Genomic DNA, 55,023 nt, shown 5'->3' on the forward strand with positions numbered 1-55,023 from the left:
CTCGGCGAGCTGGCGGGTCTCGGTGTGCAGCTCCACGTTCATCTGCGGCTGCCAGCGTTCCTGGAACACCTCCGGTACCTTGGGGGACTCGAAGGAGAGATCCTTCACGTAGAGGCGCTGGATGGCGAACTGCTCATGTCCGGCGGCGTCGGGCTGCGCGTTGTTCTCTGCCATGATGATCTGGTCCTTGTAGGATGAAGTGAATGTCGGGCCGGTCCTGGTGCGCCGGTCGGCCCGGCGGGCCACTGCGCGTCCGTCCCGGCGTGGCGTCGGGAGACCGCCGCCATTGTAACCGGCAGCCGGGTTCCGTTGCGCCCGGTTCCGGCCCTGGCGGGACGGGAGGCCGCGCCGGAGTGCACCGTCGGCCGGGCTGCGGCGGGGGCCGGCCCCCGCGGGTCTCAGGAGAGGCCCAGCAGCGGGTCGAGCCGGCCCTCCACGTCGAGCTCCGCCAGGTCGTCGAAGCCGCCCACGTGGAGATCGTCGATGAATATCTGGGGCACCGAGGTGCGGCCCTCGGCGCGCGCCTCCATCTCCGGGCGCCGTTCCGGCTCCGCGTCCACCCGGATATCGGTGTACCGGACACCCTTGGCATCCAGCAGGCGCCGGGCCCGCACGCAGTAGGGGCACCAGGCGGTGGTGTACATCACGACGTTGGCCATGCCGTTACTTTCCCTTCTTGGTCTTGCGGGTCAGCGGCAGGTTGGCATTCTGCCAGGCGAGGATACCGCCTTCCAGGTTGTGGACTTTCTCGAACCCCTGCTTGCGCAGCTGCCCGCAGGCGCGCGCCGAGCGGTGGCCGCTGCGGCAGCCGACGATGAGGGTGCGGTCACGGTAGCGCTCGAGCTCGCCGATGCGATCCCGCAGCCGGGACAGCGGTATGTGCACCGAGTCGATGATGTGGCCGTCCCGGTACTCGGTGTCCTCGCGCACGTCGAGCACCAGCGCGTCCTCGTGGCTGATCAGGGTGGTGGCCTGCAGCGGCCCCACCCGGCTGACGCCGTTGATCCGTCCCCAGACCTCCAGCCAGAGGATGGCCCCGAGGGTCACGAACAGGGCGAGAAAGAGCTGCCAGTTGCCGGCCGCGAAACTTGCGAACTTGTCCATATCGGGCATGGTCCCCTTCTCAGTCGCAGGGGCCCTTGACGCCCATCTTCTTCAGCAGCTTCTCCGGCGGACAGAAGCCGGTGAATCCGCTCTGGAGCAGGTTGAGGGCGGCGAAGGCGGTGAGCCACAGCCAGTAGCCGCTGTGATGGATGGGGCTCGCCGGGGCGCCGAGGGCCAGGGAGATGAGCACCACGGAACCGGCCATGATGCGGATGATGCGCTCGGTGGTCATTCGTATGAATCTCTGCGGAAGTCGTGTTCGGTTGTGTGTGAAAAGCACGTCACGGCCATGGGGCGCGGGTGCCCCGGGGCCGGATCAGCGTACGCCGCCCGTGGCGTGGGTCAATGGGCCAGCGTACAGAAAACGTCGCGCATCATGCTGATGAGGCGCAGCGTCCTGGCATCTCCCACGCGGTAGTAGACGCGGTTGGCGTCCTTGCGGGAGGCTAGTATGCCCTTGTCGCGCAGGATGGCAAGGTGCTGGGAGATATTGCTCTGGGAGGTGCCGACCTGCTCCACGATCTCCTGCACGCTGATCTCCCGATCGCCGAGGGTGCAGAGGATCTTGAGGCGCAGGGGGTGGGCCATGGCCTTGAGGGAGCGGGAGGCCCGTTCGATGTCCTCATCCTGGGTGATGAGGGTTAGATCTCCGGTTTCTGGCAGCATCATGATTTCATTCCGTATCGCTATCGTTGTGGTTCCGACCCTCCCCTGGAGATCGAGGGCGCGGCAGAGGCTCTGAGGGCTCTATCATCAAAACCTTATACAATTAAATACCATTTGAGAACCCTGGGCGGTCCCTTTGTACGCAATCAGACACACTTTTCCACGTTTCGGAGGCCGGTACCCGTCGATCGATGGTGCCCGGGCAGAGTCCCGGCAGCGGATGCTGCGGTGCACTATAATTCCCCAGGAAGTTCACCGTGTTGAGCCATCAAGCCGGGATGGGTGATGAATCGCGCTCCGTGACGCGGCACTCGCCAGCCGTGGCCGGCAGTGGCCCGGTACCCGGTCAATCATGGAAAAAGGGTGCTGACGGGTACGACTGCGCCCCGGATCGGGCAAATATCCATGTTTCCAGGAAAAAGCCCGGTTTTCATGTGGTCATGTACGGCTCCCTGCGGGCCTTTTTACCGTGGCGTCGGGAGCCCCGCTCCGGTAGGATCGCGCCTCCGACTTATTTAATAGGCTCCCCGGTGGATCTGCCCCGCAGTTCACCGGCGTTTCCGGTTGAACCGCGATGTCACTGACACACAGGCCCATTGTCCTCATCGTGCTCGATGGCTGGGGGTACAGCGATGAGGTGGAGTACAACGCCATTCGCCAGGCCCGCACGCCGGTCTGGGATCATCTCTGGGCGACCCGCCCGCACACGCTCATCAGGGGATCGGGGGCCGAGGTCGGCCTGCCCGCCGGGCAGATGGGCAACTCCGAGGTGGGGCACCTGAACCTGGGCGCGGGCCGGGTGGTCTACCAGGAGTTCACCCGCATCAACAACGCCATCCGCTCCGGCTCCTTCTTCGATAATCACACCCTGCAGGAGGCCATCGACGGCGCGGTGGCGGGCGGCGGGGCCGTGCACCTCATGGGCCTGCTCTCCCCCGGTGGCGTGCACAGTCACCAGGAGCACATTCACGCCATGGCGGATCTGGCGATCCGGCGTGGCGCGGAGAAGATCCACATCCATGCGTTCCTGGACGGGCGGGATACCCCGCCGCAGAGCGCCGCGGCGTCCATCGCGGCCACCGAGGCGAGGCTCGCGGAGCTCGGTCACGGCTCCATCGCCAGCCTGGTGGGCCGTTTCTTCGCCATGGATCGGGACAAGCGCTGGGACCGCATCCAGCTGGCCTACGACATGCTGACCCAGGGCGAGGCTCCCTTCACGGCACCCGATGCCGGTACCGCCCTGGAGCAGGCCTATGCCCGCGGCGAGACCGACGAGTTCGTCCAGCCCACCCTCGTGGTCCCGCCGGGGACCGAGCCGGTCTGGATCCGGGACGGCGACGCGGTCATTTTCATGAACTACCGCGCCGACCGCGCCCGCCAGCTCACCCGGGCATTCATCGAGGAGGGCTTCGACAGCTTCGAACGGGCCGTGGTGCCGCGGCTCTCCTCGTTCGTCTCCCTGACCGAGTACAACGAGGACTTCGACATCCCCGTGGCCTACCCGCCCGAGCGGCTCAAGAACGTCATCGGCGAGTATGTCTCCCGCCTCGGCCTGCACCAGCTGCGCATCGCGGAGACCGAGAAGTACGCCCACGTCACCTTTTTCTTCAACGGGGGGCTCGAGCCGCCGTTTCCCGGCGAGGATCGTATCCTGGTGCCCTCGCCGAAGGTGAAGACCTACGATCTGCAACCGGAGATGAGCGCCAGGGAACTGACAGACAAGCTGGTCGAGGCCATCGGCAGCGGCCGCTATGACCTCGTCATCTGCAACTACGCCAACCCGGACATGGTGGGGCACACCGGCAAGCTGGACGCCGCCATGCGCGCCGTGGAAACCATCGATGACTGCCTCGGGCGGGTGGTGGAGGCGCTGGATGCGGCGGGCGGGGAGGTCATCGTCACCGCCGATCACGGCAACGTGGAGTGCATGCGGGACGAGGCGAACGATCAGCCGCACACGGCCCATACCAGCGATCCGGTGCCGTTCCTCTATGTGGGCCAGCGCTCCGCCGGAGTCGCCGAGGGCGGGATACTCGCCGACGTGGCGCCGACGCTGCTCTACCTGATGGGGCTGGAGAAGCCCAGCGAGATGAGCGGCCGCTCGTTGCTGGAGTTCGACTGAGGCGCCCATGATCCCGGCCAGGAAGCGGCACGGGGCCGGGGCGGGCCGCCGCAGGCGCCCGGCGCTGCCCTGCATCGGGTTGTTGCTGGCCGGTGTGATCACGGCGGCCCCGCTGCCCGCCGCGGCCCAGGGCGGCGAGGCGGAGAAGTCCGCCCAGCTGGCGCAGGTGCGGGAGCGGATCCAGGCGCTGAAGCGGGAGCTCGAGGCGGATCGCGATCGGCAGAGCGGCCTGCGCGCCGAGCTGGAGGCGAGTGAACGGGCCATGGCCCGGGTCACCCGCCGCCTGGCAACGCTGGCAGCGGAGCAGAACGGTGCCCGTGAGCGGCTGGCCGCGCTAACCCGTTCGCGCGATGAGCGGCGCGCCGAGCTGGCGCAGGAGCGGGAGGCCCTCGCCGGACTGCTGCGTTCCGGCCACCGGGCCGGACGGGCGGAGTACCTGAAGCTGCTGCTCAACCAGGAGGATCCCCAGCGTCTGGGCCGGATGCTGGTCTACTACGACTACCTGGGGCGGGCCCGGACGGAGCGGCTGGAGAGGCTGCGCCTGGCGCTGGAGGAGCTGGCCGCGGCCGAGTCCGAGGTGCGCGGGGCCGCCGAACGTCTCGACGCGGTGCGCGCGGAGGTGCAGCGGGAGCACGCCGCCCTGACCGGGCAACAGCGGGAGCGGGCCCGGGTGCTGACGGCCCTGGGGCGCGAGATCGGGGCCAAGGACCGGCAGCTGAAGACGCTGGTGGAGGACGAGGAGCGGCTGCAGCGGGTGTTGGCCACCCTGCGCCGGGCACTGGCCGATCTGCCCCGGGACTTCGACGCCGAGAAGCCGTTCCCGACCCAGCGCGGGCACCTCCCCTGGCCCGCCGCGGGAAGCGTCAAGGCGGTTTTCGGCGCCAGCCGGGGCGTGGGGGAGCTGAAGTGGAACGGCATCCTCATCGCGGCGCCCGAAGGGCAGGCGGTGCACGCGGTGCATCGCGGGCGGGTGGCCTTCGCCGACTGGCTGCGCGGATTCGGTCTGCTCATGATCGTGGACCACGGCGATGGCTACATGAGCCTCTATGGCCACAACCAGCACCTGCTCAAGGAGGTGGGGGAGTGGGTCGAGGCGGGCGAAGCGGTGGCCAGCGTCGGCGCCAGCGGCGGGCGGGCGGCGTCCGGGCTCTACTTCGAGATCCGTCACGATGGCCGCCCCGTCGATCCCATCCGGTGGCTGGCGCGACGCTGAGGTCCGGCTGCGGAACCGCTGGCCGGTAGGAACGGTCCAATCGTGGTAACTGCATGCCTGCAGGGGGTTTGACACTCCCCAAAGGCCTGTGGCAGCTTGCATCAGACGACGCGGCGCCCCGCCGAAGGGGCCCGCGTGCATGTGGCGCTGCAGAAGCAGCGGCGCACGAGTGCTCCACCCGTGATGAACGGAAGTGGGCACTGGAGTCATGGCACTTCCGGCAGCCTCCCGCTGAAAGCACCGTTATTCACGGAGCAGTACACTAGGAGCATTTGATGAAGTCGACCTCCCGCACCCTGGCGGTTCTCGTTCTGGGTCTGCTGCTGGGCGTGACCCTGGCCCCCAACCACTATGTCTTTGCCGAGCATGAAGAAGCGCGGAGCCTGCCGCTGCCGCTCGACGAGCTGCGCACCTTCACCGAGGTGTTCGCCAAGATCAAGAGCGACTACGTGGAGACGGTGGATGACAAGCAGCTCCTCGACTACGCCATCCAGGGCATGCTCTCGGGCCTCGATCCCCACTCCTCCTACCTCTCGCCCAAGGATTACGAAGACCTGCAGGTAGGCACCACCGGCGAATTCGGCGGTCTCGGCATCGAGGTGGGGATGGAGAACGGCTTCGTCAAGGTCATCGCTCCCATCGACGACACCCCGGCCAGCCGCGCCGGCATCGAGGCCGGCGACCTGATCATCCGCCTCGATGACAAGCCGGTGAAAGGGCTCACGCTGGACGAGTGCGTGGCCATCATGCGCGGCAAGCCGGGCACCGAAATCGTCCTCACCATCGTGCGCGAGGGAACGGAGAAACCGTTCCAGATCACCCTCAAGCGGGACATCATCCGGGTCAAGAGCGTCAAGAGCCGGATGCTGGAGGAGGGTTACGGCTACCTGCGCATCAGCCAGTTCCAGGCCCATACCGGCGACAACCTGATCGAGGCCATCGACGGGCTCAAGCGGGAGGCCGGCGATCAGCTCAAGGGCGTGGTGCTGGACCTGCGCAACAACCCCGGCGGCGTGCTCAATGCCGCGGTCGCCGTCTCCGATGCCTTCCTCGAGCAGGGCACCATCGTCTACACCGAGGGCCGGGCCAGCGACTCCGAGCTGCGCTTCAATGCCCGTCCCCAGGATGTGCTCAAGGGCGCGCCCATGGTGGTGCTGGTGAACGGCGGCTCCGCCTCGGCCTCGGAGATCGTCGCCGGCGCCCTGCAGGACCAGAAGCGGGCCGTGATCATGGGCACCAAGACCTTCGGCAAGGGTTCGGTGCAGACCATCCTGCCCCTGACCAACAACTCGGCGCTCAAGCTCACCACCGCCCGCTACTACACCCCCAGCGGCCGTTCCATCCAGGCCGAGGGCATCACCCCGGACATCACCGTGGAGAACGTGAAGGTGGGCGACGTGGTCGATGACGGGGTGGCGCGGCTGAAGGAAGCGGACCTCACCCGCCACCTGGCCAACGGCGATGCGAAGCCGAAGGACGGGGAGGGTGCCGGGAAAAAGGGCGCCGGGCCGGCAGGTGAGCAGGCCCCGGCCACCGGCGAGGAGCAGCTCTCCCTGGCGCGGACCGACTACCAGCTCTACGAGGCGCTGAACCTGCTGAAGGGGCTGAACATCCTCGAGCAGCGCCGCCGCTGAGGCGATGCCGCGGGCCCGCCTGCCGCTGCTGCTGTGCCTGCTGCTGTCGCTGGTGCAGGCGGCAGCGGCCGGCGAGGCGCGCATCGCGCTCATCATCGATGATCTCGGCAACGACCGGGCCGCCGGCCTGCGGGCGGTGGCCCTGCCCGGTCCGGTGACCCTGGCGATCCTGCCCCGGACCCCCCACGGGGCGCGCCTGGCCCGCGCGGCCCACGAGCGCGGCAAGGGGGTGATGCTGCACCTGCCGCTGGAGGCGCTCGGCGGCGCGCCGCTGGGCCCCGGCGGCATCGGTCTGCACATGGACCGGTACCAGTTCCTGCGCACCCTGCGCGAGGATCTGGTCAGCGTGCCCCATGCCCGGGGTGTCAACAACCACATGGGCAGCCTGCTTACCCGCCATCCCGGGGCGATGGCCTGGCTCATGCGGGCCCTGCGCGCCTACGGGCTCTATTTCGTCGACTCCCGCACCACGCCCGCCACCGTCGCCGCGCAACTCGCCGCGGAGATCGGGGTCCCGTACCGGCAGCGGGATGTGTTCCTGGACCATGACCCGGAGCCGGCGGCCGTGGCGGCGGAGTTCGAGCGCCTGATCGCCCGGGCCCGGCAGCAGGGCAGCGCGGTGGGTATCGGCCACCCGCACCCGGTCACGCTGGCCTACCTGGAGCGGGTGCTGCCGCAGCTGCGCGCGCGGGGGGTGGAGCTGGTGCCGGTGACGGAGATCCTGGAGCCCTCCACGCGACCTGGTCCGCCCGAACTGCCGTGGGTTGCCGCCGGTCGGCCCGCCGACTGAGCGATTGTCGCGGTCCGCGCCGGTCAGTCAATGATTGCTGTCGACCATGGACGAGAGGAGGTTCTCAACATGCCAAGCGTTCTGATTCCCCTGGCGCCGGGCTTCGAGGAGATCGAGGCGGTCACGGTGGTGGACCTGTTGCGCCGGGCCGCCATCGAGGTGGTCACGGCGGGGCTCGCGCCCGGGCCGGTCACGGCGAGCCGGGGCACGGTGGTGGTGCCCGACGCGGAACTGGACACGGTGCTGGAGCGGGAATTCGACATGCTGGTCCTGCCCGGCGGGCTGCCGGGTGCGGATCACCTGGACCGCGATCCGCGGGTGCGGGAGCTGGTGGGACGGATGGCCGAGAGCGGACGCTATACCGCCGCCATCTGCGCCGCGCCCAAGGTGCTGGCCAGCGCGGGGCTGCTGTCCGGCCGCCGCGCCACCGCCTTCCCCGGGGTGCTGGAGCGGCTCGACCTGCCCGACGTGGCGCTCGAGGCGGCCGCAGTGGTGGTGGACGGGAAGGTGGTCACCTCCCGGGGGCCCGGCACCGCCATGGACTTCGCCCTCGCCCTCATTGAGCTGCTCGCCGATCGCGCCACCCGCGAGCAGGTGGAGGCGGCGTTGCAGAGGCCATAGGGCAGTTGCCAGTGACCAGTGATTGTGTGGCCGAAGCCCTCTACTGGCTACCGGAAACTGGCAACTGATCACTTGCTCACTTACAGCCGGACTTCGATGCCGCGCTCGGCCATGCGGCGCTTGGCCTCTTCGATGGTGTGCTCGGCGAAGTGGAAGATGCTGGCGGCGAGCACGGCGTCGGCCTTGCCCTCCAGCACGCCCTCGGCCAGGTGATCCAGGTTGCCCACGCCGCCGGAGGCGATGACCGGCACGCTCACCGCTTCGCAGATGGCCCGGGTGAGCGCCAGGTCGAAGCCGCTGCGGGTGCCGTCGCGGTCCATGCTGGTGAGCAGGATTTCCCCCGCCCCCAGGGCCACCATGCGCCGCGCCCACTCCACCGCGTCGATGCCGGTGGGCTTGCGGCCGCCGTGGGTGAAGATCTCCCAGCGCGGCGGCTCGTCCGCGCCGCTGACCTGCTTGGCGTCGATGGCCACCACGATGCACTGGGAGCCGAAGCGCGCGGCGGCCTCGCCCACGAACCCGGGGTTGAAGACCGCGGCGGTGTTGATGGCCACCTTGTCGGCGCCGGCGTTGAGCATGCGCCGGATGTCGGCCACGGTGCGGATACCGCCGCCCACGGTGAGGGGGATGAAGACCTGGCTCGCCACCTGCTCCACCACGTGCACCATGGTCTCGCGGTCATCGGAGCTGGCGGTGATGTCCAGGAAGGTGAGCTCGTCGGCCCCTTCCGTGTCGTAGCGGCGGGCGATCTCCACCGGGTCGCCGGCGTCGCGGATATCGACGAACTTCACGCCCTTGACGACCCGGCCGTTGTCCACGTCCAGGCACGGGATGATGCGCTTGGCGAGTCCCATGACGTCAGGCCGCCGGGGGTGCGGCGGGGCCGAGCTCGTCGGCCAGGCGCTGGGCCTCGCCGAGGTCGAGGGTGCCCTCGTAGAGGGCCCGGCCGGTGATGGCGCCGATGATGCCGGGCTCGCCGGTCTCGCACAGGGCGCGGATGTCCTCCAGGCTGCTGATGCCGCCGGAGGCGATGACGGGGATGTTGACCGACTGCGCCAGCTTGACGGTCGCCTCCACGTTGACGCCGCTCAGCATGCCGTCGCGGCCGATGTCGGTGTAGACGATGGCCTCCACGCCGTCCTTCTCGAACCGCTGGGCCAGGTCGATGACATCGTGGCGCGAGAGCTTCGACCAGCCGTCGATGGCCACCTTCCCCTCCTTGGCGTCGAGGCCGACGATGATGTGGCCCGGGAACTCGAGGCAGATGTCGGAGATGAAGTGGGGGGCGTTGATGGCCTTGGTGCCGATGATGGCATAGCTCACGCCGGCATCCAGGTAGGTCTGGATGGTGTCCTCGTCGCGGATGCCGCCGCCCACCTGGATGGGCAGCTCGGGAAAGGCTTCGGCAATGCGGTGGATGATCTCGGCGTTGACCGGGCGTCCGGCGAAGGCGCCGTCGAGGTCGACGATGTGCAGGCGCCGGGCGCCGGCCTCCACCCAGCGGCCGGCGACGGCGACGGGATCCGCGGAGAATATGGTCTCGTCCTCCATGCGCCCCTGGCGCAGGCGCACGCATTTGCCTTCCTTCAGGTCGATGGCGGGAATTACCAGCATGGAACGTCCATCCTCGTTCGGGTCTCGGGTTGTCTGTCCGGCCTGTTGTCCGTCGCTCCGGCGGCCGGTTGCCGGCGCGGCTCAGTCCGTCCCGTCCCAGGCCAGGAAGTTCGCCAGCAGTTGCAGTCCTGCCTGCTGGCTCTTCTCCGGGTGGAACTGGACGGCGAAGAGGTTGTCCCGGGCCACCGCCGCGGTGAAGCGCAGCCCGTACTCGGTGCTGGCCGCGCTGAGCGCCGCGTCGGCGGGATCCACGTAGTAGCTGTGCACGAAGTAGAAGCGCGTGTCCTGGGCGATTCCGTTCCACAGCGGGTGCGGCCGGGTCTGCCGCACCTGGTTCCAGCCCATGTGGGGGATCTTCAGCCGCTCCCCGCTGCGGGGATCGGAGAGCCGCTCACCGAAGTACCGGACCGCGCCGGGCAGAACGCCGAGGCAGGGCGTGCCGCCGTTCTCCTCGCTGTGTTCAAGGAGCACCTGCATGCCCATGCAGATGCCGAGGAAGGGCTTGCCGGCGGCCGCCTCGCGGACCACATCCTCCAGGCCGCGGGACCGGATCTCCTCCATGCAGTCGCGGGCGGCGCCCACCCCGGGGAAGACCACGCGATCGGCGGAGAGAATCTCCTGCTCCACGTCCGTGACCCGCACGCGGGTTCCCGCCGGGGCCATGTGCTCCAGGGCCTTGGATACCGAGCGCAGGTTGCCCATGCCGTAATCGATTACCGCGACGCTGCTCATGCCGTACTGTACCGTGGCTGTGGTCGGAAGAAGGGTTCAGAGAACGCCCTTGGTGGAGGGGATGCCCTGGGCCCGGGGATCGGGTTCCGCGGCCATGCGCAGCGCCCGGCCGAGGGCCTTGAACAGGGTCTCCGCCACATGGTGGGCGTTGCTGCCGCGCAGGGCATCGAGGTGCAGGGTGATGCGGGCGTGGTTGACCAGCCCCTGGAAGAACTCCCGGAACAGGTCCACGTCGAAATCGCCGATGCGCGCGCGCGGGTACTCCACGTGGTACTCCAGGCCGGGACGGCCGGAGAAGTCCACCACCACCCGCGAGAGCGCCTCGTCCAGGGGCACATAGGCATGTCCGTAGCGGCGGATGCCGCGCTTGTCGCCCAGGGCCTGGGCCAAGGCCTGGCCGAGGGTGATGCCGATATCCTCCACCGTGTGGTGGGCATCGATGTGCAGGTCGCCGCGGGCCTCGATTTCGATATCGATGAGCCCGTGCCGCGCCACCTGATCGAGCATGTGGTCGAGGAACGGGATGCCGGTATCGATGCGGGCCGTGCCCGTGCCGTCCAGGTCGATGCTGACGGTGACCTGGGTTTCCAGGGTCTCGCGGTTGATGCGGGCGTTGCGCTGGGTCATGGTGCCGGGTACGCATTCGGATTGCACAAGCCTTATAGGATACCCTCAAGGCCGGCGGGCGTGAACCGCATTCGGATCACCGCTGGGGAGGTCCGGCGCGGTCGGATGAAGACTATGATTGATCCACATCAATAATCGGCACCATAATAAGGTAATACGGTGATTTATGGGCACGGCTCAGGACCTCGAGGTATCGATGGCCGGCAATGTGAAACTCAGTGTGGCAGGCCCCGGCGGCGCGGCGGTGGCTGACAAGCGTATCGCCTGTCAGGACTGCACCCTGTTCCAGCTCTGCCTGCCGCTGGGTATCGGCGAGGACGAGCTGGCCCTGCTGGACGAGGTGATCACCGCCCGGCGTTCGCTCAAGCGGGGTGAAATGCTGTTCCGCGGCGGCGCGCCGTTCCATGCCATCTACGCGGTACGCTCGGGATCGCTGAAGACCTATACCATCATGCAGGACGGCCGCGAGCAGGTGACCGGCTTCTACCTGCCGGGGGAGCTGGTGGCGCTGGACGCCATCAGCCTCGGTCGCCACCCGAGCTCGGCCAAGGCCCTGGAGAGCTCGAGCATCTGCGAATTCTCCTTCCAGGATTTCGAGCGCATGGGCGCCCGGGTGCCGGGCCTGCAGCGGCAGATGCTGCGGGTCATGAGCCGGGAGCTGCTCAACGACGAGCTGCTGCTGCTGCTGCTCGGCAAGAAGAGCGCCGAGGAGCGCCTGGCGGCATTCCTGCTCTCCCTGGCCATCCGCTTCCGCCAACGCGGCTTCTCCGCCACCGACTACAACCTGAGCATGTCCCGCAGCGACATCGGGAACTATCTCGGGCTGGCGGTGGAGACGGTCAGCCGCCTGTTCACACGCTTCCAGCAGGATGGCCTGCTGCGCGTGGAGCGGCGCCGAATCCGCATCCACGATATCGACCGTCTGTCCCTGCTGGCCGGGGACACGGCCCTTTCCGGCAGTCAGCGCATCGACAGTGCGGAGGTGCCGCAGAGCGAGCGCTGAGTGCCTGGTTTCAACCCGCAACCCGGATCCCGTCATGCCAGAACAGTGTTCACCAACCCCTGCAGGGAAGCACGGGACCAAGACCGAGGTCGCCTGCGAAGAGTGCGGGCTGTTCGGCTTCCTGCGTCTGCTCACCGTCATCGATCCCCAGGGCGAGCGCTCCGAACCCCTGGCGGGCGTCCTCTCCCGGCGCACGCGCATTCCCAAGGGTGAAACCCTCTATCGCCACGGTCAGCAGCTTCAGGCCGTCTACGCGGTCAAGTCCGGCGCCTTCAAGAGCTACACGCTGCTGGACACGGGCGAGGAACAGGTCACGTCATTCCACTTTCCCGGAGAGCTGATCGGGCTTGACGCCCTGAAGGGCAACCGCCATCAGTACACCGTGAAGGCGCTGGAGGACAGCAGCGTCTGCCAGCTGCAGTTCCGCGAACTCGAGCGTTCCGGCGTGCGCCTCGCGGAGTTCCGCGAGCAGATGATCAAGGCCATGAGCGAGAAGATCGGAGAGCAGTCCCGTCTGCTGCTGGTCTCCTCCCGTCCCTCGGCCGAGGAGCGCCTGGCCGCCTTCGTTCTCAACGTCTCCCGCCGCCTCGAAGTGCGCGGCTTCCCCTCCGAGGCTTTCCGTCTCGCCATGTCGCGCCAGGACATCGCCAGCTACCTCGGCCTGGCGGTGGAAACGGTGAGCCGGATGTTCAAGCGCTTCCAGGCCGAGGGGCTGCTCTCGGTCAGCGGCAAGCAGTTGCGGATTCTCAACCGGACCGCTCTCCAGTTGCTGGCAAAGGTTCGCGACTGATTCTGGAATATCAAATAAAACAATAGGATGTATTGATTCAGCGGAGGCGCCCCCGGGGCGCCTCCGACCCCACCTTCCCGCCCCCGGGTACAACTTGCGACCGATCAGTCGAAACATTGACAAAGATCAATGTTCACGTATCGTTGTCCGCTAATATGGCATCCAGTGCCAACTTCCGTGCACGAAATGGACGGTTGCCGACCGTCCTCGGCAGGCCGACTGGAAACAATTCGCGCCTGTGCTAAATCATTACAGAATGTGGGTGAAGGGGCGGGGGTGTGTGCGCCCTGGAATTTCGATACCCACGCGGCCGGAGTCGGGGAGGGCTGGTCAGGCCGCAGCAGGAGCCCGTAGGAAATCTGCGCAATTTGCACACACTCTAAGAAACGAGGAGAACAACCGTGGTGGAAGCGACAGTGGAGCAAAAGTACAACTTTGACGTTGTACGATGGTTCACCGTCATGGCGGTGGTGTACCTGGTGGTGGGCGCCCTGGTGGGCGTCTATATCGCATCGGAGCTGGCCTGGCCGGTGCTCAACCTGGACAATCCCTGGTTGAGCTTCGGGCGTCTGCGTCCGCTGCACACCAACGCCGTGATTTTTGCCTTTGGCGGCTGCGTTCTGATGGCCACCGGTTTCTACAGCGTGCAGCGCACCTGCGGCGTACGCGTGTGGAGCGACAAGATGGCCTGGTTCACCTTCTGGGGCTGGAACACCATCATCGTGCTGGCGGTGGTCACCCTGCCGCTGGGCCTGACCCAGGGCAAGGAGTACGCCGAGCTCGAGTGGCCCATCGACATCCTCATCGCCGTGGTGTGGCTGTCCTTCCTGGCCAACTTCGTCATGACCCTGGCGGTGCGGAAGACCTCGCACATCTACGTGTCCAACTGGTTCTACCTGGGCATGCTGGTGATGATCACCTACCTGCACGTGGTCAACAGCCTCGCCATCCCGGTGGGCCTGTTCACCTCCTACTCCCTCTTCTCCGGGGTGCAGGACGGCATGATCCAGTGGTGGTGGGGTCACAACGCGGTGGGCTTCTACCTGACCGCCGGCTTCCTGGGCATCATGTACTACTTCGTGCCCAAGCAGGCCAACCGTCCGGTGTTCTCCTATCGCCTGTCGGTGGTCCACTTCTGGGCCCTGATGTTCGGCTACGTCTGGCTCGGGCCGCACCACCTGCAGTACACCGCCCTGCCTGACTGGACCGGCTCCCTCGGCGCCGCCGTGTCGCTGGCCATGATCATCCCCTCCTGGGGTGGTGCGGTGAACGGCATGATGACCCTCTCGGGTGCCTGGGACAAGCTGCGCACCGACTACATCCTGCGCTTCCTCATCATCTCGCTCGCCTTCTACGCCATGTCCACCTTCGAAGGTCCGGTCATGTCGCTGAAGACGGTGAACGCCCTGTCCCACTACACCGACTGGACGGTGGGTCACGTGCACTCCGGCGCGCTGGGCTGGGTGGCCATGGTCGGCATGGGTGCGCTCTACCACCTGATGACCCGCATCTGGCACACGGAGATCTTCTCCGCCAAGCTGGTGAACCTGCACTTCTGGACCGCCACCATCGGCGCCGTGGTCTACATCGTCGCCATGTGGGTGTCCGGCATCATGCAGGGCCTGATGTGGCGTGCCTATGACGAGTACGGCACCCTGGCCTACACCTTCGCCGAATCCGTGGAGGCCATGCACCCGTACTACGCCATGCGTGCCATCGGTGGAATGATCTTCCTCCTGGGCGCCGTGATCATGCTGTTGAACACGGTTCTGACCATCCGCAAGTCGGTGGCCGAGGGCAGCCTGCGCGCCGCCCGTGCCGCGACCGCGACCGCTTAAGGGGGGGATTTCAGAGATGGCAGATCAGATCTACTCCACCCGTTTCCAGGACAAGCTGGAGCGGAATATCTGGGGCATGCTGATTGTGCTCGCCATTGTTCTTTCAGTGGGCGGCATCGTCGAAATCGTGCCGCTGTTCTTCCTGAAGAACACCATGGAGCACAACAAGTTCCCCGAAATCGTCTGGCAGCGTCAGGCCGGCCAGACCCTCAACGACTGGAAGGCGGGTGACGGCGTGCGTCCCTACACGCCGCTGGAGCTGGCGGGCCGGGATGTCTACCGGCGCGAGGGCTGCTACACCTGTCACTCCCAGATGGTCCGTCCGTTCCGTGACGAGAAGGAGCGTTACGGTCACTACTCCCTGGCCTCCGAGTCGATGTTCGACCACCCGTTCCAGTGGGGCTCCAAGCGTACCGGTCCCGATCTGGCGCGTGTGGGCGGGAAGTACTCGGATGACTGGCACCGCAAGCACCTCCGCGCTCCGCGTTCGGTGGTTCCGGAGTCCGTCATGCCGAACTACGTCTGGCTGGACAACGCCTACGTGGACGGCGCCACCATTGCGGCCCACATGAAGGGAATGCAGATGATTGGCGTTCCCTACACGGATGGTGATATTGCCTCCGCGGCTGACGCCGTGCAGGGCAAGACGGAGATGGACGCCCTGGTGTCCTATCTCCAGGTGCTCGGCACAATGGCAACGCTCGAGGAAGGCAAGGCCTACCGTGAGTAGTCTGCGGGAATATTTCCACACCGATTGGGAGGCGATGACCACCAACGACTGGATCGGTATGACGATCACGGTGGTCATCTTCCTCCTGATGGTGGGCCTGTATGTCTACGTCCTGCGTCCCAAGAACCGGGATCGGCTGGAATCGCACCGGCACATCCCGATGCTGGACGAGGACGAGCGCAATGAACGTGGAGGAAGACCATGACGGACAAAGTGTTTCCCGGTGAGAGCAATACCGGGCACGTGTGGGATGACAACCTGCGCGAACTGACCAACGATCCGCCGCGCTGGTGGACCATCGCCTTCTGGGCGAGCGTCATCTGGTGGATTGTCTACGGCATCATCTACCCGACCTGGCCGGTCAGTCTGGAGGGTGCCAACAAGGGCCTGCTGGGCTGGACCCAGATCCAGGAGTACCAGCAGGGCGTCGCGGAAATCCAGGCGGTCCGGGCCGAGTTCGAGGACCAGATCAAGGCCAAGACGGCCAAGGAGATCCTGGCCGACCCGGGTCTTACCGACTACACCGTCGCTTCGGCCAAGGTGCTGTTCGGTGACAACTGTGCCGCCTGCCACGCGGCCGGTGGTGCCGGCAACCCCGGTTTCCCGGTGCTGGCGGACGACAACTGGATCTATGGCGGCAGCATCGAGACGATCCAGCAGAGCATCACCATGGGTCGCCAGGGCGTCATGACCGCCCACGGCAAGATCCTGTCCGCGCAGGAGATCGATACGCTGGCCAACCTGGCAGTCAACCTCAGCCAGGGCAAGAGCGATCCTGATGGCATGACCCTGTTCACCCAGAAGGGCTGTATCGCCTGTCACGGCCCCGACGCCAAGGGCATGCAGGTGCTGGGTTCCGCCAACCTGACCGACAGCATCTGGCGGTTCACGCCGGGCGGTTTCGAAAGTGCCAAGTACACCATCACCCATGGTGTCAACGACGGCACCGATCCGCAGACCCGCGAAGCCCAGATGCCGTCCTTCAAGGACCGTCTGGACGAAGCGGCCATCAAGAAGCTGGCCGTGTACGTCTACCGGCTCGGCGGCGGCCAGTAACGGTCAGCCAGAGCGTCTGAAGCCCGCTTGCGGGCTCATAGATAAAAAATGACACCGCGCGGAGGCGTTCCGCCTCCGCGCGGTAACTGGAAACGGGGGTAATGTCATGAACACAGACGCGGTTTTCTGGGGTTCGGTCCTCACGGTGGTCATCGCCGTGGTGATCGTGGTCTATCTCGGCTTCAAGGCCAAGCAGCTGATGGACCGCGACGCCAGGAGTCACAAGTAAGCACGGTTGCAGCGAACAATCTGAAAGCACTTCGAGGGGGCTGTCCGGGCCCCCTCAATTTCGACTACCAGCCGCAGTCTGCCCCGTCAGAGGCGGGTGAAAAGGGCGAGGGGCGCGCGCGAGTTTCGCCACCGACGGCAGGAATGTAAGTATTCTGTTATATTCCCGTCGCCGAATTGACAATTCTCAATGGGGCGATCCGGTCCGGGGCGATAGACTAGTGTCGGGTTATTTTGTCCTGATTTCCCGGCACAGGAGATGGTAAGTTGAGCGAAGAACAGCGCAAAGTCGACCAGGCTGGTGTCGACGAACTGTATGCCGAGGCCGAGCACTGGCATGTCAACACGGGTGGGGAGACCATCCACGCCAAACGGGTGCCGGGCAAGTGGCGCAACGTGAAGTGGCTGGGCAACGCCGTCTGGCTGATCTTCTTCCTGGGCCCCTACCTGCGCTGGGATGGCCGGCAGGCGGTCCTGTTCGACATTCCCGAGCGTCAGTTCCACATCTTCAGTCTCACGGTCCTGCCCCAGGATTTCTGGATGCTGTCGCTGCTCCTGCTCTTCTTCGCCTTGCTGCTGGCCGTTTCCACGGCCCTGATCGGGCGGGTCTGGTGCGGTTTCTTCTGCTTCCAGACGGTGTGGACGGATGTCTACACCTGGATCGAGGACAGGCTGGAGGGCAATCCGCAGCAGCGCAGGAAGCTGGAAAAGGCGCCGCTGGATGCCCGCAAGTTGCGCATCAAGCTGACCAAGCACGCGCTGTGGCTGATTATCGCGGCTTTGACCGGCATCAGCTTCGCGGCCTGGTTCACCGACGCTTTCGTGCTGTGGGGCCAGATTGCGACCCTGCAGGCCAGCACGGTGGTCTGGATCGTCATCGCCCTGTTCACCGGCGGCACCTACGTGCTGGCAGGCTACATGCGCGAACAGGCCTGTTTCTGGCTCTGCCCCTATGCGCGCATCCAGGGTGTGATGGTGGACAAGGCCACGGCCCTGCCCACCTACGACTACCGCCGCGGGGAACCGCGCGGCCGGGTCAAGAAGGGTGAGTCCGAGGCGAACCGGACCACCGGCGACTGCATCGACTGCAACCAGTGCGTGGCGGTCTGTCCCACCGGGGTCGACATCCGCCAGGGACAGCAGGAGGGGTGCATCACCTGTGCCCTGTGCCTGGATGCCTGTGACACCGTCATGGACAAGCTCGGCCGCGACCGGGGGCTGATTCGCTACATGTCCCTCGAGGAGCTGGAGGGCAAGAAGCCGGTGCCGCTGTGGAAGCGCGGGCGGGTATGGGTCTATACCGGGATCATGTCCATCGCCCTGGCTGGCGTGGCCTACGGCATCAGCACCATCTCCTCGCTGGAGCTGAAGGTGCTGCACGAGCGCCAGCCCCTGTTCGTGCTGCAGAGCGACGGCTCGGTGCAGAACAAGTACACCCTCAAGATTCTCAACAAGACCAACTTCGACATGGACGTGGTCATCAGCGCCGAGGGTCTGGATGACATGGTGCTGGTCGGAGCGGACAAGCCGGTGACCGCGCACGGCAGCAAGGTCACGGCGACCACGGTATTCCTCCGCGTGCCGCGGGAGGAGCTGAAATCGGATTCCGAGTCCGTGGTCTTCCATATCCACAACCTGGCGAATGAGCAGTTCAGTGCCGAGCGCCAGAGCGTCTTCGTGGGCCCTCGGCGCTAGTTCCGACGCGGCACGGGTGACGCGGCGAAGTCGGCAGGGTTGCGCCGCCAAGGCGGCATCGGGAACCGGGCGAGGCCCGGTATGGTCAGGCCCGCAAGGGTCGGGGGGCGGGTGACGCAACGGTGCGTCATCCGCCCGGTACGTACGAGGCAGGCAGGTGCAGACTATGGCAAATCCAAATTCCGCCTGGCGCAGCCCCTGGGTCATCGGCTGGATAGGGCTGGTGGTCACGGTTCTGAGCGTCAACGCATACATGGTGTACATGTCCTTCACGACCATGCCCGGCCTGGTCAACAGCGACTACTACGAGCAGGGTCAGAACTACGAAAAGACCATGAACGAACGGCGGGTCCGGGCCCAGGAGCTCGACCTGGATGTCCGTGCTCCAGCGCGCCCGGTGCGGAACGAGTCGGCCACCTTCCTCTACATCGCCCGTGACTCGGGCGGGGTGCCGCTGGAGGGGGAGTCGGCGACGCTGCATGCCTACCGTCCGGCCAATGAGAAGGATGATTTTTCCGTTCCGATGGTGGCTGAAGGCAACGGCCAGTATCGCGCCGAGGTGAGTTTTCCCCTCAAGGGGGTCTGGGATGTGGTGGTGAGCCTCAAGCAGGGTGACGGGGAAGTGAACGCCGCCCGCCGCGTGATGGTGCGTGATTCCCAGTAACCCGTGGCGGTGACCCAGCCCCAGCCCCAGGCGCGACTCACGACGCCCGCGGCCGCCGAGGAGGAGGCCTCCGGGGAGCAGTGTTTCCACTGCGGACTGCCCCTGCCCGCGCCCGGTGAAATCGTCCGGGCGGAGGTGGATGGTGCGGGGCGGGAGTTCTGCTGTCACGGCTGTGAGGCCGTCTGCCAGGCCATCTACGCCGCCGGCCTGGAGGGCTTCTATCGCCGTACGCCCGATGGCGTGCTCCTCGGGCCTCCGCCCGAGCCGCCGCGCGAGACCCGGGTCTTCGACCTGGACGAGGTGCAGTCGGAGTTCATCCACGAACTCGGTGCCGAGCGCGAAATCAACCTGCTGGTGGAGGGCATCCACTGCGCCGCCTGCGTGTGGCTGATCGAGCGCGCCCTGGGGCGCCTGGACGGCGTGCTCAAGGCCCAGGTGAACCTGGCCGGCAAGCGGCTCAAGGTGCGCTGGGACAACGGCCGGGTCCATCTCTCCGACATCATCCGCCGCCTGGGCGAGATCGGCTACGCAGCCGTCCCCTTCGATCCCGAGGTGGCGGAGGGACGGCTGAACCGGCAGAACCGGGCGATGCTCTACCGCATCGCCTTTGCCGGTTTCGCCATGATGAACATGCTCTGGGTCTCCATCTCCCTGTATGCCGGGGCGGCGGAAGGGGAGATGCGCGACCTGTTCCACTGGGTGGGCCTGTTCCTGGCCACGCCCACCCTGTTCTACTCGGGGTTCCCCTTCTTCCGCGGCGCCTGGACCGGGTTGCGCTCGCTGCACCTGTCCATGGACCTGCCCATCGCCATCGGCGCCGGCATCACCTACCTCTACTCCACCTATGTCACCGTGTTCCGGCCGCCGGTGGGCGAGGTCTACTTCGACACCGTGGTGAACTTCGTCTTCGTCATCCTGGTGGGGCGCTACCTGGAGTCCCTGTCCCGGCGGCAGGCCGTCTCCTCGACCCAGCGGCTGATGGACCTGCAGCCGAAGGTGGCGGCGGTGCTGCGCGACGGGGGGGAGGAGGTCGTGCCCGTGCGGGCCGTCAAGCCCGGCGAGCTGGTGCTGGTGCGTCCGGGCGAGAAGCTGCCGGTGGACGGCGAGGTGATCGAGGGCCGCAGCGGCGTGGACGAGTCCATGCTCAGCGGCGAATCGATGCCGGTGGAGAAGGGCCCCGGAGACCGGGTGGCCGCCGGCACGGTGAACGTCCGCAGCACATTGAAGGTGCGCACCGAGCAGGTGCTGCGGGACACGGCGCTGGGACGGATCATCCGGCTGGTGGAGGATGCCCAGGCCTCCAAGGCGCCCATCCAGTGCACGGCCGACCGCATCGTGCCCTGGTTCGTGGCGGTGACCCTGCTGCTCGGCCTGTTCACTTTCCTGCTCTGGCACGGGGACGGGATCGACAAGGCGCTGATGGCGGCCACCGCGGTGCTCATCATCACCTGTCCGTGCGCCTTCGGCCTGGCCACCCCCATGGCCATCGCCGTGGCGTCCGGCTTCGGCGCACGCCACGGCATCCTGGTCAAGAACGGCGAGGTGCTGGAGACGCTCTCGGGCATCGACCACGTGGTGCTGGACAAGACCGGGACCCTGACCGAGGGCAGCATGTCGGTGACCAGCATCGAGGTGGCCGACGGGGCGCTGGATGCCGATGGCCTGCTGGCCCGGGTGGCGGCCATCGAGGTCCAGTCCGAGCACAGCATCGCCGATGCCATGGTGGCCGCGGCGCGGGCGCGCAACCTGGGCCCGGATCGCCATGGCGTGAGCGAGTTCAACAACCATCCGGGCATGGGCGTGAGTGCCCGGCTGGAGGGGCGGCGCTGGGTGGCCGGCACCCTGAGCCTGCTGCAGCGGGAAGGCGTCGTGCCGGACCCGGGGCTGCTGGAGCGGGCCCGGGTGCTGGAGGCCGAGGTGGTGACCTGCGTGCACGTGGCGGTGGATGGCCGTCACGTGGGCCTCGTCGGGGTGTCCGACCGGCTGCGTCCCGACGCCCTGGAGCTGGTGGCGGGCCTGCGGGCCGAGGGCATCGGCATGACCCTGCTTACCGGTGACCGGCGCGGGGTCGCCGAGGCGGTGGCGCAGCAGCTCGGCGGCATGGAGGTGCTGGCCGAGGTGCTGCCCCAGGACAAGGACCGGGTCGTCGGCGAGCTGCGCGGGCGCGGCCTGCGGGTGGCGATGGTCGGGGACGGGATCAACGATGCCCCCGCGCTCATCCGCGCCGATGTGGGCATCGCGCTCGGCTCGGGGACCGACGTCTCCATCGAGAGCGCCAGCATCGTGCTGATGAGCAACGAGCTGCGCAAGGTGCTGATGGCGGTGCGCCTGTCCCGGCGCACACTGCGCACCATCCGCCAGAACATCGGCATCTCCTTTACCTACAATCTCATCATGGTGCCGCTGGCGGTAATGGCCTACATCACGCCGCTGCTGGCGGCCATCTCCATGCCGATCAGCTCGCTGCTGGTGATCGGCAACGCGGCGCGCATCCGGACCCTGTTCCGGGACCGCGCCTGAGGCGGTTCTTCAAGCCGGACCCGGTCGGATCCGGACCCCTGTCACCGCCGCCACTGCGCGGGGCAACCTGCGAGCGGCTGGCCGGCTGCATGTGCTGCCGGTGATGACGCCACTGGGGCGGCAATGAACGAAGAGAGTGTGTGACGATGGATGTGATCTACGGTCTGTTGCCGGGGGTTCTGCTGTTCGGCCTGGTGGTGGTGGGTGTCCTGTTCTGGGCGGCCAGGAGCGGTCAGTTCGACGACCTGGAAGGCGAGGCCCACCGCATCCTCATGGACGAGGATCTGGATGAGGAGCAGGACCGGGGCGGCCGGAGCAAGGCCGGGGCACCCCAGGGTGACGCCCCGGGAGAGGGCGGGGCGGCTCCGGAGCAGGCGGAGGAAGAGCCGCGGACCCGCAAGTGAGCCCCGTGGCGCGGAGTTGAGGCCGGCGGGCGGCCGGAACCGCGCCGGTACCCCTACTCGGACGTCCGCTCCAGGGGTTCACTCAGCTGGGTGAAATCTTCCGGCAGGGCGTACTGGATGACGGTCTTCCCGTCGCCGGCCACGGCGACGTCGATGCCCCGCGTCGGGTAGAGCCAGTGGGTGACCCCGCTGCCGTCCACCCGCTTCTCCGCGGCGGCTCCGAAGCGCTTGCCGATGATCTCCTCGTCGAGGCGGGCGCTCGGGAGGTAGGTGATGTGGTGCACGGGCAGCGCCGCGGCGGCTGCGATGTCGTCAGGATGCAGCGTGACCCGCCGCTGGCCCTCGGCCAGGGTGCTGATGCGCAGGCCGCGGGTGTACATCCCCTCCAGCTGCGCCCGGGGAGCCGCCAGAACGACCACCATCTTCGCCTTGAGGCCCTTCAGGCTCACCTCCTGGAAGAAGGCCTCGAGATCCAGCCGGCCGGCGTCGGTGGTGAAGAGGCTGAGCTCGCCCTGCTCCTGGAGCTTGGCGCGGACCTCGGCCAGCGTGGTCCGCCCCAGGGTGAAGCCGAACGCCGTGGTGCTGCCGTCGGGGTTCACCGTCACCGACCAGGGCAGGGTCTCGGCGCCGTGGCGGGGACGATCGCCGCTGGGCACCAGGATCAGGTAGGCCGCGCCCGCCAGCAGGACCAGGACGAGGATGACGCGGAGCAGGATTGTCTTCGACATGTGCGTGTGCGGTTCCCTTGCAGAGGGTGCAGTGTACCCGCCGGCGCGGATATTTTCAGCCCGGCGTCGTTGCGGGAGAGCGGTGGGGTGCGGCGGTGCGTGCCCCCGGCCGGCGGGGCGGGGGCGTTGTGCCTCAGGCGGGAACGACGGCCAGGCGCAGCTTGCGCAGGGCGTTCTGCTCCAGCTGGCGGATGCGCTCGGCGGAGACCCGGTACTTGTCGGCGAGATCCTGCAGGGTGGCCTTCTCGCCGTCGGTCAGCCAGCGGCGCTGGATGATCTCCTGGCTGCGCTCGTCGAGGCCGGCGAGACTCTCCTCGAGCCGGGCCAGGCTGTGCTCGCGCCAGTCATCGCTCTCCGCCTGTTCGGCAGGATCGAAGCGGCGGTCTTCCAGGTAGTGGACCGGCGCGGGCGGCGCGTGATCGTCGCTGTCCTCGCTGTGGCCGTCGAAGGCGGCGTCGTGGGCCGCCAGGCGGGCCTCCATCTCCAGGACCGTCTCGGGCTTGACCCCCAGGTCCTTCGCCACCGCGTTCACCTCCTCGCGGGTGAACCAGCCGAGGCGCTGCTTGGCGTTGCGCAGGTTGAAGAACAGCTTGCGCTGGGCCTTGGTGGTGGCCACCTTGACGATGCGCCAGTTGCGCAGGATGAATTCGTGCATCTCGGCCCGGATCCAGTGTACGGCGAAGGAGACCAGGCGCACGCCCACGTCCGGGTCGTAGCGCTTGACCGCCTTCATGAGGCCGATGTTGCCTTCCTGGATCAGGTCGGACTGCTGCAGGCCGTAGCCGTTGTAGCCGCGGGCGATGCGGACCACGAAGCGCAGGTGGGACATGACCAGGGCGCGGGCGGCGTCCAGGTCGTGCTCGTCGCGCAGCCGCAGCGCCAGCTCCCGTTCCTCCTCGGCGCTGAGCATGGGCAGCCGGTTGACGGCCTCGACATAGGCCTCCAGGCTGCCGGTCGGCAGGCTCATCTCCAGTTTCTGTAACGCGGTGCTCATAGTCCTCCCGGCGGCACGTTGAAACCCCGCGTCACCCTTGCGGGTGCCCGGGGTCCGGTCGTCTGACCCGATTTTAGCACTCACGGAGTGTGAGTGCTAAGGGGGGTGAAAAGTTCCCGTCACGGGGTCGGCGTAATCCCCGGGGGCGGCTCAGGTGGGTTCGATGGACTTCAGGTGGCGACCCACGGCGAGCCAGGCCCCGGCCAGGCCCAGCACCACGGCGAAGGCGAGCAGCGCCAGCACCTCGGTCGCGGCGAGGCCGCGCAGGGTGAAGCCGCTCTGGTAGAGCAGCGCCAGGCGCTGGACCGGGGCATGCAGCCAGCCCAGCGACAGCGCCACCAGCAGCCAGGCCACGCTCCCTCCGGCCAGGCCGTACCAGAGACCGGTATAGAGGAATGGCCGGCGCACGAAGCCGTCGGTGGCGCCCACCAGCTTCATCACCACGATCTCCTCGCGCCGGTTCTCGATGGCCAGCCGGATGGTGTTGCCGATGACCAGGATCACGGCCAGGCCGAGCAGGGCGCCGATCACCATCACGGCCCGCCACACCAGCTCCATGAGGGCGTAGAGCCGCTGGATCCACTCCAGGTCCAGCCGGGCCAGCTCCACCCCCGGCAGCGCCTGCAGCTCCTCGCGCAGTCGCTCCAGCGCCTTGGGCTTGGCTACCTCATCTGCCGGGCTCACCACCAACGTGGCCGGAAGGGGGTTTTCGCCCAGGCTGTCGATGGCGATGTCGAGTCCCGACGCCTGGCGGAACTCCGCCAGCGCCTCGTCACGGGTGATGTAGCGGACCGAGGCCACCTCCGGGCGCCCTTCGATGCGCCGGGCCAGTCCGCGGGCCTCGCTGTCGGGGACGCTGAGCCGCAGGTAGAGGGAGATCCGGGCGGCGCCCTCCCAGGTGTCGCTCAGCTGCCGGGCGTTGGCCAGCACCAGGTGCAGGGCCGCCGGCAGGGCCAGCGCGATGCCGAGCACCAGCACCGTCATCAGGTTGCCGAGCGGCGCGCGGACCAGGCGGCCGAGGCTGCCCACCAGGGCCTGCAGGTGGTGGGTGAGCCAGGTCCGGGGCAGGCGGCGCCAGGACGAGGCTTCCCCGCCCCGTCGCTGCCGGCGCTCGCGGGGCGGTTTCCGGGCCCGCTCCGGGGAGCGGCGTTCCGGCTTGCGGGTGGCCATGCTCATGCCGGTACCCCCCCCTGCGCCAGCTCGCCCCGGGCGAGGGTCAGCACCCGCTGGCCCATGGCGCGGATCAGGGCCAGGTCGTGACTGGCCACGAGCACGGTCACCCCGACCTGGTTGAACTGCTCGAACAGCCCCATGATTTCGGCCGAGAGCTCCGGGTCGAGGTTGCCGGTCGGCTCGTCGGCGAGCAGCAGGGGCGGCCGGTGGACCACGGCCCGGGCGATGCCCACCCGCTGCTGCTCGCCGCCGGACAGCGCGATGGGGTAGAGCTTCTCCTTGCTCAGCAGACCCACCTTGTCGAGCGCGGCGTGCACCCGGCGCCGTACCTCCCCGTGGGGCAGCCCCGCGATCACCAGCGGCACGGCCACGTTGTCGAACACGGTGCGGTCGAACAGCAGGTGGTGGTTCTGGAACACGATGCCCATGGAGCGGCGCAGCCCGGGGACGCGCCGTGACGGCAGCCGGGCCACGTTCTGCCCGTCCACCAGCACCTGGCCCTGGGAGCAGGTCTCCATGCGCGTGATGAGCTTCAGCAGCGTGCTCTTGCCGGCGCCGGAGTGGCCGGTGAGGAAGGCCATCCCGCCCCGCTCCAGGTGGAAGCTCACCCGGCTCAGGGCCTGGAAGCCGTTGGGATAGCGCTTGCTGACCTCGGTGAACCGGATCATGGTCTGGTCCGGCCGGAGCGCGACGGTAAGCGGGAATGTATCGTCACGTTGTGGTGGCGCATTGTGGGTCCATGGAACGAAACGCAGGCAGGCGGCCGCGGGGCGCGGTGCCGCCGGCGGGGGATGGGCGTTTCCGGTGCCGGCCGGCCGCTACTCCGGCTCGCGGGCCAGCAGGGCCTCGACGAAGGCCTCGGCCCCGAACGGGCGCAGATCGTCGATGGTCTCGCCCACGCCCACGAAACGGATGGGCAGGCCCATCTTCTTGGCGATGGCGAAGATGATGCCGCCCTTGGCGGTGCCGTCCATCTTGGTGAGGGTGATGCCGGTGACGTTCACCGCGGCGTGAAACTGCTCGGCCTGGGCCAGGCCGTTCTGCCCGGTGCCGGCGTCCAGCACCAGCATCACCTCGTGGGGGGCCGACGGGTCGAGCTTGGTGATGACGCGCTTGACCTTGACCAGCTCCTCCATCAGGTTGCTCTTGGTGTGCAGGCGCCCGGCGGTGTCGGCGATGAGCACGTCGATGCCGCGGGCCCTGGCCGCCGCCACCGCGTCGTAGATGACCGAGGCGCTGTCCGCGCCGGTGTGCTGGGCGATGACCGGGATGCCGTTGCGCTCGCCCCAGACCTGCAGCTGCTCCACCGCCGCGGCGCGGAAGGTGTCGCCGGCGGCCAGCATGACGCTGCGGCCCTCGGCCTGGAAGCGCCGGGCCAGCTTGCCGATGGTGGTGGTCTTGCCGGCGCCGTTCACCCCCACCATCAGCAGCACGTAGGGGCGTTGTTCGGTGTCCGGAACCAGCGGCACGTCGACCGGCCGCAGCAGGCCGAGCATGTTCTCGCGCAGCGCCGCGTAGAGGGCGTCGGCGTCGTCCAGCTGCTTGCGCGCCAGGCGCGCGGTCAGGTCGGCGATGATCTGGCTGGTGGCCTCCACGCCCACGTCCGCCATCAGCAGGTGGGTCTCGATCTCCTCCAGCAGCTCGTCGTCGATCCGGCGCCGCCGCGCGACCAGCTCGCCCACGTCCATGAGCAGCACCTCGCGGGTGCGCCGCAGGCCGCTCTTGAGGCGTGACATGATGCCGGACTTCTTCTCCTCCGGCGCCTTGTGCTCTTCGTCTCTGTCTTTTCTGAACCCGAACATGTCCGTGCTGTCTGAATGGCAACGATGCGGAAGGGGCGAGGTGCTGCCACCTGTTGGGATGGGCTATCCTAGCACTCCCCTCCCCATTCCGATAACCCGCCCGGGACCCATGCGACAATTCTGCCAGGAGAACATTGCGGCATGCTGAAACGCCTGTTGCTCCCCGCCCTGTGGGCCGCGCTGCTGCCGTGGTCCGCCCATGCCGAGGTCGCGGAATACACCCTCGACAACGGCATGAAAGTCATCGTCAAGGAGGACCACCGGGCCCCGGTGGTGGTCTCCCAGGTCTGGTACCGGGTGGGTTCGAGCTACGAGCCGGCCGGGCTGACCGGGATCTCCCACATGCTCGAGCACATGATGTTCAAGGGCACCGAGGCGCACCCGGCGGGCGAGTTCTCGCGCATCATCGCCGAGAACGGCGGCAGCGAGAACGCCTTCACCAGCCGCGACGCCACCGCCTACTACCAGCAGCTGGAGAAGAGCCGCCTGGCGGTGAGCTTCGAGCTTGAGGCCGACCGGATGCGCAACCTGCAGCTGCCGGAGGCGGAGTTCCTGAAGGAGCGCCAGGTGGTGGCCGAGGAGCGGCGCCTGCGCACCGAGGACGATCCCCAGTCGCTCGCCTACGAGCGTTTCAACGCCCTGGCCTACCTGGAGAGCCCCTACCGGCAGCCGGTCATCGGCTGGATGAACGACATCCAGAACTACACGGTGGAGGACCTGCGCGCCTGGTACCGGCGCTGGTACGCGCCCAACAACGCCATCCTGGTGGTGGTGGGCGACGTGCGGGCCGAGGCGGTCCTGGCCCTGGCCCGGGAGCACTTCGGCCCGCTCGCCCCCTCGGAGCCGGCCGCCCTCAAGCCCCGGCGCGAGCCGGAACAGCTGGGCGAGCGGCGGGTCACCGTGCGGCTGCCGGCGCGCCTGCCCTACCTGATCATGGGCTACCATGTGCCGGTGGTCGGCCAGGCGGAGACGGCGTGGGAGCCCTACGCCCTGGCGGTCCTGGCCGGCATTCTCGACGGCGGCGACAGCGCGCGGCTGGCCCGGGAGCTGGTGCGCGGCAGCCAGGTGGCGGCCAGCGCCGGGGCCGGCTACGGCGCCTTCGCGCGCCTGCCGGGCCTGTTCCAGCTCGAGGGGGTGCCCGCCAACGGTCACGGCGTGGCGGCGCTGGAGGCCGCCTTCCGCGACCAGGTGCGGCAGCTGCAGGAGCGGCCGGTGGACGGGGCCGAACTGGCGCGGGTCAAGGCCCAGGTGGTGGCGGGCGACGTCTTCGGCCGCGATTCGGTGCAGTACCAGGCCATCCGCATCGGCCGGCTGGAGAGCATCGGCCTGGACTGGCGCCTGATGGACGGGTACGTCGACCGCATCCGCGCGGTCACCGCCGAACAGGTCCGGGCGGTGGCGCGCAAGTACCTGACCGGAGACAACCTCACCGTGGCGGTGCTGGAGCCGCAGCCGACCGCCGAGGGCGCGCGCGAGCCGCGCCCCGTGCCGCAGGGAGGGGCCCGCGATGAGCAATCCTGAGCGAACGAACGCCTGGCTGGCGGCGCTGCTGCTCCTGTTCCTGCTCCTGCCGCTGCCGGCGCTGGCGGCGCCGGACATCCAGCACTGGGAGACCGGCAACGGGGCGCGGGTCTACTTCGTGCCCACCCCCGCGCTGCCCATGGTGGATGTGCGGGTGGTCTTCGATGCCGGCAGCGCCCGCAACGATGGCCACGGCGGCCTGGCCACCCTGGTCAACGGCCTGCTGGCGGAAGGCGCCGGCGGCCTGGACGCCGACACCATCGCCGCGCGCCTGGAGTCGGTGGGGGCGCAGCTGGACAACGACGCCTTGCGCGACATGGCGGTGGTGAGCCTGCGCAGCCTCACCGACCCGGAACTGCTGGCGCCGGCGGTGGCGACATTCGCCACCCTGCTGGCCCAGCCCGACTTCCCGGACACCGCCCTGGAGCGGGTGCGGCAGCAGATGCTGGTGGCCCTGGAACAGGAGCGCCAGGATCCCGCCGCCCAGGCCCGCAACGCCTGGTACCGGGCCGTCTACGGCGACCACCCCTACGCCGCGCCGACCCTCGGCACGCCGGAGAGCGTGAACGCCCTCACCCGGGCGCAGGTGGTGGCCTTCCAGCGCCGCTTCTACGTGGCCCGCAACGCCGTGGTGGCCATCGTCGGCGACCTGGACCGGGGCCGGGCCGAGGCGCTCGCCGACCAGGTGATCGGACGTCTGCCGGCGGGCGAACCGGCGCCGCCGCTGCCGCCGGTGGCGGCGCTCACCGCCCCGCGCAGCGTGACGGTGGCGTTTCCCTCCGCCCAGACCCACGTGCTCGTGGGCCAGCCCGGCATCGACCGCCGGGATCCCGACTACTTCCCCCTCTACGTGGGCAATCACATCCTCGGCGGCGGCGGCTTCACCTCGCGCCTGACCCGGGAGGTGCGCGATGAGCGCGGCCTGTCCTACAGCGTCTACAGCGCCTTCGTGCCCATGCGCGCCCGCGGCCCGTTCCTGCTGGGGCTGCAGACCCGCAACGACCAGGCCGGCGAGGCCCTGACGGTGCTCAACGCGGTGCTGGACAAGTTCGTGGCCGGGGGCCCCACCGCGGCGGAGCTGGAGGCGGCGAAGCGCAACATCACCGGGGGTTTCCCCCTGCGCATCGACAGCAACGCCAATATCGTCGAGTACCTGGCCCTCATCGGCTTCTACCGTCTGCCCCTGGACTATCTCGACACCTTCAACGACCGGGTGGAGGCGGTGACCGCCGCGCAGGTGCGCGCGGCTTTCGCCCGCCGTGTTCACCCCGATCGGCTCGTCACCGTGACCGTCGGAGGTGGCGGTGAAGGATAGGGGCGGGCCGGTGCGCCGCACCCGGCCGGTCTCCGGCGGCGGCACCCTGCGCATCATCGGCGGCCGTCACCGGGGGCGGCGGCTCCATTTCGCCCCGCTGCCGGGTCTGCGTCCCACGCCCGACCGGGTGCGCGAGACCCTGTTCAACTGGCTGGCGCCGGTGATCGAGGGTGCCCGCTGCCTGGATCTCTTCGCCGGCAGCGGCGTGCTGGGGCTGGAGGCCCTGTCCCGCGGGGCCGCGACGGTGGTGTTCGTGGATGCCGCGCCGCGGGCGGTGGCCGCCATCGCCGGGCATCTCGAGACGCTGGGCGCGACGGAGGGCCGGGCGCTGCGGGCCGACGCGCTGGCCTTCCTGCGCGGCCCGGCCGAAGCCTTCGACGTGGTGTTCCTGGACCCGCCCTTCGGCCAGGGACTGCTGGCGCCGTGCCTGCGGCTGCTGGCCGGGGCGGGGTGGCTGGCGCCGGGCGCCCGGGTCTACGTGGAGGCGGAACGGGATCTGGGCGAGGTGGCCCTGCCGCCCGGCTGGCACTGGCACCGGGAGAAGGTGGCGGGCCAGGTGGCCTACCGCCTCGCACTCGCGACCGATGGGCATGCCGCGGATGGTTGAGCCACAGCGGACACAGGGATTACCGGGGGGTTGAGCCCACTGGCCACACCCCGCCGTACCCGGGTACCAACGCCGGCGGCCCGACAACCCAACCCTCTTTCACCCCGGTGCTCTCTGTATCCTCTGTGGCTATGAAACCTACAGCCCCAGGCCGGTGAAGTAGAGGCTCTGCACCAGGCGGTCCACCGGCACGTAGTCGTCGGTGAGCAGGGGCAGCGCCGCCAGCGGGGTGCCGGTGGCCAGCAGCGGTGCGGTGACCCGCAGCCAGCTGCGCGGCAGGCCCCGCCGGGCGCGGAGGGTGTCCGGCCAGTCGTCACGCTCCCCCGCCACCACCACGTAGGTCATCCGGGTGGGGGCCTCCGGCACCCGGTCGAGCCACACGTCGACCCGGGGAAAGACTGCGCCCAGGGTCTTCACCAGGCTCTTCACCAGCAGCGGGTCGGGAAAGCGATCGACGATATTGAGGGTGTAGAGACCGCCGGGGGCGAGATGGCCGCGCACCTGCCGGGCGAACTCCCGGGTCACCAGGTGGTAGGGAATGGAGATGTCGTGGAAGACGTCGGTGACGATGACATCGAAGCGCCGCTCCTCCGGCAGCCGCGCCAGCACCACCCGGGCGTCGGCGTGGTGCACCTCCAGCGCCGACGGATCCACGAACAGCGCCCCTTCCGCCACCTCGGTGACCACCGGGTCCAGCTCCGCCACCGTCACCTCCGGCGCCCGGTAGAGGGCGCCCACGGCGCGGGGCTGGGTGTAGGCGCCGCCACCGGCGAAGAAGAAGCGCAGCCCGGCCGGCGGATCGCCGCGGTAGTGCTCCAGCACCAGTTCGTCCATGAGCTGGACGTAGGGCGCCAGCAGCAGGCCGGGCTGCTGGCGGTGGTTGGTGCCGTGCACGAGGTGGTCGAGAATGAGCGAGCGGGCCTCCCCGAAGGGGGCCTCCGCCGAGCTGTCCACCACCCGCAGGCAGAAGTAGGGGCTCTCCCGGTCGCAGGGATCGGCGAAGCCGTCGCGGGAGAGGGTGGCGGCGCCCAGGAGGAGGGCGCCCAGCAGGGCCGCCGCGGCGGCGGGCAGGCGGGCGCCGCGCAGCAGCGGCAGGGCCAGCAGGAACAGCCCGGCGGCGGTGGCGAGGATGATGTTGCGGGTGCCCAGGTACTGCACCAGCCAGTAGCCGGTGACGAAGGTGCCGAGGATGCTGCCGAGCGCCGCCAGGGCGTGCATCAGCCCGACGATGTGGCCGGTGCGGGTGTCCAGGCGCAGGGCGAGGGTGGTGAGCAGCGGCGTGACCACGCCCAGCAGCATGGCGGGCAGGAAGAACAGGCTCAGCACCAGCAGGAAGCTGGCGGAGAGCAGGCTCAGGCCGCTCGCCTGCAGCACCGGGGCCACCAGGGTCAACAGCCAGAGAATGGCGAGGCAGGCCAGCGCCCCGACGATGAGGGTGGCGCCCGCGGCGCGCGGGCCGGCCCCGCGATCGGCCCATACCCCGCCGGCCCAGTTGCCGAGCGAGAGGCCGGCCAGGATCACCCCGATGATGGAGGTCCAGGTGTAGAGGGAGACGCCCACGTAGGGCGCGATGAGCCGCCCGGCGGCGATCTCGAGCATCAGCAGGAAGGCCGAGCTGAGGAAAATGGTGGCGGCGTAGCCGGCCACGCGGGCCCGGTCGGACACGGGGACCTCCATCTGTTTGTCGTTATGATGTCGCGGCGCAGTACACTAGACTACACGGCCGGCCGCTTTCCGGCACCCGTTCCCTGCGCCGTGCCTGGACCCCGTCGAGCACCGAGACCGTGATCCGGACCAGTGACTTCCGGCCGCCCTGGTGGCTGGCGAACCCACACCTGCAGACCCTGTGGTCGACGCTGTTCCGGCGCCGCGCGCCGCGGCCGGCCTATGTCCGTGAGCGCCTGGAGCTGGCGGACGGCGACTTCCTGGATCTGGACTGGTGCGGGGAGGGCGGCGGCCCGCTGGTGCTGATACTCCACGGGCTGGAGGGATCCGCCGGCTCGCCCTATGCACGCGGCCTGACGGCGACGGTCGCGGCCCGGGGCTGGCGGGCGGTGGTGATGCACTTCCGCGGCTGCAGCGGTGTGCCCAACCGCCTGCCGCGCAGTTACCACTCCGGCGAGACCGGCGACCTGGAGACGGTGGTGGGGCTCCTGCGCGAACGCCACCCCGGGACGCCCCTGGCGGTGGTGGGCTATTCGCTGGGCGGCAATGTCCTGCTGAAGTGGCTGGGGGAGCGGGGCGGGGCCGCCGGGATCAGCGCCGCCGCGGCCGTTTCGGTCCCGTTCCTGCTCGACCAGGCGGCCACGCGGATGAGCCGGGGGTGGTCGCGGATCTACCAGCACGTCCTGCTGCACAGCCTGCGCCGCTCCCTGGCCGTCAAGCTGGCGCGGCTGGAGGCCCGGGTGGTGGACCCGGCCCTGCTGCCGGAGCTCACCGACTTCTGGCGCTTCGACGACGCGGTGACCGCGCCGTTGCACGGTTTCCGCGACGTGCACGACTACTACCGCCGCGCCAGCTCGCGCCAGTACCTGGCCGGCATCCGGGTGCCGACCCTGCTGCTCCATGCCTTGGACGATCCCTTCATGACTCCCGCGGTGGTCCCCGCCGCCGCGGAGCTCTCTTCCTGCACCGAGCTGGAGCTGAGCGCCCACGGGGGCCACGTGGGCTTCGTCACCGCCCGGGTCCCCTGGCGTCCCCGCTACTGGAGCGAGGAGCGCATCGCCGCCTTCCTGGTGTCCCGACTGGGGGAGCAACCTCCGCCGCCATGAGAGGAAAAGTCTTCAGCCGTGTGGCGCGCGGAACAGGCCCGATTTTCCCCGGATTCCGGCGGCTGATCCGGTCCTGCGCGACGCTATTCTGCTGGCGGGGTAAATGATGCAACTGACTGCCAGGAAAGGGTGTTTTGAATATGCATGGGTATTATAAATAAGAATTTCAACAATAACTGCATGTTCGCCGAAAAAGCCTGTTTTTACTTTTTTCCTGTGGAATTGCCGTGGAGCCTGTGATATCCATGGAATTCAGGTGGATGGAGGATGACCGATGACGAACAGGCTTCCCAAGTTTTTGATGATGCTTTCCTATTTCTCGGGCGCGGCGCTGCTGATCGGGATCGGGCGCTGGGTGGTCGTTTCCGGTTTCGAGGGTTTCCGCTGGTACCAGGAGCACATCGGCGCCTGGCTGCCCATACCCAGCGAGGAGCTCTACCACGGTACCGGCAATTTCCTCGTCGTGGTGGGGGTGATCCTCGTGCTGGCCGGGCTGGTGGAGCTGTTCCTGTGCCCGAGCTGTCCCTTCCCCTTCAGCCGCAAGTGGGAAAGCCCCACCATGCAGCGTCGCTGAATCCCGCCTCTGGCCGGCCCGCCCCCCGCCGCCGGGCCGCGCCTGGTCCGCTGCCGGGGTGCCGGGCGGGCCCGCACATCTCCGGCTGAACCAAGGCCCCCGCCCGGGGGTCTATTTTCGAGTGGCCACCGGGCCCGCCCGTCATTTGCCGTCCGCGCTCACCGCCGGGCGTCCGGAGGCCGATGACGCCGGCGAAGAACGCTGACAATCGAGGAGAAGACCGATGCGCAAGAATCTGCTCAACCTGACGGTGGCGACGGGGCTGGTCGCGTTGGCCATGGCGCCCGTGGCGGGGGCGGAGGAGATGGATGCCGATGCCATGATCAAGTACCGGACCAACGTCATGAAGTCCCTCAGCGGCCACATGGGCGCCCTGGCCCGGACGGTGGAGGGCAAGGTGGGATTCCGGGACCTGGTGCTGCCCCATGCCCAGGCCATCGCCGCCATCAGCCACAAGACCGCGGAGATGTTTCCGGAGGGCAGCGACTTCGGCGATACCGACGCCAAGGCCGATATCTGGTCCCGGCGGGCGGAGTTCGACCAGGCCGCGGCGACGGCGGCGGAGCGCGCCGACGGGCTGGTGGCGGCCGCCGAGGGAGGTGACATGGCCGCCATCGGGACGGCCTTCAAGGAGATGGGGAAGGCCTGCAAGGGCTGCCACGACGAGTTCCGGGAGGAGTGATCCTGGCGCTCCCGGAGCAGCCGGCGCCACACCGAAGCGGCCGCAGGAATGCGGCCGCTTCGTTCTTCAGGACGGCAAGCCGGCGCCGCTCAGGCGGCGGAGCTCTTGGGCAGCGGCCGGTGGTGCAGGATGTCCTGGCGCTTCGCCAGCTCCTGGATGTCGGGCCGTGCCGTGAAGCGGTCCAGGGTGATGTTGTCCAGGAACTGGAAGATCTGGTCGCTGAGATCGGTCCACAGCTCGTGGGTCAGGCAGCGCTTGCCGCCGTGGCAGTTCTCCTTGCCCTGGCAGCGGGTGGCGTCCACCTGCTCGTCCACCGCGGTGATGATGTCGGCCACGGTGATCTCGGTGGCCGGACGGGCCAGACGGTAGCCGCCGCCGGGCCCGCGCACCCCTTTCACCAGGTTGGCCTGGCGCAGCTTGGCGAAGAGCTGTTCCAGGTAGGACAGCGAGATGTCCTGGCAGGTGGAGATGTCCGCCAGGGTCACCGGCCCCACTTGGTTGTGCAGAGCCAGGTCCATCATGGCGGTCACGGCATATCGGCCTCGCGTGGACAGTCTCATAGTCGGCACCTTTTGGTTATGGCTGTATCGGATAACAAAGCTGGGCAGTCGGATTAAATGATTGCAAATGTTGACCAAAATAGTCAAGAAAAGTTTCGCAATCCGCATCCGGCCACCCCCGCCACGGGTCAGCTCTCGGCGGGGGCGGGGCGGCCGAACAGGCGCCGCAGGTGGCCGGCGGCGCTTTCGTGGAGCGAGAGCAGCGCGGGGATGACCAGCAGCACCAGGACCGTGGCGAAGGCGAGGCCGAAGGAGATGGAGACGGCCATGGGGATCAGGAACTGGGCCTGCAGGGAGCTCTCGAACAGCAGCGGCGCCAGGCCGGCGATGGTGGTGAGCGAGGTGAGCAGCACGGCGCGCAGGCGCAGGCAGGCGGCCTCCACGAGGGCCTCCCGCACCCCCATGCCGCGGTCGCGCAGCTCCTTGAAGAAGGTGACCAGGATGATGGAGTCGTTGACCACGATCCCCGACAGGCCGAAGAAGCCGAACAGCGAGAGCACGGTGAGATCGATGCCCATCAGCCAGTGTCCCGCCAGGGCGCCCACCAGGCCGAAGGGGATGGCCATCATCACCACCAGCGGCCAGCCGTAGGAGGCGAACACCCACGCCAGCACCAGGTAGATGAGCGCCAGGGCGAAGATCAGCCCCCGCTTCATGTCGCCCAGGGTCTCGGCCTGGTCGGCGGCGCGGCCCTCGAAGGAGTAACTGATGCCGTAGCGGGTGGCCAGACCGGGCAGGAACTCCTCTTCCAGCCCGGCCAGCACGCGGTTGCTGTTGTTCACCTCGCGGTCCACGTCGGCGGTGATCTCCGCCGCCAGCCGGCCCTGGGCGTGGCGCAGCACCTCGAGCCCGCGGCGGCTCTCGAAGGTCACCGCCGAGGCCAGCGGCATCAGCTCGCCGGCGGGGGTCCGCACGTGCAGGCGCTGCAGGCTGGAGAGGCTGTCGCGCTCGGCGTCCGGCAGCACCACCCGCACCTCCACCTCCTCGCCGGCGTCCTGGAAGATCTGCACCAGCTCGCCGTCATAGGCGGCGCGCAGCTGGCGCCCCACCTGGGTGACGGTCAGCCCGGCCGCCTGCGCCTCGGGCGTGAGGCGGTAGACGAGCTGCTCGGCGCCGAAGGGCATGTCGTCCTCCACGGCGCTCACCCCTTCCACCGCCTGCAGCGCGGAGACCAGCTCCTGGGCCGCGGCCTTCAGGGTGAGGGGGTCGGCGCCGGTGAGGCGGATGTCCACATCCTTGCCGGGGGGGCCGCCGACCCGTTCGCTGATGGTGAAGGTCTCGAGGCCGCCCGGCCGGCGCACCAGGGCACGCCAGTGATCGATGAAGGCGCGGTTGCGCACCGTGCGGGCGTCCGGGGAGACCAGCTCCACCTGCAGCGAGCCGAAGTGATCGCCGCGCCGGGCCCCGCCGCCATCCGCGGAGGAGACACCGGCGCGGGCCACCGCCGCCACCAGCAGGTCGCCGCCCAGATCGGTCTCGGTCCGCTCGAGGGTGGTCTGCAGGTGCTCCAGGAAGCCGAGCACTTCCGTGCGCGGCGTGCCCGCGGCGAAGGCCACGTTGGCGTGCAGGACGGTGCCCTCGGGGGAGGGGAAGAAGGTGAAGCTGAGCCGGCCCCCGGCGAGGAGTCCCACGGCCAGGATCAGGCTGGCGGCGGCCAGGCTCAGGGTGGTCCAGCGGTGGCGCACGGCCCGCTCCGCGAGGGGGCGGAAGCGGCGATCGCGGAAGTGCTCGAAGGCGGCGTCCAGGCGCTGGCGCAGGCGTCCGGGGGGGCGGTGGTGGAGGTGGAGGAAGCTCCCGCGCAGGTGACCCGGGAGAATCAGGAAGCTCTCCACCAGCGAGGCGAGGATCACGCAGATGATCACCAGCGGAATCTCCGAGAGGATGTTCCCGATGATGCCGCCCACCAGCATCAGCGGCAGGAACGCGGCGATGGTGGTCAGCGAGGAGGAGAGCACCGGGGCGAGCATGCGCCGGGCGCCGCCCTCGGCCGCCTCCAGCGAGCTCTCCCCGGTCTGGTAGTGGGTCATGGCGTCCTCCCCCACCACGATGGCGTCGTCGACGATGATGCCGAGCGCCATGATGAGGGCGAACAGGCTGATCATGTTGATGCTGCCCCCGGCCAGGTAGAGGATGGCGAGGGTGGCCATGAACGAGACCGGGATGCCCATGGTGACCCACCCGGCGACCCGTCCGTTGAGGAACAGGAACAGGATGATCACCACCAGCAGCAGGCCGCCGGCGCCGTTCTTCAGCAGCAGCTGGGTGCGCTCGACGATGAGCTGCCAGGTCTGATCGAAGGGGTGGAGCTCGATCCCGGGCGGCAGCCGCGGGCGGGTACGCTGAAGCCAGTCCTCGAACACGCGGGCCGAGTCGAGGGAGTCGGCCCGCTCGGTCCGCTGCAGCACCAGCTCCACCGCCGGGCGGCCGCGGTAGAACACCTCCACTTCGCCGTCCTGGGCGCGGCGCTCCAGCCCGGCCACGTCCGCGAGCCGCAGCAGCCGTCCCTGCGCGTCGGCCACCAGCGGCAGATCCTCGAAGTCCAGCGTGCTGCGCCGCTGCTCGAGGCTGCGCAGCTGTCGCCCGGCCTCCGCCCGTCCCACGGTTCCGGCGGGCAGGTCGCGGCTCACCGCGGCGATGCGATCACCGAGCTCCTCGAGGGTGGTGCCCAGCTCCTGCAGGCGGGCGATGGGCACCTGGATGGCGATGGCCTCGTCCGGCAGGCCGGTGATGTCGATCTTGGCGATGCCCGCATCGAGCAGCTCCCGTTCGAAGCGGCGCACCAGCGGGCGCAGTTCGCGCAGATCCGGTCCGCTGACCAGCAGGCGGCCGACCGGCTCGTAGCGGATCACCCGGCTGATCACGGGCTCCTCGGCGGTCTCGGGCAGGTTGCGCACCAGGTCCACGCGCTCCTTCACCTGGTCCTGGGCCCAGCCCATCTCCGTGCCCTCCTCGTACTCCAGGGTGATGGAGGCCAGGCCGTCGGCGGAGGTGGAGTTGATCTTGCGCAGTCCGTCGAGGTTGCGCAGCTCGCGCTCCAGCGGCTCGGTGATGACCCGCTCCACGTCCTCGGCGCTGGCGCCGCTCCACACCACGCGCACGCTGATGACATCGAAGGCGAAGTTGGGGAAGAACTGGGTGTTGAGCCGGGTCAGCCCCCAGGCACCGGCGAGCAGCATCATCACCATGAGCAGGTTGGCGGCGACCCGGTGCTGGGCGAACAGGCCGACCAGGTCCTGCCGGTGGCGGAAGGTCATCTCAGCGCGTCTCCGCGGCGGCCGGGCGCACCGCCAGCCCTTCGGCGGCGTTGGGCAGCTGGGTCGTCACCAGCCGGTCGCCCGCGGCCAGCCCGGCACCCCGGACCAGCAGGCGCGGCGGCCCGTCGTCTCCCGCGGTCTCGCCGAGGCGGGTGACGTCCACCGCAGCCATGCGGCCATCCACCAGCTTGTAGACGCGGTTGCCCCCGTAGAGGGCCGCCGGCGGCACCGCGACCACGTCGGCGAGCGGCGGCAGGGAGAGGGTCAGCTCCAGGGTGCGGCCGAGCTGGAGCCGCTCGGCCCCGGATTCCACCCGCAGCAGGGCGTCGATGCCGCCGCGCCCCGGGGTGGTCTCGGCCGCCAGGTGGGTGAGCCGGGCCGTGACCGGATGCCCGTCCAGTTCGCCGCGGGCCGTCAGGGCGGCGCCGGTCTCCAGGGCCCGGCGAATCCCGGCGATGCGGGGTGCCGGCAGCTGCGCCCGCAGCTCGAGGGTCGACTCGTCGAACAGGACCAGCAGGGGGTCTCCCACCCGTACCCGGTCGCCGGGGCTGACCTCCAGCCGGGCGATGCGGCCCTGGAAGGGGGCCGGGATCCGGGTCCGCCCGAGATCCAGCCGGGCCTGGTCGCGCTGTGCCTCGGCGCGGGCCAGGCGCGCCTGCAGCTGTTCCAGCTGCGGCCCGTGGGAGGCGACCGCCAGACGCCGGGTCTCCATGGCCAGGGCCTGCCGCTCCAGGGACTGGCGGGCCTCGTCCAGCCGGGCCTCGCTGCCCACCTTGCTGCTGGAGAGGGTCTGCTCGCGGCTGACGGCCCTGCGGGCCAGTTCCAGCAGGGCCTGTTCATGTTCCAGGGCGGTGCGGTCGGAGCGCTCGCGCAGCCGCTCGGTGGCGAGCTGGGCGCGCAGATCCTGCACGTCGGCATCCCGCTGGGCCAGCAGCAGCGCCTGGTCGCGATCGTCGAGCCGCACCAGCAGATCGCCCGCCGCCACGCGCGCGCCTTCCCGTGCCGGCACCTCCAGCACTTCGGCGGCAACGGCCGCGGCGAGCCGGGCCGTGCGCGGATTGTCCACCTGGCCGTAGAGCTGCAATACCGGAGACAGCGTCTGCGGGCGGATCGTCTCCACGTCCACCGTCCAGGTCCGCTCCCGCACCGGGACCGGGTGTCCGGCCGGGCGGGTGAGAATCAGGACCGCCAGGACCGCGAGGGCCAGGGCCAGGATGGCCAGGGGCAGGAGTAGTCGCAGTGCGGGTCTCGATGTCATAGGGGGTTCTTGGGCGGAGGTTGGCCGCGGCTAGTTTAGAGCAGTGCGGCCCGCACTGCATGCTGCGGCGGCCGGAAAGGCGCGTTCCGGAGACATTGTCACCCGCCGCGCGGATAGGGGTTCGCTGTGGTGACAGGCATGCGTCGCCTGTCCCGGGCGGACGGGCGGGCGGCACGGGTCTGGCCGTCTCCTCCACCCACTCCCATGGCACCCCGAGGAGTCTCATGCCGGCCGGTTGCCAGTGTGGTGAATATGCCGCGGACGGATGCCGGGTTAAGTGACAGAGTCACATTCACTGACCGACCAGTCCACCACCCTGCTGTGCTATGTTATCCGCCGGTACGACCAGGGACGGCGACCCGACATCCGGCCCGTGGTGCGCACCGGGCCGGCGCTCCGCCCTCCACCGGCGTCAAGACGAGCCTTGAACCTGACACGCCTTATCCAGACCCGTAGCGGCGCCGCCTGGAGCCGGGCATGACCCCGGGTGCCTGGCTGCTGCTCGCCCTGCTGGCGGTGCTCTGCACCGGTGCCGGCTGGCGCCGGCTGCGCGCCCGTGCCGGCCGGTCGGCGGCCAGCCCCCCCGCCGGGCCGCCGCCCGGCGTGCTCGACCGGATCGGCGCCGCCGTGCTGGCCACCGATCCGGGCGGGCGGCTCATCTACCTCAATGCCGACGCCGTCCGGCTGACCGGACTGGACCCGGAGGCGGCGCTGCGCCAGCCACTGGCCGAGCTGCTGCCGGGGTTGTCCCCGGATCCGGAGTCCGTGGCACCGAGCGCCCGCACCCTGCGTCTGCCCGGAACGGCCGGAGGAGAGGTGGAATGGGAGACCCGGGCCCTGCCCGCGACCGACGGCGGGGCCGGCGGCCTGGTCTGGGTGTTCCGCCATGCCGGCGATCCGGGGCCCGTGGAGCGGCAGCTGCGGCTCTTCGCGCGGGTCTTCGAGCACAGCGCCGACGCCATCATGGTGACCGACGGCGAGGGCCGCATCGTCCGGGTCAACGAGGCGTTCACCCGCATCACAGGCTACTCCCCGGCGGAGGTGCTGGGCCGCAATCCGCGGATGCTGCAGTCGGGTCTGCACGACGAGGAGTTCTATGCCGGGTTCTGGAACGCCCTGCGGAAGGAGGGAACCTGGCAGGGCGAGATATGGAACCGCCGCAAGAACGGGGAGATCTATCCCCAGTGGATGAGCATCGGCACGCTGGATGCGGAGGCGGGGGAGGTGGTCCATTTCGTGGCGATCTTCACCGACATCACGGACAAGAAACGCTCCGAGGACACCATCCACTACCTGGCCTACTATGACGGCCTGACCAGCCTGCCGAACCGGCCCCTGTTCGAGGAGAAGCTGGTGCAGGCGCTGCGCGACGGCCAGCGCAACGGCCGCTGGGTTGCCATCCTCTACCTGGACCTGGATCGCTTCAAGGACATCAACGACTCCCTCGGACATGCCAGCGGCGATCGCCTGCTGCGTTCGGTGGCCACCCGGCTGCTGGAGACGGTGCGCAACAACGACGTGGTGGCGCGCCTGGGCGGCGACGAGTTCGTCATTCTTCTCTCGGACCTGGCCGACGGCAACGCCGCGGGCAGGGCCGCCGCCACGGTGGCGCGCAAGGTGATCGCCGCCCTGGCCGATCCCTTCAACCTGGAGGGCCACGAAGTGCTGGTCACCGCCAGTATCGGCGTTGCCCTGGCGCCCCAGGACGGCGAGGACGCCGGCGAGCTGATCAAGAACGCCGATACGGCCATGTACCAGGTGAAGAGCAGCGGCAAGGGCCACTACCAGTTCTTCTCGCGGGAGATGAACCTCGCCATCCGCCGGCGCCTGCGCCTGGAGCACAGCCTGCGCAAGGCGCTGGAGCACGACGAGTTCCACCTCGTGTTCCAGCCCCAGGTATCGGTCCGCCAGGGCACCGTCATCGGCATGGAGGCGCTGCTGCGCTGGCGCCAGCCCCACGGCGAGATCATTCCCCCGGGCGAATTCATCCAGCTGGCCGAGGAGACCGGCCTCATCCTGCCCATCGACGAGTGGGTCCTGCGGCGGGCCTGCGCCCAGGCGCGGAGCTGGGTGGATGCCGGCATCCGCGACTTCCGCCTCGCGGTGAACCTCTCCGGGCGCCAGTTCCACCGCCGTGGCCTGATCCTGCTGGTGGGCCGGATTCTCTCCGAGATCGGCCTGGAGCCCCGCTACCTGGAGCTGGAGATCACGGAGGGCTCGGTCATGGCCGACATCGATCGGGCGGTGGAGGTGCTCCGGGGCCTGCGGCAGATGGGGGTCCGGCTGGCGGTGGACGACTTCGGCACCGGCTACTCCTCGCTGAGCTACCTGCGGCGGCTGCCCATCCATACGCTGAAGGTGGATCGCGCCTTCATCCGGGAGATAGCCACCAGCACCCAGGATGCCGCCATCGTGGAGGCGATCATCCGCCTGGGCCACAGCCTCGGCCTGCAGCTGGTGGCCGAGGGCGTGGAGCAGCCCGAGCAGCTCAGCGTGCTGGAGGACCAGGGCTGCGACAGCGTCCAGGGATATCTGCTGAGCCGGCCGCTGCGCGCCGCCGACGCCACGTCCCTGCTCACTTCTGGTCGTATGCCCCAGACCGGAGCCAGGTGACTCTGGCGCGGTGTGCCATGGGGCAACGGCAGCCTGCACCCGGCCCTGCGCGGCAACGGAGAGCCGGAAATCCAGGCAGATATCAGCGGTCCATCCGTCCCACCGCGCAGCTGACGAAAGACTTCGCTTTCGCCTTCAGGGAATCGACGCCGGTGACCGAGCCGCGCTCCGGGTAGCCAATCTCACGCAGTGCCGCGACCAGTTCAGCCCGGATATCGTTTTCGGCTGATACCTGCACCATTCCCTGTTCGACATCGACCGTCACCTCTGCAAGGGAATAGCGCTCCTGCAGCTTCTTGCGGATGCTGTTGGCGCAGCCGCCGCACTTGATGTTGTCCACCGCAATGCTGATTTCCATTGGATTGTCCTCGGGGAAAAGGTTGGCGTGCTCCACGCCAGGTTGTATCTGGAATAAAAGTCTGTGAATGGCTTGATCACTGTTAAGCGGCATCCAATGTCTCACGAATCAGCCCCCGGTAAATTGACCGGCATCAGAGAGGAGGCGTGCTGCCAAAGCCGCAAGTGCGGCATTTCACGCATCAGTGCGTGAAATGCCGCACTTGCGGTCAATCCCGGCATGGTTATCTCCCTGAATTCCTGATTGTTTGTGCTGGTATGCATTGTGCATTGACGATTCGCAATCGGGTGCGCGGGCCACCCGGTGGATCATGCAGAACATCTGGGGGGAGCCACGATGGAACAGAAGCAGGTACAGACCATCCCTAACAAGACCGCGCGCAGCGATCTCGCCTCGCTGATGCTCGGCGCCGGTTTCGCCTTCGCTTCCCTGATTATCATCCCGGCGCTTTCACAGCGGCTGGGTATGGGGGCCAGCCTGACGAGCGCCATGCGGGTTGCGCTCATGCGGGCTTCCAGCAAGGCCTGATCCGCCGCCCCGTCGTCATCGCTTCGGGTGCATGGAGCATTCGTGCCAGACCCGGACGGGCCGTCCGGATTTCCGCTGCCAATGGAATGCTCAATCATCCGGGCCAAAGCCCGGCGATGTTGGTGAAGGCAGGTTTCCATGCGAGATTCGCTATTCAGCTGGCTCACAGCCCATGCCGGTGCCGATGATTTCGATTCCTATGCGCTGGCCTGCGTCATCGCCGCCCGTTGCGCGGATGATGAGGGGGCGCTCCATGATCAGCTCGGCCTCGACGAGGCTGCGCTGCAGGAACTGCTCGAAGCCTATTTCCCCGCAGCGTTGAAGGGCTGGGATACGCGGATCTGTTTCAAGGTGCATGCCCATTTCCAGGCCATGAATCCCTTCACTTGCCGTCATTGCGGCATGGCCGTCGCCGACGGCCGGCTGTGGCGGCCGGATGCGGAAGCTCTGCCGGCCGAACCTGCTCAGAAGGGGTTCCTGGCAGATGAGTTCCAGGATCTCCGGGAGCTGCTGCTGGAGCACCGCTCGGACGAGGGGCACGTGTCGTTCCTGTTTGCATCCATCCTCGCCGCTACCGCGCTGCGTGCCAATCACCTGTGGGAGGATTTCGGCGTCCATGATCGCACGGAGATCTCCCAGCTCCTGCATCGCCATTTTCCGTCGCTGGCCGCAAAGAATACCGGCAACCGCATGCGCTGGAAGAAGTTTTTCTATAAACAGCTCTGCGACCGCGCCGAGGTCAACCTCTGCAAGGCGCCCAACTGCCAGGTCTGCGACGAGTACTCGGTCTGTTTCGGCCCGGAGGATGCGGAAACGAGTGCCGAGCAGGGCGTCTCCTGGGCGCTGCAGGAGCGTCGCTGACGGCTCCCCGCGGGGCTGCATGGATCCCGCCCTCACCCGGGGTGGTGTTGCAGAGAAGGCGCCGACGGGCTGCAAGCGGAACATGGAATCATGTCTCCCTGCAATCGGTCGATGGCCGGCCTGCCGTCCCACCCCTAATCCCCCTATCCCGTTCCATGTTTACCTCCTTTGCGGCTGACATTCGATCGGCGTCCAATTAAATTGACCATCAGCCGGCAGGTTGTTGCCGGCCCATGAAGCGTCTACTGTCTTGCGGCAACCAATCTCATCGAGGTGGTTGCCCGGAGTCGGGGTGAATGAGCAAAGCGTCCGGAAGCTGTGACCTGTGTGGTCTTCCTGTCGAGGGCAAGCCATTTGAATTGCGCACCCCGGCGGGCGTGTTGCAGTTCTGTTGTGACGGCTGCCGGGGTATCTACCGGCTACTGAACGACGTTGAGGAGATTCCCGAGAAGCCCGATCCCGAGGCGGATGTGTCGGACACCCCGCCGGGGTAGTCCGGTCGCTGGTGATGGCGGCTGGAGACGGCGTGGGGAAGGGGTGCTATCTTTTGTTTAAACCGCATGCGGGGGGTAGTCCATGAGCGACGTGTCCAAGGCTGTCTGCGAACTGTGTGAAGAGGGGCTGAGCTCGGGAGCCCACGCGGCCGCGGCCGCCGCAGGTCATGGGGCTGCGGGTCACGCAGCGGCTGGACACGCGGCTGGCGCGATGGGGCAACAGATGATGGCAGCGGGCCACTCCGCAGCCACCGCCCACCAGGCAGCACAAATGGCAACTCACGGTCTTGGCGCAGGAGCAGCTATGGCGACTACAGCAGCAGGCAGAGGGCTTTTGAGAACCGTATTCGGCAATCCATGGGTGGCCCTGGCCATCGGGGCTGCAGCCGGGTACCTGGGCTACAAGTACCGCAAGGAAATCGCCGCCGCGGTGATGAATGCCAGCGAAATGGGCAAGGACTTCGTTCTGCAGCAGAAAGAGTCACTCTCGGACATCGCGGCAGAGGCGCGCGAGGCAGCCGAGGAACAGGGTGGCGGCAACGGCCAGGGGGAGTGATCCCGGTGTGGTGCTAGGGGTTGTGCCTGTGTGCCGGACTCGCTTCCCGGCATGAAGGGATGGCGATCGATCTGAACCCGGCGTGCCGGGATGCATTGACTGTGGGCCTGCCGCAATGAACACTCGACAGCAACTCGGCGACCTGGTGCTCCTGCGCTATCGGGCAGCGGGCCACCTGCGCTTCTCCCTGCCCGAGGACCTGTGTACCGACGCCCTGCCCCGCCTGCTGAGGGAGAGGGTGGGAGAGCTCGAGGGGGTCTACCGGGTCTTCGTCTATCCCCGTTACCGGAAGCTGTCCATCCGCTATCTGGATACCATCTGCAGCGAACGGGATGTGATCCTGCACCTGGATGCGGTGATCTCCGAACTGGCATCGGGACGGGTGCGGCGCAGGAGGAAGTCCCGGAAGGAGGAGGCCGGAGCGCCGGCCGGAGGGGCAGTGAAAGGCTGGAAAGGACGCCTCCTTGATCATCCATGGGTCGATCGGGTGCGCGAAAGATACCGGCGCGCCAAGGCGACGGTGACTGTCCTCGGCAACGTCGCCTCATCGAAGCTGAAGACCTCCGGCAGCGCCCCCATGAGCACGGAGAAGCTGGTCATCAACTTCCTCAACGATCTGCTCTCCTTCTACCTGATCAAGCTCCACTGGGACCAGATCACCAAGCAGTGGCTGCGCCACCCGCTCCAGTATCGTTATCAACTGTTGAGTGCCTTCTACCTCGTCTTCCTCCTGGTCCGCTACCGCAAGGCGGGGGGAGCCAAGGCGGGGGCGGCCAAGTGAGCCAGGCGATCCAGGCCAACTTCCGGGTGGTCCATGCGCTGCGCCGCCGGGTGCGGATCGTCGTGCCGGCGTTGCGCAGGGATGCGGAGCGGGTCTACGTCCTGGAGATCCTGCTGCGGAAGTGGCCGGCGATCCGGCGGGTCACCTCCGTCCCCGCCCTCGGTTCGATCACCATCCATTTCGATCCCCGGCAGCAGTCGCGGGAGCGGCTTCTGGCACAGCTGGACGCGGTCATCCCGCGGCTCGGCCAGGCGGGTGCCGGACCGACCGGGGCCGCCCCCCGGCCAGAGGCTGCCTGCCCGTCAACGCAGTCCTCGGTGGCGGTGGAGGGAATGACCTGCGCCTCCTGCGCGCTGCTCATCGAACTGGCCCTGAAACGCGATCCGCGGGTGGAGCAGGCCGCCGTCAATTTCGGTTCGGAGACGGCCGTGGTGCGGGGCCGTCTCGGCCGGGATGATGTCTATGCCATCGTCAACCGGCTCGGTTACCAGGCGCGTCCCATGGATACCCTCACCCAGCGGCGCCTGATCGTCGAGCGTGAAGGGAAGCGGCTGGAGGCCGCGAAGCGGCGGATCTGGATCGCGGGGCTGCTGACGCTGCCGGTGATGGTCATCGGGATGGCCATGCCGCGCAGTTTCGCACTGAAGTTCACCGAGTTCCTGCTGACCACTCCGGTGGTGTTCTGGGCCGGCCGGCCCTTCTATACCAAGGCCCTGCTCCTGGCTCGGCAGCGGGCCGCGAACATGGACACCCTCATCGCGCTGGGCGCCGGTTCGGCCTACGCCTACAGCGTGCCTGCCCTGCTCCTCGGCAGGCGTCATCTCTATTTCGAGGCGGCCGCCGGCATCATCAGCTTCGTACTGCTCGGCCGCTACCTCGAGGAGAAGGCCAAGGGCAAGGCGAGCGAGGCGATCCGCAAGCTCATCGACCTGCAGCCGCCCAAGGCCACCGTCATCCGCGACGGCCACGAGGTGGTGGTGGAGATCGACGCGGTGCAGGTGGGCGACATCCTCCTGGTGCGGCCGGGGGAGCGGGTGCCCACCGACGGCGAGCTGGTCTCCGGCGCCTCGAGCGTGGACGAGTCGATGGTGACTGGCGAGAGCCTGCCGGTAGTAAAGAACCCGGGCGACCGGGTGGTGGGCGGCTGCATCAACCGGGCCGGCACCTTCAGGATGCGAGCGACGGCGGTCGGCACCGATACAGTGCTGGCGGGCATCGTGCGGATGGTTGAGGAAGCGCAGTCGGGGAAGTTGCCCATCCAGAAGCTGGCGGATCGCATCTCCTCGGTCTTCGTGCCGGCGGTGATGGGAGTCGCGGGGCTGACCTTTGCCGGCTGGCTGGCTGTCACGCGGCGCTTCACGCCGGCCTTGGTCAATGGGATCTCGGTGCTGCTCATCGCCTGTCCCTGCGCCTTCGGGCTGGCGACGCCCACGGCCATCATGGTGGGGACCGGCAACGCCGCCCGGCGCGGCATCTTCATCCGCAACGGCGAGAGCCTCGAGACCGCCTCCCGGCTCACGACGCTGGTGTTCGACAAGACCGGCACCATCACCCGCGGCCAGCCCGCGGTCACCGATTTCCTCAACTTCTCGCGCCTCGCGGACGAGACCCTGCTGGGGTTGGTCTCCGCCGTGGAGCACAGTTCCGAGCACTTCCTTGGCCGGGCCATCCTGGACTATGTGGAGGCGCTGGGCATCCGCTACCCGGAGGCCGAGGAGTTCAGCAGCGAGACGGGGCTCGGTGTCACGGGGCGGGTGAAAAAACGGCGGCTGGTGGTCGGCAACGCGGCGCTGCTGCAGCGCGCGGAGGTAGAGATCGAGTCGGAGGAGACCCGTGCGACCGCGCTCGCCCGCGAAGGCAAGACGGTGGTCTACGTGGCGGTGGACGGGAGGCTGGCGGCCCTGTTCGGCATCGCCGATACACCGCGGGCGAATGCCCGCGAGGCCATCGAGCGCCTCCACGGCATGGGGATCAAGACCCTGATGGCGACCGGCGATACCCGGGAGGCGGCGGAATTCGTCGCCCGGCAGGTGGGCATCGACGCGGTGGTGGCCCACGCGACGCCGGAGCGCAAGCTCGAGATTATCCGCGAACTGCACGAGCGAGGCGAACTGGTGGGGATGATCGGGGACGGGATCAACGATGCGCCGGCACTGGCCGCCGCGGACGTGGGCTTCGCCGTGGGGACCGGCACCGATATCGCCATCGAGGCCTCCCACATCACCCTGGTCAGCGCCGATATCACCAAGGTCGCCGACGGCATCCGGCTGAGCCGACGGACCATGACCATCATCCGTGAGAACCTCTTCTGGGCGCTGGGCTACAACACGGTGGCCATTCCCGTGGCCATGGCGGGTCGGCTCAACCCCATGATCGCTTCCGCCGCCATGGCCATGAGTTCCATATCGGTGGTCACCAACTCCCTCCGGCTGCAACGGGATCGCTGACGCGCGCGTGGATGCAGGCAGCCAGATCGACTATACGCTGGCCCTGATGACGGGGTTGCTGGGCAGTGGTCACTGCGTGGGCATGTGCGGCGCCCTGGTTTCCGCCTTCTTCCTGAAGTTCGGTGGTTCAGGCCATGGGCCGCTGCCCTACCTCGTCTACCATGCCGCCCGAATCGGGGTCTACACGCTCGTCGGTGTGCTCGCGGCCCTGCTCGGCGCGGCGCTCGTCTCCACCGGCGCCATGGGGGCGACGCAGGGAGTTCTCCAGATCGTCGCCGGACTAGCGGTCATTCTCCTGGGCCTGGATATCCTGGGCCTGGTGCGGCTGAACCTCTCCTTCTGCGGGCTTTCCCTGGGGGTGGCCCGGCGCTGGTTCATGGAAGCCGGCCGGCGCGGACCGGTGTTCGGCAGTCTGCTGGGAGGGGTGCTCAACGGATTCATGCCCTGCACCCTGGTCTTTGCCATGGCCATCAAGGCCACAACCGCCAGTGATCCCCTGCAGGGCGGCCTCATGCTCCTGGTCTTCGGGATAGGGACGCTGCCGTCGATGCTCTTCGTCAGCGTTGCCTTCGGGAGACTCGGGGCCCGTGTTCGCGGTGTGCTGCTGAAGGGGGCGGCAGTGGTTGTCGTCGCGATGGGCATGGCGACCGTCTACCAGGGAGCGAAGTATTTTCACATCATGCGGGGGCTCGTCTTTTGACTTCATGGCGGGTTTTGCCGTTGTTGCCGTTGCTGCAGTAGAGCCCCATGTGCCAGAGCGTGAAACCGATCATCGCCACGCCCGCGGCCGTGTGCCAGGGAATGAACCGGCGACCCCGCTGGTAGCCCGTCCACACGACGACCCCGAGGGCCCCCAACATGCCGGCTTTTGCCAGGGCGCGCTGACGGCGAATCCGATCACGCTTCTGCATCTTTTGCCTCATCTTGACCTGGTGAAGTTATAGGCTACTGTCTGGTTTCGGAGTGCGGGTCGTGCGCACGCCCCAAATTTCCGCTTGCGCCGCGTGCCGAGGCCCCGTTCAGCGGCAATGCGTTCCGCCAACTTGAGGAGCCGACATGCTTGACGTGGTGGGCCAGCCAATCAGTCTGTCCCTTGCCTTCATCGCCGGGCTCCTCGGCAGCGCCCACTGCATCGGTATGTGCGGGGCGCTGGTCTCCGGCTTTTTCATGAAGTTCGGTGGCGATGCCTCCCGGGGGCCGCTTCCCTACCTGGCCTACCATCTCGCCCGCATCAGCATCTATACCCTGGTTGGCATCGCAGCGGCCAGCCTGGGCATGGCCCTGGTGTCCACCGGCGTCATGGGTGCCGCCCAGGGGGTGCTGCAGATCGCCATCGGCCTGTTCGTGGTGCTGATCGGCCTGGATATCCTGGGGATGGCACCGTGGCGCATCTCCGTCTCCTTTTTACCAATGCAATATCTACGCCAGGCATTTGCGGCCGCCACCCGCCGCGGGCCGATCCAGGGCGCGGCCCTGGGCGGCGTCATCAACGGGTTCATGCCCTGTCCGCTCACCTTTGCCCTGGCGGTGAAGGCGACAGCGGCCCCCTCGCCGCTGGAAGGGGGACTGCTGATGCTGGCATTCGGTGCGGGCACCCTGCCATCCATGCTGTTCGTGAGCCTGGCGTTCGGACTCCTTGGACAGCGCATGCGCGGTGTGCTGGTGAAGGGAGCGGCCGTGGTGGTTATTGTTATGGGCGTCGGAACGGTGCTGCAGGGGGCGACCTATTTCAACATCATGCGCGGCCTTGTTTTCTGAAGAGCGGAAACGAAGACGCCGATTCAGATCGGCAGGCCATCGGGTTGTTGTTTCAATCCCGGACCGCGGCGCGGAAGGGTGCGTTATTTGACTCAAAAATATATCTACTGTGTGATTTCACGCAATCCGGTAATCAGATGAAAATACCACCGTGATTCGCAGACTGTCCCGCGCCGGTTTCCGCGTTATTTATGTGTTATTTTCGCCGCCGCGCAAAGCGTCAATCCACGCAATAATGTACAAAAATGACAATAATCTTCTCCGGCCCCTGTTTTTTTAAATTCGCTTGAGATTGATCAATGCGACCCCACCGGGCCGGTATGATTATGGCTATTCGTGAATCGAAATCCCCGGGTTTCGCTCCAGTTGGTGCGGCCCGCCGGTAGTGCAGGCGAGAATTCCATATGCGGCTCTCAGACCGGTTGTTCATTTTCATCGCGGTGTGCCTGGCACTGCTGGTGCTGACCTTCGTTGACTCGGCAGTGCGCGTCCGGCTGGCGGAGCCGGCACTGGAGGCGCGTGCGGTGCTGGTGCGCCGGCTCGAACTGACCGATCTCAGCCTCTTCACGGAGGCGCGCTACACCCGCCATCTCAGCCAGTCGGATAGGCACACGGCATTCCAGGATCACCCGAACTCCTTCGACCATTTTCCCAGCGGCTCCCTGGTCCTGCCGCCCAGCCATCTCCGGATGCCATGAAAACGCTCATCCTGCGGCAGAAGTATCTCATCGACTTCACGCTCTCTTCGTTGAAACGCCGGCTGGCCAAGAACCTCGGTCTGCTGCTGGTCTACACCCTGATCGTCTTTCTCCTCGCCTCGGTGATGCTCTTCACCCACTCGTTGCGCCGCGAGGCCGGCATCATCCTGGAGTCCTCGCCGGAGGTCATCCTGCAGCGCCTGGTGGCCGGGCGCCATGACCTGATGCCCGCGGAGTATCTGGATCGCATCGGACGGATTCGCGGGGTCACCCGTAAGGCCGGTCGCCTGTGGGGCTATTTCTACGATCCCGCTGTCCAGGCCAATTACACGCTGATGGTGCCGCGGGACCGTGAACTGGGCCGGCAGGAGGTGGTCATCGGGGCCGGAATCGCCCGCACCCGGGGCGTGGACGTGGGTGATTTCCTGACCTTCCGTTCCAGCGGCGGCCGCGCCTTTTCCTTCCGGGTGGTGGATATCCTGGATGCGGACTCGGAACTGGTGAACGCCGACCTGCTCCTGGTGTCGGAGGGGACCTACCGTGACTTCTTCGGGATTCCCGCCGACCGGTTCACCGATATCGTGCTGCAGGTGCGCAATCCAAGCGAAGTGCGCAAGGTGGCCGAGAAGCTGACCGTCCTGCTGCCCGACGCGCGGCCCATTCTGCGGGAGGAGATTCTCCGCACCTACGACTCCATCTTCAGCTGGCGCCAGGGCATTGTCTTCGTGCTCCTGGGGGGGAGCATTCTCGCCTTCGTCATCTTCGCCTGGGACAAGGCATCGGGGCTGAGCGCGGAAGAGAAGCGGGAGATCGGAATACTGAAGGCCATCGGCTGGGAGACCAGCGATGTCATCCGGATGAAATTCTGGGAGGGGAGCATCGTCTCCCTGACCGCGTTCCTGCTCGGATTCATACTGGCCTATCTCCACGTTTTCTACGGCCAGGCGGCGCTGTTCGAGCCGGTGTTGAAGGGGTGGGCGGTCCTCTACCCGTCATTCAATCCGGTGCCTTTCGTGGATGGGTTGCAGGTGGCGACGCTGTTCTTCTTCACCGTCTTTCCCTACACCGTGGCCACCATTATTCCCATCTGGCGGGCGTCCATCACCGATCCCGATGCCGTGATGCGCTGAGAGCTTAAGAGTCCCCCGGCATGATTGAACTCGACGATGTGAAAAAGGCGTTCAACCAGGGTCGGCCCAACGAGTTCTGGGCCATCCGTGGCGTCAGCCTGAAGATGGATGCCAACCGCATCACCGTCCTCAAGGGACCGAGCGGGTCCGGTAAGACGACCCTGCTGTCGATGATCGGCTGCCTGTCGCGCCCCACGTCCGGCCGGATTCTGCTGCGTTCACGGATTCTCTCCGGGCTGCCGGAGCGATTCCTGACCGAAATACGCCGCAAGACCTTCGGCTTCATCTTCCAGCAGTTCAACCTGGTGAAGGGGCTGACGGTGCTGGAGAACGTGATGTTGCCGGCCTACCCCCTGGGGCTGGATCACCGGCAGCTCCGGGAGACGGCCCTGAAACTGCTCAGGCAGTTCAACATGGATCCCAAGGCCGACTCCAAGGTGGAGTGGCTGTCGGGTGGAGAGGCGCAGCGCACCGCGATCTGCCGGGCGCTCATCAACGACCCGGAGATACTCATCGCCGATGAGCCGACGGCCAACCTGGATACGCGCCTGTCGCGGGAGTTCATGGTCATCATCAGGGATCTGAAGCAACAGGGGAAAACCGTGATTGTCACCAGCCACGATCCGGTCGTGTTCGAATACGCCGAGATCGATACGGTGGTGGAGATGCGTGACGGGATTCTCGCGGAGGCGTGACAGATGCTGCTCAATCCGGCAATCATGGCACTCATCGGCGTATCGGTGGTGGTTGCACTGCTGTTGCTGCTGGCCGCCGGATTCGCCATCCAGGTGATGCGCCACTGGGACATCCACAGCGGCAGCGAGCTGCAGCTCAACCTCGAGCGGCGGACCTACCTCATCTCCACCATCCTTTCCTATGCCTTCGTGGCCGAGTTGGTCTCCCTGCTGCTGTTTGTCTACAATGCCGAGGCCATGTCCACCCAGTTCGTGGGCGCCATGTGCGCCACCGGCGTGCTGAACGTCGACCCCTGGGGCTGGCCCACCCTGTTTCTGAAGATCGCCGTGTTTTTCGCCGGTGGCGCCTGGTTGATCCTCAACCGGCTCGACAACCAGGGCTACGACTATCCCCTGGTGCGGATCAAATATGCCCTGCTGTTGGCCATCGTGCCCCTGGTGATCGCCGAGGCGGTGGTCCAGACCGCCTACTTCCTCGGCCTGGATCCGGACGTGATCACCTCCTGCTGTGGTTCCCTCTTCACGCCCGAGTCGGAAGGCGTGGCGGCGGAGGTCTCGAGCCTGCAGCCGCGCACCGCGGTGATAGCGCTCTATGCCAGCGGTGGACTGGCCCTGTTGAGCGGTCTTGCCACCCTGCGGCGCCGCGGTGCCGCACTGCTGTTCGCGGGCAGCGGCCTGCTGGCGTTCGTGGTGGCGCTGGTGGCCATCGTTTCCTACGTGGCGCTCTACATCTACGAGCATCCCCACCATCACTGTCCGTTCTGCATCCTCAAGTCAGGCCATGATTTCGTGGGTTACTACCTCTACATCCCGCTCTTCGCCGCCACGGTGCTGGCACTGGGCGTGGGGGTTCTTGCGCCCTGGCGCAGGATTCCGAGCCTCGTCCAGGCCGCTGCTGTGGATATCCGCCGCTTCACCTGGCTGGCGCTGTTGGGGTTCACCCTGTTCTATGTCGTTGCCACCTATGCTGTGGTGACATCCAACCTGACCATGCAGGGGGTATGGTGGTGACGCGCCCCACGACCCATGTGCGAGAACTCTCGATGGAGCAGATCAAATTGAAGACGTTGGGATACGGACTCCTTCTGACGCTGTTGCTGGTATTGGCGGGCTGCGGCTCGTCGCAGCCCCAACTGCAGAACGGCCAGCCAGCGCCCGGTTTCAGCCTGCCGCGCCTGGAGGGGGGCAGAGCCGATTTTCCGGGTGGGTTCGCCGGGCAGGTGGTGGCCATCCGCTTCTGGGCCGACTGGTGCCCCTTCTGCGAAGAGGAGATGTCGGACCTGGAGCCGGTCTACCAGGAACTGAAGGACCGTGGCCTGACCATGCTCGCCGTGAATGTACGCCAGGATGCCGATACGGCGGAGCGGTTCATCCGTGATCTCGGCATCTCTTACGGGGTATTGCTCGACGAGGAGGGTGCCGTTGCCCGTGCTTACGGTGTCATGGGTCTGCCCACCACCTTCTTCGTCGACAGGGAAGGGGTGTTGCGGGCAAAGATCCTGGGTGAATCGACCCCGGATGTTTTCACGGGCATCGTCAACGAACTGCTGGCGGAGACGCCCAAGTGAGTGGATGGCTGCACCGAACCGCCCCCTGGCGTGCCGTGCCCGCCGTCTGGTGCGCATGATGGCGCCGGTGCGCGGGGAAGCCGACTGATGGGCACTGAATTCAACTATCTGCTCGCCTTCGCCACCGGTGTATTCGGGGCGTTCCACTGCCTGGGCATGTGCAGCGGGATCGCGGCCGGGTTTTTCGTCCGCCACGGTTGGCAGCACAAAGTGGCGCCCCACGTGGCCTATCACGCCATGCGCATCCTGGTCTACACGGGGCTCGGTACGCTTGGCGCATTGTTCGGCCAGGTTCTGGTCCAGTCCGGCACGGTGGGCAAGGGCCAGGGCATCCTGATGATCGTGGCTGGGATCGTGGTGATCCTCTTCGGCCTCGGCGTTCTGGGTATTTTGCCGTGGGGGCGGCAGAAGGACTGCCAGACGGGAGCCCCGGCGGTGGCGACCGTTCGCTTCCACCGCAAGTTCCAGCGCAGCCGGACCCTGGCCCCCGGGCTGGCCGGCATAGTCAACGGCTTTGTTCCCTGCAGCCTGGTGTTCTCGGTGGCCGTCAAGGCCATGGCCACGGCGGACCCCCTCCAGGCCGGCCTGCTGATGCTCTCATTCGGTCTGGGCACCGTGCCCACCATGGTGCTCGTGACCGTTACCGGGGCCGCCATCGGTGCCAAGGCCCGGGGGGTGTTCGAGCGCCTGGCCGGTGTGGCAGTTGTGGCCCTCGGTGTCTGGACGCTTTACGAGGGCGTCGTGTTCTACGACATCATGCGCGGGCTGGCGGGCTAGTGTGGGTGATATGCCGCAACAGTCACGGCGGAGTCCCCTCCATGGAACTGCTGAATCTCTATAACTATATGATAATTGGTGACTAAGTGTTGTGGCTCCGGATGGGTGGATTGGTATGCGAATTGCTGGTGTTCCCTTGAATAAAGAATCGACACTGGACCTGGCCCCACACACTGAACCTAGGAGTAACGCCATGAGCATCAAACTGAACCGCAGACAGGCCCTCAAGGCCCTTGCCGCCGGCAGCCTTGCCGGCGCCGCTTTCACCCATATCGGCGGGGCGGTCGCGGGAGAGCACGACGGCACGCCGATGCAGTTCGTCCCGAAGACCGCGCCGGATCCGACCCCGCTGGAAAACGAGCTGGCCAAGTATCCCAAGTGCCCCTACTGCGGCATGGATCGGACCCAGTGGCACCACAGCCGCCACCTGGTGCACTACGCGGATGATCTCGTGGACGGCACCTGCTCC

The 55,023-nt window shown here is 67.7% G+C and carries 58 protein-coding genes (2 of these 58 only partly in view); 38 read left to right on the forward strand and 20 right to left on the reverse strand.

All coding sequences use genetic code 11. From position 1 onward, the window contains the following. The 5 genes from secB to DFQ59_RS02745 all read right to left on the reverse strand — a co-directional run. Positions 1–174: the 5' end (the start) of a protein-export chaperone SecB gene (secB, locus tag DFQ59_RS02725; protein ID WP_114278478.1), read on the reverse strand. The gene continues 315 nt to the left of window position 1, outside the view; only the first 174 of its 489 coding nucleotides appear in the window; its start codon is at positions 172–174; its stop codon lies beyond the left edge, outside the window. A 224-nt stretch (positions 175–398) separates the two neighbouring features. After that, on the reverse strand, positions 399–659 hold the full coding sequence (grxC, locus tag DFQ59_RS02730) for a glutaredoxin 3 (protein WP_114278118.1): 261 nt from the start codon (positions 657–659) through the stop codon (positions 399–401). Between the two features lie 4 nt (positions 660–663). Beyond that, entirely contained in the window at positions 664–1,113 is a 450-nt protein-coding gene (locus DFQ59_RS02735; protein ID WP_211314754.1) for a rhodanese-like domain-containing protein, read from the reverse strand. Positions 1,114–1,123: 10 nt separating this feature from the next. Beyond that, positions 1,124–1,336 (reverse strand): YgaP family membrane protein, encoded by a 213-nt coding sequence (locus tag DFQ59_RS02740; RefSeq protein WP_114278119.1) that lies wholly within the window; start codon positions 1,334–1,336, stop codon positions 1,124–1,126. Between the two features lie 110 nt (positions 1,337–1,446). Further along, the gene (locus DFQ59_RS02745; protein WP_114278120.1) at positions 1,447–1,773 is read right to left on the reverse strand and encodes an ArsR/SmtB family transcription factor; all 327 of its coding nucleotides are present in this window, start codon (positions 1,771–1,773) and stop codon (positions 1,447–1,449) included. Between the two features lie 571 nt (positions 1,774–2,344). Here DFQ59_RS02745 and gpmI point away from each other — a divergent pair. The 5 genes from gpmI to DFQ59_RS02770 all read left to right on the forward strand — a co-directional run bounded on the left by gpmI (position 2,345) and on the right by DFQ59_RS02770 (position 8,150). Further along, positions 2,345–3,892: a 2,3-bisphosphoglycerate-independent phosphoglycerate mutase gene (gene gpmI, locus DFQ59_RS02750; protein ID WP_114278121.1), complete on the forward strand. Its 1,548-nt coding sequence runs from the start codon at positions 2,345–2,347 to the stop codon at positions 3,890–3,892. A 7-nt stretch (positions 3,893–3,899) separates the two neighbouring features. Next, positions 3,900–5,105 (forward strand): murein hydrolase activator EnvC family protein, encoded by a 1,206-nt coding sequence (locus DFQ59_RS02755; protein ID WP_114278122.1) that lies wholly within the window; start codon positions 3,900–3,902, stop codon positions 5,103–5,105. Between the two features lie 275 nt (positions 5,106–5,380). Continuing rightward, on the forward strand, positions 5,381–6,739 hold the full coding sequence (locus DFQ59_RS02760; protein ID WP_114278123.1) for a S41 family peptidase: 1,359 nt from the start codon (positions 5,381–5,383) through the stop codon (positions 6,737–6,739). 4 nt (positions 6,740–6,743) lie between these two features. Then, on the forward strand, positions 6,744–7,529 hold the full coding sequence (locus DFQ59_RS02765; protein WP_114278124.1) for a divergent polysaccharide deacetylase family protein: 786 nt from the start codon (positions 6,744–6,746) through the stop codon (positions 7,527–7,529). 69 nt (positions 7,530–7,598) lie between these two features. After that, on the forward strand, positions 7,599–8,150 hold the full coding sequence (locus DFQ59_RS02770; RefSeq protein ID WP_114278125.1) for a DJ-1 family glyoxalase III: 552 nt from the start codon (positions 7,599–7,601) through the stop codon (positions 8,148–8,150). 80 nt (positions 8,151–8,230) lie between these two features. Here DFQ59_RS02770 and hisF read toward each other — a convergent pair whose 3' ends face one another. The 4 genes from hisF to hisB all read right to left on the reverse strand — a co-directional run bounded on the left by hisF (position 8,231) and on the right by hisB (position 11,123). After that, on the reverse strand, positions 8,231–9,004 hold the full coding sequence (gene hisF, locus DFQ59_RS02775) for an imidazole glycerol phosphate synthase subunit HisF (protein WP_114278126.1): 774 nt from the start codon (positions 9,002–9,004) through the stop codon (positions 8,231–8,233). 4 nt (positions 9,005–9,008) lie between these two features. Next, positions 9,009–9,764, reverse strand: a complete 756-nt coding sequence (gene hisA, locus DFQ59_RS02780) for a 1-(5-phosphoribosyl)-5-[(5-phosphoribosylamino)methylideneamino]imidazole-4-carboxamide isomerase (RefSeq protein WP_114278127.1) — start codon at positions 9,762–9,764, stop codon at positions 9,009–9,011. An 81-nt stretch (positions 9,765–9,845) separates the two neighbouring features. Continuing rightward, positions 9,846–10,496 carry an imidazole glycerol phosphate synthase subunit HisH gene (gene hisH / locus DFQ59_RS02785; RefSeq protein WP_114278128.1) on the reverse strand — a complete coding sequence of 217 codons (651 nt, stop codon included), beginning with the start codon at positions 10,494–10,496 and terminating at the stop codon, positions 9,846–9,848. A gap of 36 nt (positions 10,497–10,532) precedes the next feature. Further along, positions 10,533–11,123 carry an imidazoleglycerol-phosphate dehydratase HisB gene (gene hisB, locus DFQ59_RS02790; protein WP_114278129.1) on the reverse strand — a complete coding sequence of 197 codons (591 nt, stop codon included), beginning with the start codon at positions 11,121–11,123 and terminating at the stop codon, positions 10,533–10,535. A gap of 244 nt (positions 11,124–11,367) precedes the next feature. Here hisB and fnr point away from each other — a divergent pair, with 244 nt between their 5' ends. The 11 genes from fnr (at position 11,368) to ccoS (ending at position 22,051) form a co-directional block, all read left to right on the forward strand. After that, on the forward strand, positions 11,368–12,126 hold the full coding sequence (gene fnr / locus DFQ59_RS02795; RefSeq protein WP_114278480.1) for a fumarate/nitrate reduction transcriptional regulator Fnr: 759 nt from the start codon (positions 11,368–11,370) through the stop codon (positions 12,124–12,126). 34 nt (positions 12,127–12,160) lie between these two features. Then, a complete protein-coding gene (locus DFQ59_RS02800; RefSeq protein ID WP_170142004.1) occupies positions 12,161–12,916 on the forward strand; it encodes a helix-turn-helix domain-containing protein in 756 nt (251 codons plus the stop codon). Positions 12,917–13,320: 404 nt separating this feature from the next. Then, positions 13,321–14,754 (forward strand): cytochrome-c oxidase, cbb3-type subunit I, encoded by a 1,434-nt coding sequence (gene ccoN / locus DFQ59_RS02805; RefSeq protein ID WP_114278481.1) that lies wholly within the window; start codon positions 13,321–13,323, stop codon positions 14,752–14,754. A 16-nt stretch (positions 14,755–14,770) separates the two neighbouring features. After that, a complete protein-coding gene (gene ccoO / locus DFQ59_RS02810) occupies positions 14,771–15,484 on the forward strand; it encodes a cytochrome-c oxidase, cbb3-type subunit II (RefSeq protein WP_114278131.1) in 714 nt (237 codons plus the stop codon). Continuing rightward, complete coding sequence (locus DFQ59_RS02815; RefSeq protein ID WP_114278132.1) at positions 15,477–15,689, forward strand: cbb3-type cytochrome c oxidase subunit 3; 213 nt, start codon at positions 15,477–15,479, stop codon at positions 15,687–15,689. The genes ccoO and DFQ59_RS02815 overlap by 8 nt, the downstream gene beginning before the upstream one ends. After that, the gene (gene ccoP / locus DFQ59_RS02820) at positions 15,686–16,540 is read left to right on the forward strand and encodes a cytochrome-c oxidase, cbb3-type subunit III (protein ID WP_114278133.1); all 855 of its coding nucleotides are present in this window, start codon (positions 15,686–15,688) and stop codon (positions 16,538–16,540) included. The genes DFQ59_RS02815 and ccoP overlap by 4 nt, the downstream gene beginning before the upstream one ends. A 106-nt stretch (positions 16,541–16,646) precedes the next feature. Then, positions 16,647–16,769: a hypothetical protein gene (locus DFQ59_RS20440; protein ID WP_281268226.1), complete on the forward strand. Its 123-nt coding sequence runs from the start codon at positions 16,647–16,649 to the stop codon at positions 16,767–16,769. Between the two features lie 266 nt (positions 16,770–17,035). After that, complete coding sequence (ccoG, locus tag DFQ59_RS02825; RefSeq protein ID WP_114278134.1) at positions 17,036–18,463, forward strand: cytochrome c oxidase accessory protein CcoG; 1,428 nt, start codon at positions 17,036–17,038, stop codon at positions 18,461–18,463. A gap of 166 nt (positions 18,464–18,629) precedes the next feature. Further along, the gene (locus tag DFQ59_RS02830; protein ID WP_114278135.1) at positions 18,630–19,127 is read left to right on the forward strand and encodes a FixH family protein; all 498 of its coding nucleotides are present in this window, start codon (positions 18,630–18,632) and stop codon (positions 19,125–19,127) included. A gap of 3 nt (positions 19,128–19,130) precedes the next feature. Then, on the forward strand, positions 19,131–21,647 hold the full coding sequence (locus DFQ59_RS02835; protein ID WP_342768412.1) for a heavy metal translocating P-type ATPase: 2,517 nt from the start codon (positions 19,131–19,133) through the stop codon (positions 21,645–21,647). A gap of 146 nt (positions 21,648–21,793) precedes the next feature. Continuing rightward, entirely contained in the window at positions 21,794–22,051 is a 258-nt protein-coding gene (gene ccoS, locus DFQ59_RS02840) for a cbb3-type cytochrome oxidase assembly protein CcoS (protein WP_114278136.1), read from the forward strand. 53 nt (positions 22,052–22,104) lie between these two features. Here the strand turns inward: ccoS and DFQ59_RS02845 are convergent, their stop codons facing one another. The 5 genes from DFQ59_RS02845 to ftsY form a co-directional block, all read right to left on the reverse strand. Further along, positions 22,105–22,779, reverse strand: a complete 675-nt coding sequence (locus DFQ59_RS02845) for a hypothetical protein (protein ID WP_114278137.1) — start codon at positions 22,777–22,779, stop codon at positions 22,105–22,107. 133 nt (positions 22,780–22,912) lie between these two features. Then, positions 22,913–23,773 (reverse strand): RNA polymerase sigma factor RpoH, encoded by an 861-nt coding sequence (rpoH, locus tag DFQ59_RS02850; RefSeq protein ID WP_114278138.1) that lies wholly within the window; start codon positions 23,771–23,773, stop codon positions 22,913–22,915. Between the two features lie 150 nt (positions 23,774–23,923). Then, positions 23,924–24,949, reverse strand: coding sequence for a permease-like cell division protein FtsX (ftsX, locus tag DFQ59_RS02855; RefSeq protein ID WP_245937150.1), 1,026 nt, complete (start codon positions 24,947–24,949; stop codon positions 23,924–23,926). Beyond that, complete coding sequence (ftsE, locus tag DFQ59_RS02860; RefSeq protein ID WP_114278140.1) at positions 24,946–25,614, reverse strand: cell division ATP-binding protein FtsE; 669 nt, start codon at positions 25,612–25,614, stop codon at positions 24,946–24,948. The genes ftsX and ftsE overlap by 4 nt, the downstream gene beginning before the upstream one ends. 150 nt (positions 25,615–25,764) lie before the next feature. Continuing rightward, the gene (ftsY, locus tag DFQ59_RS02865; RefSeq protein ID WP_114278141.1) at positions 25,765–26,748 is read right to left on the reverse strand and encodes a signal recognition particle-docking protein FtsY; all 984 of its coding nucleotides are present in this window, start codon (positions 26,746–26,748) and stop codon (positions 25,765–25,767) included. 141 nt (positions 26,749–26,889) lie between these two features. Here ftsY and DFQ59_RS02870 point away from each other — a divergent pair, with 141 nt between their 5' ends. The 3 genes from DFQ59_RS02870 to rsmD are packed head-to-tail and all read left to right on the forward strand — an operon-like array spanning position 26,890 to position 30,191. Further along, complete coding sequence (locus tag DFQ59_RS02870) at positions 26,890–28,269, forward strand: M16 family metallopeptidase (protein ID WP_114278142.1); 1,380 nt, start codon at positions 26,890–26,892, stop codon at positions 28,267–28,269. Beyond that, entirely contained in the window at positions 28,256–29,584 is a 1,329-nt protein-coding gene (locus DFQ59_RS02875; protein WP_114278143.1) for a M16 family metallopeptidase, read from the forward strand. The genes DFQ59_RS02870 and DFQ59_RS02875 overlap by 14 nt, the downstream gene beginning before the upstream one ends. Next, a complete protein-coding gene (gene rsmD / locus DFQ59_RS02880) occupies positions 29,574–30,191 on the forward strand; it encodes a 16S rRNA (guanine(966)-N(2))-methyltransferase RsmD (protein WP_245937151.1) in 618 nt (205 codons plus the stop codon). Before DFQ59_RS02875 ends, rsmD begins: the two co-directional genes overlap by 11 nt. A gap of 138 nt (positions 30,192–30,329) precedes the next feature. Here the strand turns inward: rsmD and DFQ59_RS02885 are convergent, their stop codons facing one another. Beyond that, complete coding sequence (locus tag DFQ59_RS02885) at positions 30,330–31,856, reverse strand: fused MFS/spermidine synthase (protein ID WP_114278145.1); 1,527 nt, start codon at positions 31,854–31,856, stop codon at positions 30,330–30,332. Between the two features lie 119 nt (positions 31,857–31,975). Here DFQ59_RS02885 and DFQ59_RS02890 point away from each other — a divergent pair, with 119 nt between their 5' ends. From DFQ59_RS02890 to DFQ59_RS02900, 3 genes are all read left to right on the forward strand, one after another. Further along, a complete protein-coding gene (locus tag DFQ59_RS02890; protein ID WP_114278146.1) occupies positions 31,976–32,962 on the forward strand; it encodes a hydrolase in 987 nt (328 codons plus the stop codon). 274 nt (positions 32,963–33,236) lie between these two features. Then, complete coding sequence (locus DFQ59_RS02895) at positions 33,237–33,536, forward strand: hypothetical protein (RefSeq protein WP_170142005.1); 300 nt, start codon at positions 33,237–33,239, stop codon at positions 33,534–33,536. A gap of 223 nt (positions 33,537–33,759) precedes the next feature. Further along, complete coding sequence (locus DFQ59_RS02900) at positions 33,760–34,218, forward strand: c-type cytochrome (protein WP_114278148.1); 459 nt, start codon at positions 33,760–33,762, stop codon at positions 34,216–34,218. Positions 34,219–34,307: 89 nt separating this feature from the next. Here the strand turns inward: DFQ59_RS02900 and DFQ59_RS02905 are convergent, their stop codons facing one another. The 3 genes from DFQ59_RS02905 to DFQ59_RS02915 form a co-directional block, all read right to left on the reverse strand. After that, a complete protein-coding gene (locus tag DFQ59_RS02905) occupies positions 34,308–34,778 on the reverse strand; it encodes a Fe-S cluster assembly transcription factor (protein WP_114278149.1) in 471 nt (156 codons plus the stop codon). Between the two features lie 128 nt (positions 34,779–34,906). Next, entirely contained in the window at positions 34,907–38,032 is a 3,126-nt protein-coding gene (locus tag DFQ59_RS02910; RefSeq protein WP_114278150.1) for an efflux RND transporter permease subunit, read from the reverse strand. Position 38,033: 1 nt separating this feature from the next. Beyond that, positions 38,034–39,290 carry an efflux RND transporter periplasmic adaptor subunit gene (locus DFQ59_RS02915; protein ID WP_114278151.1) on the reverse strand — a complete coding sequence of 419 codons (1,257 nt, stop codon included), beginning with the start codon at positions 39,288–39,290 and terminating at the stop codon, positions 38,034–38,036. A 477-nt stretch (positions 39,291–39,767) separates the two neighbouring features. On the opposite strand from DFQ59_RS02915, the gene DFQ59_RS02920 reads away from it, so the two are divergent. After that, positions 39,768–41,903 carry a putative bifunctional diguanylate cyclase/phosphodiesterase gene (locus tag DFQ59_RS02920; protein WP_114278152.1) on the forward strand — a complete coding sequence of 712 codons (2,136 nt, stop codon included), beginning with the start codon at positions 39,768–39,770 and terminating at the stop codon, positions 41,901–41,903. Positions 41,904–41,985: 82 nt separating this feature from the next. Here DFQ59_RS02920 and DFQ59_RS02925 read toward each other — a convergent pair whose 3' ends face one another. Further along, the gene (locus tag DFQ59_RS02925) at positions 41,986–42,255 is read right to left on the reverse strand and encodes a heavy-metal-associated domain-containing protein (RefSeq protein WP_114278483.1); all 270 of its coding nucleotides are present in this window, start codon (positions 42,253–42,255) and stop codon (positions 41,986–41,988) included. 342 nt (positions 42,256–42,597) lie between these two features. Here DFQ59_RS02925 and DFQ59_RS02930 point away from each other — a divergent pair, with 342 nt between their 5' ends. The 7 genes from DFQ59_RS02930 to DFQ59_RS02955 all read left to right on the forward strand — a co-directional run bounded on the left by DFQ59_RS02930 (position 42,598) and on the right by DFQ59_RS02955 (position 48,628). Further along, positions 42,598–42,789, forward strand: a complete 192-nt coding sequence (locus tag DFQ59_RS02930) for a hypothetical protein (protein ID WP_114278153.1) — start codon at positions 42,598–42,600, stop codon at positions 42,787–42,789. Between the two features lie 138 nt (positions 42,790–42,927). After that, on the forward strand, positions 42,928–43,650 hold the full coding sequence (locus tag DFQ59_RS02935) for a nitrogen fixation protein NifQ (protein ID WP_114278154.1): 723 nt from the start codon (positions 42,928–42,930) through the stop codon (positions 43,648–43,650). Between the two features lie 296 nt (positions 43,651–43,946). Continuing rightward, the gene (locus tag DFQ59_RS02940; protein ID WP_114278155.1) at positions 43,947–44,144 is read left to right on the forward strand and encodes a metal-binding protein; all 198 of its coding nucleotides are present in this window, start codon (positions 43,947–43,949) and stop codon (positions 44,142–44,144) included. Positions 44,145–44,448: 304 nt separating this feature from the next. Next, positions 44,449–44,700 carry a hypothetical protein gene (locus tag DFQ59_RS02945; RefSeq protein ID WP_211314756.1) on the forward strand — a complete coding sequence of 84 codons (252 nt, stop codon included), beginning with the start codon at positions 44,449–44,451 and terminating at the stop codon, positions 44,698–44,700. 115 nt (positions 44,701–44,815) lie between these two features. Beyond that, positions 44,816–45,481 (forward strand): hypothetical protein, encoded by a 666-nt coding sequence (locus DFQ59_RS20005; protein WP_211314757.1) that lies wholly within the window; start codon positions 44,816–44,818, stop codon positions 45,479–45,481. Further along, positions 45,478–47,928: a heavy metal translocating P-type ATPase gene (locus DFQ59_RS02950; protein ID WP_211314758.1), complete on the forward strand. Its 2,451-nt coding sequence runs from the start codon at positions 45,478–45,480 to the stop codon at positions 47,926–47,928. The genes DFQ59_RS20005 and DFQ59_RS02950 overlap by 4 nt, the downstream gene beginning before the upstream one ends. A 7-nt stretch (positions 47,929–47,935) precedes the next feature. Next, positions 47,936–48,628 carry a sulfite exporter TauE/SafE family protein gene (locus DFQ59_RS02955; protein ID WP_245937152.1) on the forward strand — a complete coding sequence of 231 codons (693 nt, stop codon included), beginning with the start codon at positions 47,936–47,938 and terminating at the stop codon, positions 48,626–48,628. On the opposite strand, the gene DFQ59_RS19425 is transcribed toward DFQ59_RS02955, so the two are convergent. Beyond that, entirely contained in the window at positions 48,606–48,839 is a 234-nt protein-coding gene (locus DFQ59_RS19425) for a hypothetical protein (protein ID WP_147275155.1), read from the reverse strand. The two genes, DFQ59_RS02955 and DFQ59_RS19425, sit on opposite strands and share 23 nt — an antisense overlap. A gap of 145 nt (positions 48,840–48,984) precedes the next feature. On the opposite strand from DFQ59_RS19425, the gene DFQ59_RS02960 reads away from it, so the two are divergent. The 8 genes from DFQ59_RS02960 to DFQ59_RS02995 all read left to right on the forward strand — a co-directional run. After that, positions 48,985–49,686 (forward strand): sulfite exporter TauE/SafE family protein, encoded by a 702-nt coding sequence (locus tag DFQ59_RS02960; RefSeq protein ID WP_114278157.1) that lies wholly within the window; start codon positions 48,985–48,987, stop codon positions 49,684–49,686. A 404-nt stretch (positions 49,687–50,090) separates the two neighbouring features. Then, positions 50,091–50,384 (forward strand): hypothetical protein, encoded by a 294-nt coding sequence (locus DFQ59_RS02965; protein ID WP_114278158.1) that lies wholly within the window; start codon positions 50,091–50,093, stop codon positions 50,382–50,384. Continuing rightward, the gene (locus DFQ59_RS02970) at positions 50,381–51,514 is read left to right on the forward strand and encodes an ABC transporter permease (protein ID WP_114278159.1); all 1,134 of its coding nucleotides are present in this window, start codon (positions 50,381–50,383) and stop codon (positions 51,512–51,514) included. Before DFQ59_RS02965 ends, DFQ59_RS02970 begins: the two co-directional genes overlap by 4 nt. Before the next feature lie 20 nt (positions 51,515–51,534). Further along, the gene (locus DFQ59_RS02975) at positions 51,535–52,209 is read left to right on the forward strand and encodes an ABC transporter ATP-binding protein (RefSeq protein ID WP_114278160.1); all 675 of its coding nucleotides are present in this window, start codon (positions 51,535–51,537) and stop codon (positions 52,207–52,209) included. A gap of 3 nt (positions 52,210–52,212) precedes the next feature. Further along, complete coding sequence (locus tag DFQ59_RS02980; RefSeq protein ID WP_114278161.1) at positions 52,213–53,220, forward strand: hypothetical protein; 1,008 nt, start codon at positions 52,213–52,215, stop codon at positions 53,218–53,220. A gap of 32 nt (positions 53,221–53,252) precedes the next feature. After that, the gene (locus tag DFQ59_RS02985) at positions 53,253–53,777 is read left to right on the forward strand and encodes a TlpA family protein disulfide reductase (protein ID WP_170142006.1); all 525 of its coding nucleotides are present in this window, start codon (positions 53,253–53,255) and stop codon (positions 53,775–53,777) included. Positions 53,778–53,864: 87 nt separating this feature from the next. Further along, positions 53,865–54,554 (forward strand): sulfite exporter TauE/SafE family protein, encoded by a 690-nt coding sequence (locus DFQ59_RS02990; protein WP_114278163.1) that lies wholly within the window; start codon positions 53,865–53,867, stop codon positions 54,552–54,554. Between the two features lie 193 nt (positions 54,555–54,747). Continuing rightward, on the forward strand, positions 54,748–55,023 hold the start of the coding sequence (locus tag DFQ59_RS02995; protein ID WP_114278164.1) for a nitrous oxide reductase accessory protein NosL. The gene runs 345 nt beyond the window's last position; the window shows 276 of its 621 coding nt (coding positions 1–276); its start codon is at positions 54,748–54,750; its stop codon lies off the right edge, out of view.

The sequence above is a fragment of the Thioalbus denitrificans genome, from assembly GCF_003337735.1.
GTDB lineage: Bacteria > Pseudomonadota > Gammaproteobacteria > DSM-26407 > DSM-26407 > Thioalbus > Thioalbus denitrificans.

Excerpts from the sequence above, each read along its gene's own strand:
- rpoH (WP_114278138.1), bottom strand. The coding sequence starts at position 23,773 with ATGAGCACCGCGTTACAGAAACTGGAGATGAGCCTGCCGACCGGCAGC.
- DFQ59_RS02875 (WP_114278143.1), top strand. The coding sequence starts at position 28,256 with ATGAGCAATCCTGAGCGAACGAACGCCTGGCTGGCGGCGCTGCTGCTC.
- DFQ59_RS02990 (WP_114278163.1), top strand. The coding sequence starts at position 53,865 with ATGGGCACTGAATTCAACTATCTGCTCGCCTTCGCCACCGGTGTATTC.
- DFQ59_RS02960 (WP_114278157.1), top strand. The coding sequence starts at position 48,985 with ATGCTTGACGTGGTGGGCCAGCCAATCAGTCTGTCCCTTGCCTTCATC.
- DFQ59_RS02765 (WP_114278124.1), top strand. The coding sequence starts at position 6,744 with ATGCCGCGGGCCCGCCTGCCGCTGCTGCTGTGCCTGCTGCTGTCGCTG.
- ftsY (WP_114278141.1), bottom strand. The coding sequence starts at position 26,748 with ATGTTCGGGTTCAGAAAAGACAGAGACGAAGAGCACAAGGCGCCGGAG.
- DFQ59_RS02895 (WP_170142005.1), top strand. The coding sequence starts at position 33,237 with ATGACGAACAGGCTTCCCAAGTTTTTGATGATGCTTTCCTATTTCTCG.
- hisF (WP_114278126.1), bottom strand. The coding sequence starts at position 9,004 with ATGGGACTCGCCAAGCGCATCATCCCGTGCCTGGACGTGGACAACGGC.
- DFQ59_RS02845 (WP_114278137.1), bottom strand. The coding sequence starts at position 22,779 with ATGTCGAAGACAATCCTGCTCCGCGTCATCCTCGTCCTGGTCCTGCTG.
- DFQ59_RS02985 (WP_170142006.1), top strand. The coding sequence starts at position 53,253 with ATGGAGCAGATCAAATTGAAGACGTTGGGATACGGACTCCTTCTGACG.
- DFQ59_RS02910 (WP_114278150.1), bottom strand. The coding sequence starts at position 38,032 with ATGACCTTCCGCCACCGGCAGGACCTGGTCGGCCTGTTCGCCCAGCAC.
- DFQ59_RS02770 (WP_114278125.1), top strand. The coding sequence starts at position 7,599 with ATGCCAAGCGTTCTGATTCCCCTGGCGCCGGGCTTCGAGGAGATCGAG.
- DFQ59_RS02930 (WP_114278153.1), top strand. The coding sequence starts at position 42,598 with ATGGAACAGAAGCAGGTACAGACCATCCCTAACAAGACCGCGCGCAGC.
- DFQ59_RS02935 (WP_114278154.1), top strand. The coding sequence starts at position 42,928 with ATGCGAGATTCGCTATTCAGCTGGCTCACAGCCCATGCCGGTGCCGAT.
- DFQ59_RS02965 (WP_114278158.1), top strand. The coding sequence starts at position 50,091 with ATGCGGCTCTCAGACCGGTTGTTCATTTTCATCGCGGTGTGCCTGGCA.
- hisA (WP_114278127.1), bottom strand. The coding sequence starts at position 9,764 with ATGCTGGTAATTCCCGCCATCGACCTGAAGGAAGGCAAATGCGTGCGC.
- DFQ59_RS20440 (WP_281268226.1), top strand. The coding sequence starts at position 16,647 with ATGAACACAGACGCGGTTTTCTGGGGTTCGGTCCTCACGGTGGTCATC.
- DFQ59_RS02970 (WP_114278159.1), top strand. The coding sequence starts at position 50,381 with ATGAAAACGCTCATCCTGCGGCAGAAGTATCTCATCGACTTCACGCTC.
- DFQ59_RS02745 (WP_114278120.1), bottom strand. The coding sequence starts at position 1,773 with ATGATGCTGCCAGAAACCGGAGATCTAACCCTCATCACCCAGGATGAG.
- ccoP (WP_114278133.1), top strand. The coding sequence starts at position 15,686 with ATGACGGACAAAGTGTTTCCCGGTGAGAGCAATACCGGGCACGTGTGG.
- DFQ59_RS02760 (WP_114278123.1), top strand. The coding sequence starts at position 5,381 with ATGAAGTCGACCTCCCGCACCCTGGCGGTTCTCGTTCTGGGTCTGCTG.
- ccoS (WP_114278136.1), top strand. The coding sequence starts at position 21,794 with ATGGATGTGATCTACGGTCTGTTGCCGGGGGTTCTGCTGTTCGGCCTG.
- DFQ59_RS19425 (WP_147275155.1), bottom strand. The coding sequence starts at position 48,839 with ATGCAGAAGCGTGATCGGATTCGCCGTCAGCGCGCCCTGGCAAAAGCC.
- DFQ59_RS02740 (WP_114278119.1), bottom strand. The coding sequence starts at position 1,336 with ATGACCACCGAGCGCATCATCCGCATCATGGCCGGTTCCGTGGTGCTC.
- DFQ59_RS02940 (WP_114278155.1), top strand. The coding sequence starts at position 43,947 with ATGAGCAAAGCGTCCGGAAGCTGTGACCTGTGTGGTCTTCCTGTCGAG.
- DFQ59_RS02830 (WP_114278135.1), top strand. The coding sequence starts at position 18,630 with ATGGCAAATCCAAATTCCGCCTGGCGCAGCCCCTGGGTCATCGGCTGG.
- DFQ59_RS02870 (WP_114278142.1), top strand. The coding sequence starts at position 26,890 with ATGCTGAAACGCCTGTTGCTCCCCGCCCTGTGGGCCGCGCTGCTGCCG.
- DFQ59_RS02915 (WP_114278151.1), bottom strand. The coding sequence starts at position 39,290 with ATGACATCGAGACCCGCACTGCGACTACTCCTGCCCCTGGCCATCCTG.
- DFQ59_RS02735 (WP_211314754.1), bottom strand. The coding sequence starts at position 1,113 with ATGCCCGATATGGACAAGTTCGCAAGTTTCGCGGCCGGCAACTGGCAG.
- DFQ59_RS02945 (WP_211314756.1), top strand. The coding sequence starts at position 44,449 with ATGGCGACTACAGCAGCAGGCAGAGGGCTTTTGAGAACCGTATTCGGC.
- DFQ59_RS02905 (WP_114278149.1), bottom strand. The coding sequence starts at position 34,778 with ATGAGACTGTCCACGCGAGGCCGATATGCCGTGACCGCCATGATGGAC.
- grxC (WP_114278118.1), bottom strand. The coding sequence starts at position 659 with ATGGCCAACGTCGTGATGTACACCACCGCCTGGTGCCCCTACTGCGTG.
- DFQ59_RS02755 (WP_114278122.1), top strand. The coding sequence starts at position 3,900 with ATGATCCCGGCCAGGAAGCGGCACGGGGCCGGGGCGGGCCGCCGCAGG.
- ftsE (WP_114278140.1), bottom strand. The coding sequence starts at position 25,614 with ATGATCCGGTTCACCGAGGTCAGCAAGCGCTATCCCAACGGCTTCCAG.
- ccoO (WP_114278131.1), top strand. The coding sequence starts at position 14,771 with ATGGCAGATCAGATCTACTCCACCCGTTTCCAGGACAAGCTGGAGCGG.
- DFQ59_RS20005 (WP_211314757.1), top strand. The coding sequence starts at position 44,816 with ATGAACACTCGACAGCAACTCGGCGACCTGGTGCTCCTGCGCTATCGG.
- hisB (WP_114278129.1), bottom strand. The coding sequence starts at position 11,123 with ATGACCCAGCGCAACGCCCGCATCAACCGCGAGACCCTGGAAACCCAG.
- hisH (WP_114278128.1), bottom strand. The coding sequence starts at position 10,496 with ATGAGCAGCGTCGCGGTAATCGATTACGGCATGGGCAACCTGCGCTCG.
- DFQ59_RS02900 (WP_114278148.1), top strand. The coding sequence starts at position 33,760 with ATGCGCAAGAATCTGCTCAACCTGACGGTGGCGACGGGGCTGGTCGCG.
- gpmI (WP_114278121.1), top strand. The coding sequence starts at position 2,345 with ATGTCACTGACACACAGGCCCATTGTCCTCATCGTGCTCGATGGCTGG.
- DFQ59_RS02800 (WP_170142004.1), top strand. The coding sequence starts at position 12,161 with ATGCCAGAACAGTGTTCACCAACCCCTGCAGGGAAGCACGGGACCAAG.
- DFQ59_RS02920 (WP_114278152.1), top strand. The coding sequence starts at position 39,768 with ATGACCCCGGGTGCCTGGCTGCTGCTCGCCCTGCTGGCGGTGCTCTGC.
- DFQ59_RS02980 (WP_114278161.1), top strand. The coding sequence starts at position 52,213 with ATGCTGCTCAATCCGGCAATCATGGCACTCATCGGCGTATCGGTGGTG.
- DFQ59_RS02975 (WP_114278160.1), top strand. The coding sequence starts at position 51,535 with ATGATTGAACTCGACGATGTGAAAAAGGCGTTCAACCAGGGTCGGCCC.
- ftsX (WP_245937150.1), bottom strand. The coding sequence starts at position 24,949 with ATGAGCATGGCCACCCGCAAGCCGGAACGCCGCTCCCCGGAGCGGGCC.